The 56236-nt window shown below is 61.8% G+C and carries 51 protein-coding genes and 1 rRNA gene (2 of these 52 only partly in view); 21 read left to right on the top strand and 31 right to left on the bottom strand.

Going from position 1 to position 56236, the window contains the following annotated elements; genetic code table 11:
• The 5 genes from C4K38_RS27465 to C4K38_RS27445 all read right to left on the bottom strand — a co-directional run.
• Nucleotides 1-1964, bottom strand: partial view of a GumC family protein gene (locus C4K38_RS27465; protein ID WP_053280968.1) — the 5' portion only. The gene continues 19 nt to the left of window position 1, outside the view; the window shows 1964 of its 1983 coding nt (coding positions 1-1964); its start codon is at nt 1962-1964; its stop codon lies off the left edge, out of view.
• A gap of 67 nt (nt 1965-2031) precedes the next feature.
• Nucleotides 2032-2865, bottom strand: a complete 834-nt coding sequence (locus C4K38_RS27460; protein ID WP_053280967.1) for a polysaccharide biosynthesis/export family protein — start codon at nt 2863-2865, stop codon at nt 2032-2034.
• Nucleotides 2866-2872: 7 nt separating this feature from the next.
• On the bottom strand, nt 2873-3784 hold the full coding sequence (locus tag C4K38_RS27455; RefSeq protein WP_053280966.1) for a glycosyltransferase family 2 protein: 912 nt from the start codon (nt 3782-3784) through the stop codon (nt 2873-2875).
• A complete protein-coding gene (locus tag C4K38_RS27450; protein WP_053280965.1) occupies nt 3784-5244 on the bottom strand; it encodes a mannose-1-phosphate guanylyltransferase/mannose-6-phosphate isomerase in 1461 nt (486 codons plus the stop codon). Before C4K38_RS27450 ends, C4K38_RS27455 begins: the two co-directional genes overlap by 1 nt.
• On the bottom strand, nt 5244-6680 hold the full coding sequence (locus C4K38_RS27445; protein ID WP_053280964.1) for an undecaprenyl-phosphate glucose phosphotransferase: 1437 nt from the start codon (nt 6678-6680) through the stop codon (nt 5244-5246). Before C4K38_RS27445 ends, C4K38_RS27450 begins: the two co-directional genes overlap by 1 nt.
• Nucleotides 6681-7135: 455 nt before the next feature.
• Between C4K38_RS27445 and C4K38_RS27440 the strand changes: the two genes are divergently transcribed.
• The 3 genes from C4K38_RS27440 (at nt 7136) to C4K38_RS27430 (ending at nt 8570) form a co-directional block, all read left to right on the top strand.
• Nucleotides 7136-7603 carry a hypothetical protein gene (locus C4K38_RS27440; protein WP_053280963.1) on the top strand — a complete coding sequence of 156 codons (468 nt, stop codon included), beginning with the start codon at nt 7136-7138 and terminating at the stop codon, nt 7601-7603.
• Nucleotides 7600-8289, top strand: coding sequence for an energy-coupling factor ABC transporter permease (locus tag C4K38_RS27435; RefSeq protein ID WP_025807497.1), 690 nt, complete (start codon nt 7600-7602; stop codon nt 8287-8289). Before C4K38_RS27440 ends, C4K38_RS27435 begins: the two co-directional genes overlap by 4 nt.
• Nucleotides 8290-8354: 65 nt before the next feature.
• Nucleotides 8355-8570 carry a hypothetical protein gene (locus tag C4K38_RS27430; protein ID WP_053280962.1) on the top strand — a complete coding sequence of 72 codons (216 nt, stop codon included), beginning with the start codon at nt 8355-8357 and terminating at the stop codon, nt 8568-8570.
• 4 nt (nt 8571-8574) lie between these two features.
• Here the strand turns inward: C4K38_RS27430 and yacG are convergent, their stop codons facing one another.
• The 4 genes from yacG to C4K38_RS27410 are packed head-to-tail and all read right to left on the bottom strand — an operon-like array spanning nt 8575 to nt 11487.
• Entirely contained in the window at nt 8575-8778 is a 204-nt protein-coding gene (gene yacG / locus C4K38_RS27425) for a DNA gyrase inhibitor YacG (protein WP_025807495.1), read from the bottom strand.
• A complete protein-coding gene (gene coaE, locus C4K38_RS27420; protein ID WP_053280961.1) occupies nt 8775-9398 on the bottom strand; it encodes a dephospho-CoA kinase in 624 nt (207 codons plus the stop codon). The genes yacG and coaE overlap by 4 nt, the downstream gene beginning before the upstream one ends.
• Entirely contained in the window at nt 9395-10267 is an 873-nt protein-coding gene (locus C4K38_RS27415; RefSeq protein ID WP_025807493.1) for a prepilin peptidase, read from the bottom strand. Before C4K38_RS27415 ends, coaE begins: the two co-directional genes overlap by 4 nt.
• Before the next feature lie 2 nt (nt 10268-10269).
• Nucleotides 10270-11487, bottom strand: coding sequence for a type II secretion system F family protein (locus C4K38_RS27410; protein WP_053280960.1), 1218 nt, complete (start codon nt 11485-11487; stop codon nt 10270-10272).
• A gap of 365 nt (nt 11488-11852) precedes the next feature.
• Here C4K38_RS27410 and C4K38_RS27405 point away from each other — a divergent pair, with 365 nt between their 5' ends.
• Complete coding sequence (locus C4K38_RS27405) at nt 11853-12269, top strand: pilin (protein WP_053280959.1); 417 nt, start codon at nt 11853-11855, stop codon at nt 12267-12269.
• A 289-nt stretch (nt 12270-12558) separates the two neighbouring features.
• Nucleotides 12559-12915: a BON domain-containing protein gene (locus tag C4K38_RS27400; protein ID WP_053280958.1), complete on the top strand. Its 357-nt coding sequence runs from the start codon at nt 12559-12561 to the stop codon at nt 12913-12915.
• Nucleotides 12916-13116: 201 nt separating this feature from the next.
• On the opposite strand, the gene C4K38_RS27395 is transcribed toward C4K38_RS27400, so the two are convergent.
• From C4K38_RS27395 to dksA, 16 genes are all read right to left on the bottom strand, one after another.
• Nucleotides 13117-16044 carry a DUF748 domain-containing protein gene (locus tag C4K38_RS27395; protein ID WP_081001595.1) on the bottom strand — a complete coding sequence of 976 codons (2928 nt, stop codon included), beginning with the start codon at nt 16042-16044 and terminating at the stop codon, nt 13117-13119.
• Between the two features lie 101 nt (nt 16045-16145).
• Nucleotides 16146-17162 carry a class I SAM-dependent rRNA methyltransferase gene (locus tag C4K38_RS27390; RefSeq protein ID WP_053280956.1) on the bottom strand — a complete coding sequence of 339 codons (1017 nt, stop codon included), beginning with the start codon at nt 17160-17162 and terminating at the stop codon, nt 16146-16148.
• A 227-nt stretch (nt 17163-17389) separates the two neighbouring features.
• Entirely contained in the window at nt 17390-18568 is a 1179-nt protein-coding gene (locus C4K38_RS27385; protein ID WP_081364198.1) for an acetyl-CoA C-acetyltransferase, read from the bottom strand.
• Between the two features lie 151 nt (nt 18569-18719).
• Nucleotides 18720-19586: an oxygenase MpaB family protein gene (locus C4K38_RS27380; RefSeq protein ID WP_053280955.1), complete on the bottom strand. Its 867-nt coding sequence runs from the start codon at nt 19584-19586 to the stop codon at nt 18720-18722.
• 39 nt (nt 19587-19625) lie between these two features.
• A complete protein-coding gene (gene acs, locus C4K38_RS27375; protein ID WP_053280954.1) occupies nt 19626-21563 on the bottom strand; it encodes an acetate--CoA ligase in 1938 nt (645 codons plus the stop codon).
• Nucleotides 21564-21734: 171 nt separating this feature from the next.
• The gene (pgi, locus tag C4K38_RS27370; RefSeq protein WP_025805362.1) at nt 21735-23399 is read right to left on the bottom strand and encodes a glucose-6-phosphate isomerase; all 1665 of its coding nucleotides are present in this window, start codon (nt 23397-23399) and stop codon (nt 21735-21737) included.
• Nucleotides 23400-23639: 240 nt separating this feature from the next.
• Nucleotides 23640-24020, bottom strand: coding sequence for an aspartate 1-decarboxylase (panD, locus tag C4K38_RS27365; protein ID WP_007924662.1), 381 nt, complete (start codon nt 24018-24020; stop codon nt 23640-23642).
• A gap of 109 nt (nt 24021-24129) precedes the next feature.
• The gene (gene panC, locus C4K38_RS27360) at nt 24130-24984 is read right to left on the bottom strand and encodes a pantoate--beta-alanine ligase (protein WP_053280953.1); all 855 of its coding nucleotides are present in this window, start codon (nt 24982-24984) and stop codon (nt 24130-24132) included.
• Nucleotides 24981-25781, bottom strand: coding sequence for a 3-methyl-2-oxobutanoate hydroxymethyltransferase (panB, locus tag C4K38_RS27355; protein ID WP_007924658.1), 801 nt, complete (start codon nt 25779-25781; stop codon nt 24981-24983). Before panB ends, panC begins: the two co-directional genes overlap by 4 nt.
• 237 nt (nt 25782-26018) lie before the next feature.
• On the bottom strand, nt 26019-26498 hold the full coding sequence (gene folK / locus C4K38_RS27350; protein ID WP_053280952.1) for a 2-amino-4-hydroxy-6-hydroxymethyldihydropteridine diphosphokinase: 480 nt from the start codon (nt 26496-26498) through the stop codon (nt 26019-26021).
• Nucleotides 26499-26502: 4 nt separating this feature from the next.
• Nucleotides 26503-27906: a polynucleotide adenylyltransferase PcnB gene (locus C4K38_RS27345; protein ID WP_053280951.1), complete on the bottom strand. Its 1404-nt coding sequence runs from the start codon at nt 27904-27906 to the stop codon at nt 26503-26505.
• A 734-nt stretch (nt 27907-28640) separates the two neighbouring features.
• The gene (locus C4K38_RS27335) at nt 28641-30077 is read right to left on the bottom strand and encodes a sigma-54-dependent transcriptional regulator (protein WP_053280950.1); all 1437 of its coding nucleotides are present in this window, start codon (nt 30075-30077) and stop codon (nt 28641-28643) included.
• 22 nt (nt 30078-30099) lie between these two features.
• Nucleotides 30100-33054: a sensor histidine kinase gene (locus C4K38_RS27330; RefSeq protein WP_164487025.1), complete on the bottom strand. Its 2955-nt coding sequence runs from the start codon at nt 33052-33054 to the stop codon at nt 30100-30102.
• Nucleotides 33038-33214: a hypothetical protein gene (locus tag C4K38_RS27325; RefSeq protein WP_003176118.1), complete on the bottom strand. Its 177-nt coding sequence runs from the start codon at nt 33212-33214 to the stop codon at nt 33038-33040. Before C4K38_RS27325 ends, C4K38_RS27330 begins: the two co-directional genes overlap by 17 nt.
• Before the next feature lie 77 nt (nt 33215-33291).
• The gene (gene gluQRS / locus C4K38_RS27320) at nt 33292-34176 is read right to left on the bottom strand and encodes a tRNA glutamyl-Q(34) synthetase GluQRS (protein WP_164487052.1); all 885 of its coding nucleotides are present in this window, start codon (nt 34174-34176) and stop codon (nt 33292-33294) included.
• 134 nt (nt 34177-34310) lie between these two features.
• A complete protein-coding gene (dksA, locus tag C4K38_RS27315) occupies nt 34311-34751 on the bottom strand; it encodes an RNA polymerase-binding protein DksA (RefSeq protein ID WP_007924645.1) in 441 nt (146 codons plus the stop codon).
• Between the two features lie 335 nt (nt 34752-35086).
• Between dksA and C4K38_RS27310 the strand changes: the two genes are divergently transcribed.
• On the top strand, nt 35087-36259 hold the full coding sequence (locus tag C4K38_RS27310) for a pyridoxal phosphate-dependent aminotransferase (protein ID WP_053280947.1): 1173 nt from the start codon (nt 35087-35089) through the stop codon (nt 36257-36259).
• A complete protein-coding gene (sfsA, locus tag C4K38_RS27305; RefSeq protein WP_053280946.1) occupies nt 36259-36972 on the top strand; it encodes a DNA/RNA nuclease SfsA in 714 nt (237 codons plus the stop codon). Before C4K38_RS27310 ends, sfsA begins: the two co-directional genes overlap by 1 nt.
• Here sfsA and C4K38_RS27300 read toward each other — a convergent pair.
• Nucleotides 36969-37286 (bottom strand): Rieske (2Fe-2S) protein, encoded by a 318-nt coding sequence (locus C4K38_RS27300; protein WP_053280945.1) that lies wholly within the window; start codon nt 37284-37286, stop codon nt 36969-36971. The two genes, sfsA and C4K38_RS27300, sit on opposite strands and share 4 nt — an antisense overlap.
• Nucleotides 37287-37500: 214 nt before the next feature.
• On the opposite strand from C4K38_RS27300, the gene C4K38_RS27295 reads away from it, so the two are divergent.
• The 4 genes from C4K38_RS27295 to C4K38_RS27280 are packed head-to-tail and all read left to right on the top strand — an operon-like array spanning nt 37501 to nt 41074.
• Nucleotides 37501-38388, top strand: coding sequence for a heme/hemin ABC transporter substrate-binding protein (locus C4K38_RS27295; RefSeq protein ID WP_053280944.1), 888 nt, complete (start codon nt 37501-37503; stop codon nt 38386-38388).
• A 50-nt stretch (nt 38389-38438) separates the two neighbouring features.
• Nucleotides 38439-39422, top strand: a complete 984-nt coding sequence (locus tag C4K38_RS27290; protein WP_164487051.1) for a FecCD family ABC transporter permease — start codon at nt 38439-38441, stop codon at nt 39420-39422.
• Nucleotides 39422-40189 carry a heme ABC transporter ATP-binding protein gene (locus tag C4K38_RS27285; RefSeq protein ID WP_053280942.1) on the top strand — a complete coding sequence of 256 codons (768 nt, stop codon included), beginning with the start codon at nt 39422-39424 and terminating at the stop codon, nt 40187-40189. Before C4K38_RS27290 ends, C4K38_RS27285 begins: the two co-directional genes overlap by 1 nt.
• Nucleotides 40190-40210: 21 nt before the next feature.
• Nucleotides 40211-41074 (top strand): ChaN family lipoprotein, encoded by an 864-nt coding sequence (locus C4K38_RS27280; protein ID WP_053280941.1) that lies wholly within the window; start codon nt 40211-40213, stop codon nt 41072-41074.
• A gap of 234 nt (nt 41075-41308) precedes the next feature.
• Here C4K38_RS27280 and C4K38_RS27275 read toward each other — a convergent pair whose 3' ends face one another.
• The 4 genes from C4K38_RS27275 to C4K38_RS27260 form a co-directional block, all read right to left on the bottom strand.
• Nucleotides 41309-42109 (bottom strand): Crp/Fnr family transcriptional regulator, encoded by an 801-nt coding sequence (locus C4K38_RS27275; protein WP_053280940.1) that lies wholly within the window; start codon nt 42107-42109, stop codon nt 41309-41311.
• Between the two features lie 15 nt (nt 42110-42124).
• Nucleotides 42125-42397 carry a TfoX/Sxy family protein gene (locus C4K38_RS27270; protein WP_025805346.1) on the bottom strand — a complete coding sequence of 91 codons (273 nt, stop codon included), beginning with the start codon at nt 42395-42397 and terminating at the stop codon, nt 42125-42127.
• 213 nt (nt 42398-42610) lie between these two features.
• The gene (locus C4K38_RS27265; protein WP_025805345.1) at nt 42611-42955 is read right to left on the bottom strand and encodes a pentapeptide repeat-containing protein; all 345 of its coding nucleotides are present in this window, start codon (nt 42953-42955) and stop codon (nt 42611-42613) included.
• Nucleotides 42956-43044: 89 nt separating this feature from the next.
• Nucleotides 43045-44601, bottom strand: coding sequence for a bifunctional aminoglycoside phosphotransferase/ATP-binding protein (locus C4K38_RS27260; RefSeq protein ID WP_053280939.1), 1557 nt, complete (start codon nt 44599-44601; stop codon nt 43045-43047).
• A 117-nt stretch (nt 44602-44718) separates the two neighbouring features.
• Here C4K38_RS27260 and mrcB point away from each other — a divergent pair, with 117 nt between their 5' ends.
• Genes mrcB through C4K38_RS27245 form a run of 3 tightly spaced genes read left to right on the top strand, consistent with a single transcriptional unit; the run spans nt 44719 to nt 48126 of the window.
• Nucleotides 44719-47043: a penicillin-binding protein 1B gene (gene mrcB / locus C4K38_RS27255; RefSeq protein ID WP_009050881.1), complete on the top strand. Its 2325-nt coding sequence runs from the start codon at nt 44719-44721 to the stop codon at nt 47041-47043.
• 16 nt (nt 47044-47059) lie between these two features.
• Nucleotides 47060-47791, top strand: a complete 732-nt coding sequence (locus C4K38_RS27250) for a tetratricopeptide repeat protein (protein ID WP_053280938.1) — start codon at nt 47060-47062, stop codon at nt 47789-47791.
• Nucleotides 47791-48126 carry a YqcC family protein gene (locus tag C4K38_RS27245; protein WP_053280937.1) on the top strand — a complete coding sequence of 112 codons (336 nt, stop codon included), beginning with the start codon at nt 47791-47793 and terminating at the stop codon, nt 48124-48126. Before C4K38_RS27250 ends, C4K38_RS27245 begins: the two co-directional genes overlap by 1 nt.
• 18 nt (nt 48127-48144) lie before the next feature.
• Here the strand turns inward: C4K38_RS27245 and C4K38_RS27240 are convergent, their stop codons facing one another.
• Nucleotides 48145-48567, bottom strand: a complete 423-nt coding sequence (locus C4K38_RS27240; RefSeq protein ID WP_053280936.1) for a DUF4124 domain-containing protein — start codon at nt 48565-48567, stop codon at nt 48145-48147.
• A 403-nt stretch (nt 48568-48970) separates the two neighbouring features.
• Between C4K38_RS27240 and C4K38_RS27235 the strand changes: the two genes are divergently transcribed.
• The 7 genes from C4K38_RS27235 to C4K38_RS27200 form a co-directional block, all read left to right on the top strand.
• Complete coding sequence (locus C4K38_RS27235) at nt 48971-50695, top strand: acetolactate synthase 3 large subunit (RefSeq protein ID WP_025805338.1); 1725 nt, start codon at nt 48971-48973, stop codon at nt 50693-50695.
• A 2-nt stretch (nt 50696-50697) separates the two neighbouring features.
• Nucleotides 50698-51189 (top strand): acetolactate synthase small subunit, encoded by a 492-nt coding sequence (gene ilvN / locus C4K38_RS27230; protein WP_007924620.1) that lies wholly within the window; start codon nt 50698-50700, stop codon nt 51187-51189.
• Between the two features lie 45 nt (nt 51190-51234).
• Nucleotides 51235-52251, top strand: a complete 1017-nt coding sequence (ilvC, locus tag C4K38_RS27225; protein WP_007959661.1) for a ketol-acid reductoisomerase — start codon at nt 51235-51237, stop codon at nt 52249-52251.
• Between the two features lie 145 nt (nt 52252-52396).
• On the top strand, nt 52397-53254 hold the full coding sequence (pssA, locus tag C4K38_RS27220) for a CDP-diacylglycerol--serine O-phosphatidyltransferase (protein ID WP_038575758.1): 858 nt from the start codon (nt 52397-52399) through the stop codon (nt 53252-53254).
• A 63-nt stretch (nt 53255-53317) separates the two neighbouring features.
• Entirely contained in the window at nt 53318-54331 is a 1014-nt protein-coding gene (gene msrP, locus C4K38_RS27215) for a protein-methionine-sulfoxide reductase catalytic subunit MsrP (RefSeq protein WP_053280935.1), read from the top strand.
• Nucleotides 54331-54951: a protein-methionine-sulfoxide reductase heme-binding subunit MsrQ gene (gene msrQ / locus C4K38_RS27210; protein WP_053280934.1), complete on the top strand. Its 621-nt coding sequence runs from the start codon at nt 54331-54333 to the stop codon at nt 54949-54951. Before msrP ends, msrQ begins: the two co-directional genes overlap by 1 nt.
• Before the next feature lie 543 nt (nt 54952-55494).
• A 16S ribosomal RNA gene (locus C4K38_RS27200) occupies nt 55495-56236 on the top strand; it runs 795 nt beyond the window's last position.

The raw sequence follows: 56236 nt of genomic DNA, 5'->3' as shown, positions 1-56236 counted from the left end.
CTGTTGATCCGCTCCAACACCCTGGACGGCACTTCGAAGCGGCGACGGTTGAGGATCAGCCCGTCGACCTTGCCGAAAGCGGTGGTCAGCAGCGACATTGCATTCTCGATCATCGGCACGGTGCTGGTCCGAGCCTCGATCACCAGGGCGATCAGGTCGGCGCGGCGCAGGATCAGGAAGGCCTCCTGGTTCGACAGCAGGGCCGAGGCGTCCAGCAGCAGCACTTCACCGGGCTGGGCCGGCGCGCTGTCGTTGACCCGCACGCGTTGGCCGCGTTCCTCCAGCAGGCGGCGCAGGCGTTCGAGGATGAAACTCACGCCTTCGCCATGGCGCGCCGAGGTCAGGCCCAGGGTCAAGCCCTGGCTCTCGATGCGGTCCATGGGCAACAGGCTGTAGAGGCGGTAGATGCTCGCGGTCATTGCCGCGGGCGTGGCGTCCTCGAGGTCCGGCACGCTGCCCCACAGCGGCACCTGGAACAGCTCCGGCAGGCGCGAGCCGTCGTGGATGCGCTGGTCCAGCAGGTAGCAGACATAGATGGTCAAAAGACCCACGGCGATCCCCGCGGGAATAGCGAACAGCAGGATCAGCAGGCTCTTGGGGAAGACCCGCGCCGGGTTGAAGGTGGCGTGCTCGATGATCGCGATGTTGCTGATCTGGCTGCTGTCGAGCTCGTGGTCGATACGCGCCTGTTCCAGGTTTTCCGAGTACAGCGCGTAGCTCTTTTCGGCGGTGCGCAACTGCTGGGTCAGGCGGTTGAGTTCAGGCTCGTCGGTCAGTACCCGGTCGCGCTCGGTACGCAGGGCGGCAAGGGTCTTGTCGTAGTTCTCGATCTGCCCGGTCAGCCGGCGTTGTTGCAGCTGGGCATCGATGACCTGCTGCTTGACGTTGGTCACCAGGCTATTGGGCGCGGTGTTCTTCGAGCGTTCCAGACGGGTCTCTTCCTGTTCGCTGAGGGCCTGCAGGTCGTGGATGTTCTGTTCGATCTGCTTGACCGCCGGCGCCTCGGGCAAATAGGTGCGCAGCAGGCGCGCGCGTTCCACTTGCAGGGTGTTGAGCTGGCGCTTGAGGTCGAGCTGGGTCGGGTTGAGGCTGGTCTCGCGACTGGTCACCACTTCGCCGGGCTGATCGAGGATCTGCTGGCGGGCGTTGATCAGGAAGCTGCTGATCCCGGACAGCTGGTTCTGCGCATTGACCCGGGCGTCGGTCAGCCGGTCGATCTGGCTGGTGAGGTTTTCCAGGCGAGCTTCGACGCTGATCGAATCGATCTGCTTCAGGCGGCCCTGCAACTGTTCCTTGAGGCTGAGGATCTGCGCGGCGACCTTGTTGCCTTCGCCCTCATAGAAGGCATAGAGGCTTTTACGCCCGAGCACTCGGGCGCGCTCCTCGAGGAAGGTGTCGACCCAGATCTTCACCACTTGCTGGGCGATTTCCGGGTCGTCCCAGGTAAAGCTGATATCGATCACCGACGATCCCGCTTCATGGCTGGCCTGGAAGTTCTTTTCCAGGCGGGTCGCCAGGCGGTCTTGCGGGCTCTGCGGCTCCGACAGACCGACCAGTTGCAGCAGGCTGCGCAGGGCGTCGATGGCCGTGCCCATGGCTTGCTTGGCGTAGAACTTGAGGGTCTTCCAGAAACCCTGGGGTTCGGCGGCCGCGCTCAGTTCCAGGTAGCGCTGGGCGACGATGTGCACGATGGGGCGACCGGTGAGCATCTTTTCCTCATCGACGATCGGGTCGTGCTGGGTGCTGGGCGAGATCAGCGTCTGGCGATTACCGGCCTCGATCGGCACCGTGGTGCTGTCGCGCCCGGGCTTGACCAGCAGGCGCGCGTCCGACTCGTAGCGCGTTGGCAGCAGGAAGGCGCCCAGCACCGCGACCACGATGGTAGTGATGACCGCCAGCTTGAACTCGCGGCGGAATATGAAGAACAGGCGTAACAGGTCGCGTAGAGAGCGTATTTCGATCACGGGATCACTCCGTTGAAAGTACTTGTAGCAGTGGCTGATGGAGGCCGATCTAACGTATCGATCCTGTTTACTGCCCCGTCCCGGTACCGGTGGAACTGCTGGTGAAGTTGTTGATGGTGTTACCGCTGTTTTTCACGTCCTGGGTGTTGAGGTCATAGTTGAAGCCGACACCAATCCCCTTGTTGATCGGGAACAGCTTGGTGAAGTACATGTCCACCGCTTCCACCGTGCTGCCGATGGTCGATTGCGGCACGTAGATCAGGTCGCCGCGCTGCAGGGCGACCAGCGGATGATTGGGGTTGCTGAGCATGTTGCTGAGGTCGACGAAGTACATCTTGTACTTGCCGTCGGGGCCGGTCCTGAGCAGGGCGATGTTGGAGCTGTCGGCCGAGGGCAGCACGCCACCGGAGCTGAGCAGGGCCTGTTCCACCGACACGGTTCCGGCCAGGTTGAAGAACGACGGGTTGGCCACCGCGCCGCCGATGAACACCCGGTTGCTCGGGGCAATGGCGATGTTCACGGTCACTTCGGGCTCGCGGTAGACACGTGTGTAGCGTTTGGTGATTTCCTTGCCCAGGTCTTCCGGGGTCAGCAGCGCGGCCTTGATCCGGCCGATGTTGGGCATCGAGATGAAACCGTCCGGTCGCACCACGAACATCGTCATGTCGTCGGAGCTGGCCGGCTCCTGGGCATCGCGCACGATGCGCAGGGTGTCGCCGCTCTGGATCAGCACCTGGGCGGGTGGCAGGTCGGCCAGGGTCAGTGCCGCCTCATGGCGGGCCTTGAGGGTATCGCCGTCGGGGAGCGCGACATGCGCGGGAGTCGAACAGCCGCCCAGCCACAGGGAGGCGGTCAGGATGCTCAACAGACAAAGCCGGGAAGGTCGGTTAATAGTCATCATTGACAGCTCAGGTCCAGTAGTTTGAGAACATGCTCAAGCGACGCTTGAGCGGTGTCGGCAGATGCTGTTCGGCGTGGCCGAGGCGATAGCCCAGCAGCTTCAGCGCGCTGCGCAGCAGTACTTCCGGTACGCGTTGCAACTGGCCGGCGTCACGCAAGGCGCGCAACTCGGCCTGGACGTAACGTTTGCCTTCTCCGCCCGCGGTGCCGAAGGCTTCGCGGATCCAGGGCTCGCGGCCATAAAACACGCCGATATCGAAATAACGGCGGAACTCCTGCATCAGACTGTAGCTGTGGGAATGCTGCACGCACGCACTGGCGGCATAGCGCACCAGATAACCGTTGAGCAGCATGCGCGCGGCGACGTGGGCGTCCTCGCTGCCGATCACATCCTCGGGAAAGCCGCCCACCGCTTGCAGGGCGCTGCGCCGGTAGACGGAAAACGAGTCCGAACTGAAGCAGGTCTTGATCCCCAGCTCCTCGGCGTCGGCCAGGCTTTTGCTGCGGCTCTGCGGGCTGTAGTTGAAGTGGCGCGACTGCGCCTCGAGAATCCCGGCCCCGGGGTGCGGCAGCTGACGACCGTAGGCGAGGCCGATCCGTGGATCCTCCTCCAGCTCCTGGATCAGGTTGGCGAAGGTCTGGGGCGTGGCCGGAATCGCATCCTGGGTCAGCAGGATCAGCGCGTCGGCATCCACCTGTTCGCTCGCCCAGCGCCGGGTGCCGCCATGGTTGAACTGCTGGGCGGCGATGACCTCCACCCGGGCACCGAACTGCCGGAAGCGGCTGACGGTGTCGTCCGTCGAGCTGCTGTCGACCACCAGCACGGTGTCCGGTTGCAGCGTCTGGGCGGTCAGCGCCGGGAGCAACCGATCGAGGTGCGCTCCGGCGTTGCGGGTGGGAATGATCAGCGCCACCTTCATCATGGTTTGACCTGCACCGGGGCGCGGCCGTAGACGTCTTCGAAGCGCACGATGTCGTCTTCGCCCAGGTACTCGCCGCTTTGCACTTCGATCATCACCAGGTCGATGATCCCGGGGTTGCTCAGGCGGTGTTTATGACCGGCGGGGATATAGGTGGATTCGTTGCTGTTGAGCAGGACCTCCAGGTCGCCATTGGTGATCAGGGCCGCACCGCTGACCACGATCCAGTGCTCGCTGCGGTGATGGTGCATCTGCAGCGACAGCGACTCCTTGGGCTTGACCATGATGCGCTTGATCTTGAAGCGGCTGCTTTCTTCCAGCACGGTGTAGGTCCCCCACGGCCGGGTGACCGTGCGGTGCAGGCTGTAGGCGCTGTGGCCCAGGCGCTTGAGTTCGGTGACGATATGGCGCACGTCCTGGGTCCGCGAGGCATCGGCCACCAGCAGCGCGTCCGGGGTGTCGACAATGATCAGGTCGCTGACGCCAACGGCGCCCAGTACACGCTTGGGCGAGTCGATATAGCAGTTGCTCACGTCATGCAGGATGGCTTCGCCGTTGACCTGGTTGCCGGCGGCGTCGCTCGGGGTCAACTGGCGCAGCGCATCCCAGGAACCGATGTCGCTCCAGCCCAGGTCACAGGGCACCACGGCGACCCGCTCGGAGCGCTCCATCAGGGCCACGTCGATCGAAACGTCCGGGGCACGGGCCAGGCTGTCGGCGTCGAGCTCACGCTGGCGGCAGTGTTTGTTGTCCAGGGTCATGCCTTGTTCCAGGCAGGCCTGGGCGGCGCTCAGCACCTCGGGAGCGTGCAGGGTCAGTTCTTGCAGCAGGGTATCGGCACGGAAGCAGAACATCCCGGCGTTCCACAGGTAGTCGCCACTGTCGACGTAGGCCTGGGCGGTGACCAGGTTGGGTTTTTCGACGAAGCGCGCGACCAGGAAACCCTCCTGCAGCGCCGGGCCCTGTTCGATGTAGCCGAAACCGGTCTCGGGTTTGTCGGGCTGAATGCCGAAGGTCGCCAGATAACCTGCTTCGGCGAGGCTGCGCGCCTTGCCCACGGCTGTGGCGAAGGCATCCTGGTCGAGGATCAGGTGGTCGGCCGGAAGGATCAGCAGCTGCGCCTCGTCGCCCCAGTACTCGCGAACATGCAGGGCCGCCACGGCGATGGCCACGGCGGTATTGCGGCCGAACGGCTCGAGCAGCAGGTCGAGGCCCAGCTTGCCCTGATTGACGTTGCGGTATTCGTCCAGCGAGCGGAACAGCAGGTCGCGGTTGGTCACCGTGACCACGCAGCTGACGTCCGGCAGATTGCTGGCGCGGACGAAGGTTTTTTGCAGCAGGCTCTGTCCATCGCGCATGCGTATGAATGGCTTGGGCATGTTCTGCCGAGAGACAGGCCACAGGCGCGAGCCGGAGCCGCCGGAAATAATGCAAGGGATCAATCCAGAGAATGCGCTCATCAGTAGACTTCCTTCGTCGAGAGGACGGCCGGAACCGTCATGAAAACGATGTACAGATCCAGCCAGACCGACCACTTGGAGATGTAATCGAGGTCGTACTCCACTCGTTTCTGGATTTTCTGCAGGGTGTCGGTTTCTCCCCGGTAGCCATTGATCTGCGCCCAGCCGGTGATACCGGGCTTGACCCGATGGCGCGAGCTGTATTCGCGCACCGCCTGTTCGAACGGCACTCCCGCCGCCTTGGTGGCGGTGGCATGTGGGCGAGGCCCGACAATCGACATGTTGCCCATCAGCACATTGAACAACTGGGGCAGCTCATCAATGCTGGTTTTGCGAATGAAACGTCCGACCCGGGTGATCCGCGGGTCTTCCCGAGTGGTTTGCCGTTCGGCATTGAGGTCCGCCTGCTCGACATACATCGAGCGGAACTTGAACACGCGGATCAGCCGGTCGTTGTAGCCGTAGCGCTTTTGCCGGAACAACACGGGGCCCTTGGAATCGAGTTTCACTGCCACTGCGGTGGCCAGCAGCACAGGGGACAACAGGACCAGGCCCAGCAGGGCGAGCAGGATGTCCTCGCAGCGTTTGATCAGCGGCGCCCAGCCGCGCAATGGCAGCTCCGAGGTGTTGAACATCAGGATGCCGCCGACATCGGTCATGCGGTTGTGGCCGAAACGCAGGGTGGTGATGTCGGGCACCAGGGCGACATTCACCGACAACTGCCGCAGCCGGTGCACCAGCCCGCCGATGCGCGCGTGCGCGGCCCAGGGCAGGGCGATCAGTACCTGGTTGACCTGTTCGGAACGGATCAGCTCTTCCAGGTTCTGGGTGTTGCCCAGGAAGGGCAGGTCGCAGAAGGCCTTGGGCACGCGGTCGCTGCGATCGTCGATGAACCCGATCAGGCCGGAGCGGATATCGCCGTGGCGCTGCATGTGTTCGGCAAGGAACAGCGCGCTCTCGCTGAAGCCGAGGATCACCGTGCGTTGCAGGTATTTGCCCCTGGCCATCCACGAATGGAACAGGCGCAGCAGGAACAGGCGCTCGATGCCAAACAGCACGAGGCTGGCGATGAACCAGACAGCCAGGTCCTGCAGGCTGAAGATCGGCAGCAGGTGCAGCCCCAGGTACATGACCAGCAGGATGCAGAAGGCGGACGTCCAGGCCACCAACATCGTGCGCAGACGCAGGCGATTGCTGAAGAACTCTTCGGAGTAGACCCCCTGGGCCTGGAACAGAATGACGGTGATCACCGCAAAAAACAGCAGCAGGCCAAGTACGGTAGGCCAGATATCCGCGCTGGCGGATTCAAGACTCAGGAGCAGCAGGATTCCAGGCAGGGCGGCGGACAGGGCGTGCGTCAGTTTCACTCCCGAAATGAAGAGTTCCATGAATCCGGTTCGGGTCAGAAACCTGCTATCAATCGATTTTGTAAGCATCGAATCCCGTCGCTGCCAGGTAAAACCCAGCTCTGATAAGGGTAAAGCCACTACAGAGGCAGGCTGAAAAAACTAAGGCTTACTGCAAAAAAGTCTGTTTTTTGGCGGCCTATGATGGCCAAACAATACTATTTTTTTGCCTTTATGGTCAACTAATTGACTAATTGTGGCAGATTAATCTTTTTTTTGCATTATGCACCGGTTTTTTGACGGTTCTGCGCATCCAGGACGAATAAAAGCCTGGGCATGTGTCACGAAGTTGGCTCATTCGTGAGCGAGGGCGTGACGGATGAATGGAGTGTTGTTCAGGGGGGGGCTCTTGTCCAACCGGTGGCGATTTATTCCCTTTGGCCCGTGATTGCGGGGTTCTTGATGGCTGGCGCAGCCCTCCGGCGAGGTGCTCTGGCGGTGTAGACTGGACGCTGCCGAACTAACCAAAGGAAGGGGAAGACGCTGTGAGATATTGGTCATTGCTGTTGCTGGGTTGCGTGCCGTTGCTGGCGCACGCGGTGGAAGTCGGTGAGCGCCTGGCGCCCTGGACTTTGCTCGATCAATTCGACCGGGCCTACAGTCTCGACGGGCAGACCCGGACCCTGCTGGTGGCGCGCAGCATGGATGGCGCCAAGCTGGTCAACGCCGCCTTGCAGGATCGGCCTGCGGGTTATCTGGAAGCCCGGCACACGATATTCGTGGCGGACATCCAGCGCATGCCGGCGGTGATCGCCAAGATGTTCGCGGTTCCGGCGATGCGTGATTATGACTACCGGATCATGCTCGACCGTGACGGACGGGTGGCGCCGCGCTACGCCGGGGCTGTGGATAAAGTCCTGTGGCTGCAGCTCGACGATGGCCGGCTGGTGGCTCAACGGGAATACGGCACGGTCGCCGAACTGCGCACAGCGCTGGAGCAGGCGCAACCATGATCAGCGCGGCTCTGCTGTCGCCGCTCACTCTCGGCGCTGGCTGGCTGATCTATGTGCCGGTGCTGCTCTGGGCCGCCTGGCGCGCGCCCTGGGTCGAGTTGTTCAGCGACAGCCGGCGCCAGCATCTGCTGTTCGGTACGGTGTTCGCGTTGTTCATGCTTTGGTTGGTGCGCCGGGATTTCGATACCGGGGTGTCCTACCACTTCATCGGCATGACGGCGGTGACCCTGTTGCTGGACTGGCCGCTGGCGATCGTCGGCGGGCTGATTGCCCAGGTGGGGTTGGTCGCGCTGGGTCGCCAGGATCTGGCGGCGGTCGGCATCAACGGCGCCTTGCTGATCCTGCTGCCGGTGCTGGTCACCGAATGCTGCGCGATCCTGGTGGAGCGCGCGCAGCCGCGTAATCCCTTTGTGTATATCTTCTGTTCCGGTTTTTTTGCCGCCGCGCTGTCGGCCTTGTTGTGCCTGTTGGTGGGTCTGGGGCTGCTCTGGTTCGACGGGCGTTTTGCCATGCCGGAATGGCTGGAGGACTTTGTCGGCTACCTGTGGCTGATCATCTTTCCCGAGGCCTTCATCAACGGCATGGTGGTCAGCGCCCTGGTGGTGTTCTGCCCCGAGTGGCTGGAAACCTTCAACCGCACCCGCTACCTCTCGGCGCCCTGGAAGGATGACGATCCGCGTTCTTGATCCATATCAAACACGTTCGGCAGGCACGGTCCCATGCTCGGCGAAAACCGTTCGGGAGCAGGGCCATGAGTGTGTATGAATGGGCGCGGCAGGAAGTACGCAAGAGTCTGGATGCTGCGCAGGAAGAGGGGTTCGAACCGGGCTTGAGCCTGCGCGCCCTGCTCAGCGCGGTGGTGCAGGAGAGTCGGCGGGTGCGCAGCGCCGAGGATCTGGCCGACGAGTTGCAGTTTCTCGCGGAGAACCTCGACGATACCCAGGATTACGCTTTCATGCGGCCTTGAGGCTTTAGTGGGCGCGAGGCGGCAGGTCGTCGGAAAACAGATCGTCCTCGGCATCCGGGCTGACCGGAATCTTGTGTTCTTCGGCAGCCCAGGCACCGAGGTCGATCAGTTTGCAGCGGTCCGAGCAGAACGGACGGTTGACGTTGTTCGCGGTCCATTCCACGGGCGCACCGCAGGTTGGACATTCCACGGTCAGGGGTTGGCTCATGACTGGCCTCCACGCAAGGTAAGGTAAAAGTGATGCAGGCGTTCGACCTCGCTGTGCAGCCAGGCGAGGTCGCGGTCGTTGACCAGCACATCGTCGGCATGGCTCAGGCGATCTTCGCGAGTTGCCTGGGCCGTGAGAATCGCCTGGACCTGCTGTTCGCTGATCCCGTCGCGTTGCAGGGTCCGCTCGATCTGCAGTTGCTGCGGCACATCGATCACCAGGATCCGCTGGGTCATCGCGTATTGCCCGGATTCGATCAACAGCGGTGACACCAGAATCGCGTAGGGCGACTCGGCGCGGGCCAGGTGGGCGGCGATTTCATCGGCAATCAACGGATGCAGCAAGGCTTCCAGCCAGAGGCGTTGTTGCGGCACCTCGAAGATCAGCTTGCGCAGCGCAGCGCGGTCCAACTGGCCATCGGCCTGCAGCACGCTGTCGCCGAAATGTTCGGCAATGCGGGCCAGGGCCGGGCGGCCGGGTTCCACCACCCAGCGGGCGGCGTGATCGGCATCCACCACGTGGATGCCCAGGTCGATGAAGTGCTGGGCCGCGGCACTTTTGCCACTGCCGATACCGCCGGTAAGGCCGAGGATCCAGGGTTTGAAAACAGGCTTGGTCATCTGAAACCGACAAACTGCAAATAGGAGCCGGTTATTTGACCACCCCAGAGCAAGGCAATCCAGCCGGCAATGGCCAGAAAGGGACCAAAAGGGATAGGCGTGGACATTTGCGCGCGGTTGCGGCGCAGCATGGCGACCCCGGCCAGGGCCCCCGTCAGTGAGGCCAGCAGCAGGGTCATCGGCAGAATCTGCCAGCCGCCCCAGGCGCCGAACATGGCCAACAGCTTGAAATCGCCGTGCCCCATGCCTTCCTTGCCGGTCAGCAGCTTGAACGACCAGTACACCGACCACAGGCACAGGTAGCCGGCCACGGCGCCCCACAGCGCATCGTGGAGGCTGACGAACAGGTCGAAACCATTGACGATCAGGCCCAGCCACAACAGAGGCAGCACCAGCACGTCGGGCAACAGTTGATGATCGGCATCGATCAGGCTCATCGCCAACAGGCCCCAGCTCAGGAACAGCATCAAGCCGGCCTGCCAGCCAAAGCCGAAATGCCAGGCCACGAACGCCGAGGCCAGGCCGCAGGTCAGCTCCACCAGCGGGTAGCGCCGGCCGATCGGGGTCTTGCACGCCGAGCAGCGTCCGCGCAGCAGCAGGTAGCTGAACACTGGGATGTTTTCCCAGGGGCGGATCGGGTGCGCGCAGTGAGGGCACTGGGAGTGTGGGAGCAACAGGTTGTAGGTCGGCCCGGCAGGTTCCACGGGCAGCCCCAGGATGTCCCGGGCCTGGGCATGCCAGTCGCGCTCGAGCATCTTTGGCAGCCGCCAGATCAGCACGTTGAGGAAGCTGCCGACAATCAGGCCCAGGACCAGCACCGATGCTACGAAGACCAGCGGGTAGCTGGCCAGGACCTCAGTCAATGACATGTTCAGATCGCTGTACCGAGTTGGAAGATGGGTAAGTACATGGCGACCACCAGGCCGCCGACGAGGGTGCCCAAAACTACCATGATCACGGGTTCCATGAGACTGCTCAGGGTGTCGACCAGGGTATCGACCTCTTCCTCATAGTGGATCGCGACCTTTTCCAGCATGCCGTCCAGGGCCCCGGACTCTTCGCCGATGGCGGTCATCTGGATGGCCATGCCGGGAAAGATACCGGATGCACGCATGGAAAAATGCAACTGCATGCCGGTCGCCACGTCCTGCCTGATGCGGTTCACCGCATGCTTGAACACCTGATTGCCGGTGGCCCCGGCCACCGAGCCCAGGGCCTCCACCAGCGGTACCCCGGCGGCGAAGGTGGTGGACAAGGTGCGGGCGTAGCGGGCCACCGCGGACTTGTACATCAGCGGCGCTACCAACGGCAGTTTCAGCAGGCCCACGTCCAGCCACTGGCGAAAGCGCGGTGAGTGCCGGTGGGCATGGCGCAGGCCGAACACGCTGAGCACCAGACCACCCGCCAGCAGCCACCACCAGCGCTGCACGAATTCCGAGAGGGCAATGACCAGTTGGGTGAACACTGGCAGCTGCGCGCCGAAGCCTTGGAACATCGACTGAAATTGCGGCACCACCTTGACCAGCAGGATCCCCGTCACCACCAGGGCCACACAGATCACCGCCAGGGGATAGGTCATGGCCTTGCGGATTCGCATCTTGAGGTTTTCGCTTTTTTCCTTGTAGGTCGCCACCCGCTCCAGCAGGGTTTCCAGGGCCCCGGCCTGTTCGCCGGCATCCACCAGGCTGCAGTACAGCTCGTCGAAATACCGCGGCCTCTTGCGCAACGCTGTGGTGAAGCTGCTGCCGGCGGCGATGTCCTGTTTCAGCTCGGCCATCAGTTTGCGCATGTTCGGGTTGTCGAAGCCCTCGGCAATGATGTTGAACGATTGCAGCAGCGGTACGCCGGCCTTGAGCAGGGTCGCCAGCTGCCGGGTGAACAGGCTGATGTCGCGGGCCTTGATCGGGGGCGTGCGCTGGAACAGCGAGCCGGATTTCTTCCTGACCCTGGCCGGGCTGATGCCTTGCTTGCGCAATTGGGCCCTGATCAGCGAGGGGGTATGGCCGCTCAATTCGCCGCGCAGTTTGCTGCCTTGCCTGTCGGTGCCTTCCCACAGGTAAACACTGACTTTTGCTGCCTTGACCGCCATGGTGTCGAGTCCCGGGTAGTGGTGGATGTCCCCAGGGCCGGCAATGCCCTGTGCGTTAGTGAGTGGAGCGCTGCGCGGGGCACAGCGTCCGGCTCATAGAGTTTGAATGGCCCGATACGTTCCTTGGACGGGGTCGGGCAGTGAATGCAATCGATGGTCGAGTGACAGCGTAGCTCGCCAAGGCGATCGGCCCAGGGCACTTGGCTGACCAAAAGTGTCAGATAGTGCGACTTCTGGCGCTCACTGCCGCCGGTCCGCGCCGCTGAAACCCCGTTCGCCCGGGGGCGCAGGCGCTGGCACAGGCTGTGCTATGGCTGTGTGGTGAGTGCCCAGATCCTTGGATATCCCCTGCTTGGAGCAGATAGATGAAGTATCAGAAAGGTTTTACCTTGATCGAGTTGCTGGTCGTCGTGGCGATCATCGGCATCCTGGCCACCTTTGCCATGCCGCTGTATTCCAAATACCAGGCGCGGGCCAAGGTCACCGCGGCCTTGGCCGAAGCCTCGGCGCTGAAGGTCAACTTCGAGGACGTGCTGAACCAGGGCAGCGACCCGACCCTGGAGCTGGTGGGGGGTAAGGCGGCGACGTCGAACTGCACCATGACCGCCGCGGGCTCCGCCTCGACCGGAGCGGGAACCATTGGCTGCACCATCCTCAATGCACCGGCGCCGGTGCTGAACAAGACCCTCACCCTGACCCGCACCACGGCCGATGGCTGGGTCTGCACCACCACTGTCCCCGCGGATTATTCCCCCAAAGGCTGCGCCGCCAGCGGCAGCTGAGTCCGGTTTTTGCGTGCTCGGCGCGTGAAACGCCACGCGCCACCGCGCCTTTTGGGAAAGTACCGAGAATTCAGGAAGTTAGCTCGGCCATTGAGAAATGCAACTTGCATGCAGATTATTCGCAGGTCATGCATTTTGCATGATCGCGCGTGTTTAGATTATTTTATAATTTATTGATATTTAAGGGTTTTATCGTTTTTATGAACTTGGCATAACGCCTGCAATCTACTTAAGTAACCCTGCTGCCAGGACCTGGAGCAGGTTTTCCAGAAGAACAGGAGTTACTCGTATGAAGAAGTTCGCTATCGCTGCTGCAACTGCTACCGCTCTGACCCTGGCCATGGCTAACGTCGCATTTGCCCAGACCACTCAAGCTACTCAGGCGCCAATGGTGCTCGCGGCGGGTGAAGTGACCAAGGCCAAGGAAGCCACTTCCGACACCTGGATCACCACCAAAGTCAAAGCGGATCTCGTAACTGAAAAAGGCATTCCTGGTACCGACATCAAGGTTGAAACCAACAAGGGTGTGGTTTCCCTGTCCTCTACCACTGCTCTGACCGCGTCGCAGAAAGAAGTCGCCGTCAACATCGCCAAGAACATCAAAGGCGTGAAGGCAGTATCGGCTGACGGTTTGAAAACCAACTAAGCCTCAAGCTTCTTTCCTGGACAGGGAGAAAACGCGGTAGAGGGTTCATCTGCCGCTTTCTTGAAGGTTCATGCGAATGGCCACAGGGAAGTGGCTCCTTTTGTAAACAGAACAGGCCCCGGCACAGTGTGTCGGGGCCTGTTCTGTTCATGGCGGGGAAACCGCAGGGCCGACCCGTTTCCGAGTCGGCGGGGAGGGCGGTTATTCGGCGTCCAGGTGCATGGGGGTAATGACCCGGCCGTCGCTTTCGGCCTGGCCGAGGTTGGCGTCGATGAAGTACACCCGGTCGTCCGTCAGTTGGCCCTTGTCCACCAGGAAGTCCTTGATGCTGCTGGCCCGTTCCTGGCCCAGCTGGCGCAACAGCACATCGCTGCCGCTCCAGAACTGGATCACGCCTTCCCGCATTTTCGCGGTGCGCTCTTCCTTGCCCAGATCCTTCCATTCGGCCGGTGGCTGGGCCTTGAGGCGGGTGCGATAGATGCCTTCCAGCAGCGGACCTTTCTCGCCTTCCGGCACCTTCAGCAAGGATGCCTGGGCCGGCACCTTGTCGCCGCGACGCTGGAGCATCTTGTAGTAGTTGTACTGGTATTCCCGCTCCAGGCGTTGCTCGGCGATCAGCGGGCCATCGCTGCTCTGCGCGGCGGTACCTTCGATCTCCAGACGCAGGGCCGGCCGCTCCTTGAGTGCGTTGGACAGCTTGACCAGCGCCGCTTCCGATTCCGGGGTCAAGTCACTCGAGCCCGGGGCGAACGAGACGCTGCCCAGGTCTTCCGAGCCACTGCCCGCGACCAGCCCGCCAATCAGTTTGAAGGGGGCGGCGGCGGCCTTGACGATCAGGTTGCGCAGGGTTTGCCAGACAATCGGCATGACGCTGAATTGCGGGTTGTTGAGGTCGCCGGTCACCGGCAGTTCGATGGAGATCTTGCCGTCGACATCCTTGAGCAAGGCGACCGCCAGTTTCAGTGGCAGGCTCACGGCATCCGGGCTGTCGACTTTTTCCCCCAGCTCCAGTTGTTCGACCACCACTTTGTTTTCGGCCTTGAGCTGGCCGTTGGTGATGACGTAGTGCAGGTCGAGGTTGAGCCGGCCCTTGCGGATACGGTAGCCGGCGAACTTGCCGGAGTAGGGGGTCAGGGTGGTCAGTTCGACGCGTTTGAAACTGGTGGCGATGTCCAGCGCGGCCATCGGATCGAAGGGGTTCACGCTGCCCTTGATGGTGACCGGCGCATAACGATCGACCTTGCCCTTGATATCGACGCTGGCCGGTTTTGCCTGGCGGCTGTCGATGGTGCCGATCTGGCCGTTGAGCTGCTGGACGGCCGTGGCGAAGTTGGGGGTCAGGCTGAAGTCGGCGAAGTTGGCCGAACCGTCGTTGATAGCGATCTGGCCGATATGGATGCCCAGGGGTTTTTCCTTGGCGGCCGGCTTGGCGGCACCTTTCGCAGCGCTGTCGGCCGGTTGCGGGATCAGCAGGTCATCGATGTTGGTGGTGCGGTCATCGTTGATCATGAAGCGCGCATAGGGCTGCAGCAGGTTGACCTTGTTGATCGTCAGGCTGTCGCCGTGCTGATAGTTCAGGCCTTCGAGCACCAACTGCTGCCATTTCACGAAGTCGCGGGTTTTCAGGGTGTCCAGGGTATGCAACTGGTCGACCTGGGCGCGGCCGGTCACGCTGAATGTCAGGGGGTCGATGTTTTTCAGGTCCACCGCCAGGTCGCTGCCGAGCATGCCGCTGCGCAGCTCCAGGCGAATGAACGGGCTGATGTAGGACTGGGCGACCCGCAGGTCGATGTCCTTGGTTTGCACCGCCAGCTTGGCGGTCACCGGTTGCAGGTTGACCACGCCGCTGGCGAGGACTTTGCCCTGCTTGCCCAGCCCGGTGTCGAGCTTGAGGTTGAAAGGCGACTGGTTGAGGCTGTCGAAGTTCTGCACATCGAGGTTCAGTGGCCCGACCTCCAGCGCCACCGCCGGCTTGGCCTGACGGTCCGCCAGGTGCACCTGGTAATTGCGCAGTTGCACGTCCTTGAGCAGCACCTGCCAGGGTTTGCTTGGCGCCGGGGCTGCCGGTTGCGTATCGGCGGCGGCCGGAGCGGGCTTGGCGGCCGGTTTGGCCGGCTGGCTGGCGAACAGTTTCTGCCAGTCCAGTTGACCATCGGCCTCCAGGGCGGCCCAGGTTTCCAGTTTCTGGCTGCGGATCTTGCCGACCACCACTTGCTGCTTGGCCAGGTCGACCGTGGTTTCACTGATGTCCAGGCGCTCCAGGCGGGCCAGTGGCCGACCGTCGGGGGCCTTGATGGCGAAGGGGGCGACGCTGACCGAGGCATCGCTGAGCAGCAGTTCGGTTTCCTTGGCCAGGTTCAGCTTGTAGTGGGTGTTGAGGTTCAGCACGCCGTCTTCGAGAACCAGCGGCAAGGCATCGCGGACATAGGGCCACCAGGCCTTCATCTTGCCGTCGGTGACTTTCAGGGTACCTTCGGAGGCGATCGGGGTCAGGCTGAAATTGCCGCTCCAATCGATCTGACCGCCCGCGGGTCCCGCGGCGACCAGGGTCATGTCGGCACTGTCGTCGGGCAGGGTGCTGAGATTCTTCAGTTCCAGATTGAGCTTGTCGTAGAGGAAGTCGATGGGCTCGCTGGGCCGCGTGTCCTGGAAGTGCACATAACCGCCCGCCAGTTTGATGCGCTCGATACGCAGGGGGAACGGCTTGGCCTCGGGGTCGTCCGGAGTGGGTTCGCTGGCGGGCAGGTTGAACAGGCCCAGCAGGTTGAGCTTGCCGTCCTTGGCGAACAGGATCTCGGTCTTGGGTTTGTCCAGCTCGACGTCGGCCAGGTGCAGCGCGCGGGTCCAGAGGCTGTCCAGTTGCAGGTTGGCGTAGAGACGCTCGAAGGCCACCTGCTCCTTGCCCGGCTCACCGATATTCAGGCCCCAGAGCGTCAGTTCGAGACTGAACGGATTGAGTTCGATGCGCTGGATCTTTGCCGGTACCGTCGCGTAGTTGGCCAACTGTTGATTGGCCACCCGCAAGGCAATGCCCGGCAAAATCAGAAAGCCCAGCAGGCTGTACAGGGCGAGAGCGGTCAACAAGGCGCCGATAGCGCGGATCAATCCTTTGGACATGCGAGGCTTCATCTATCTGAATCGGAAGTGCGTTGGAGTATGGCACGCGTTTCCGGTTCCGAAACAATCCCAATCCTGTCGCAAACAGGATTGTTCAGATTCCTCGCAGGAGATCAGAGATGCAGGATCAGGGTCTTGAGCGGCGGTTGCTGGTCCATGGAAGGGAAGTCGCGACCAGGTGTCAGCACCTGCCATTCGCGTACCGGGCGCCCGGCTTTTTTGGCACAGCGCAGCACTTGTTCGCGCCAGTCGTCCAGCGTGACTTTCGCCAGGTTGTTGCAGCAGATCAGCACGCCATTGTCGGCGGTCGCCAGCAGGGCCGGCTTGAGCAGGCTCTGATAGTCGCGCAACAGGTCGACGGTGCCGAATGCACTCTTGGCCCAGGCCGGCGGGTCGAGCAGCACCAGGTCGTACTGGCGCTGTTCCAGGCGTGGGTAGCTGGGCAGCTTTTGCCCACGACGCTGGGTGATGGGCAGGCCGGCCAGCTGCCGGATCGCCGGGAAGTAATCCGATTGCACGAACTGCATGGCCGGCAATTGCGGATTGAGCTGGCCGTTCTCGCGGCCGACGGCCAGGTTGCCCTCGGCGAAGTCCAGGTTGCACACCTCGCGGGCGCCACCTGCCGCGGCACTCAGGCCGACACCGCAGGTATAGGCGAACAGGTTCAGCACGCTTTTGCCGGCGCTGTGGGCTTTGACCCAGCCACGGGCGTTGCGCAGGTCGAGAAACAGCAGCGGGTCCTGGCCGGCATGGCGACCGCGTACCCGGTAATTCAAGCCCCATTCGTGGCCGACCAGGTCTTTCAGCGCCTCTTCTTCGGCGCGGTAAACCGGATCTTCGCGGTCGATGCGTGAATTGCCCCGGGAGCGATCGTTGTAGACCAGCAGGGTGTCCAGGCCCAGCTGCTCCTGGACGGTCTCATGCAATTGCAGCAAGGCATCGCGTTCCAGCGTCTGGTGAAAGCTTTGCACCAGCAGCTGTCGGCCGTAACGGTCGATGGTCAGGCCCCCGGCGCCTTCCTGGCTGCCATGGAACAGCCGATAGCAGTCGGTGCCTTGGTGATGCAGCTCGACGAGCAGGTCCTGGCGATGATCGAGGGCGGCGCGCAGCGCCTGATTCAAGGAAGACATGCGGGCGCCTTGCGGATGATTGGGCGGGGCAGTTTACCAGCTTCGCCCGACCCTCTGTAGGAACAGCCGGTCGAGGAGTGGGGTGGGGCATGGTTCTGTAGGAGCGGCCGGTCGACGCTCGATTGCCCGCGATAAATCGTCAACGGTGACGCGGTATGTCTATAGCGCCGCGGTGGGATGACGTTTCTTTCGCGGGCAAGCCTCGCTCCTACAGGAAGGGCGCTGGGTTAGCGTTCGATAGCCAACGCCACGCCCTGACCGCCGCCGATGCACAAGGTCGCCAGGCCTTTCCTGGCATCGCGCTTGAGCATCTCGTGCAGCAGGGTCACCAGCACCCGGCAGCCCGAGGCGCCGATCGGGTGGCCGAGGGCGATGGCGCCGCCGTTGACGTTGACCTTGCTCGCGTCCCAACCCAGTTCCTTGCCCACCGACAACGACTGGGCGGCGAAGGCTTCGTTGGCTTCGATCAGGTCCAGCTGCTCCAGGGACCAGCCGGCCTTGTCCAGGCAGCGGCGGGTGGCCGATACCGGGCCGATGCCCATGATCGCCGGGTCGACCCCGGCGTTGGCGTAGGCGGCGATCTTCGCCAGCACCGGCAGGCCCAGGGCCTTGGCTTTGGCGGCGCTCATCAGGATCACCGCGGCGGCGCCGTCGTTCAGCGACGAGGCGTTGCCGGCGGTGACCGTGCCGTCTTTCTTGAAGGCTGGCTTGAGCTTGCCCAGGGATTCGGCGGTGGTGCCGGCGCGCGGCTGTTCGTCGGTGGCGAAGGCAATTGGGTCGCCCTTGCGCTGGGGAATCAGGATCGGGGTGATTTCATCGACGAAACGTCCGCCTTCGATGGCGGCCACGGCCTTCTGCTGCGAGGCGGCGGCAAAGGCGTCCTGGGCTTCGCGGCTGATGCCGTATTTGTCCACCAGGTTCTCGGCGGTGATGCCCATGTGGTAGTCGTTGAAGGCATCCCACAGGCCATCGCTGATCATGGTGTCGACGATCTGGCTGTGACCCATGCGCAGGCCGGTGCGGGCGCCGGGCAGCACGTAGTTGGCCAGGCTCATGTTTTCCTGGCCGCCGGCGATGATCACCTCGGCGTCGCCGCAGCGGATCGCCTGGGCGCCCAGGTGCAGGGCCTTGAGGCCGGAGCCGCAGACCTTGTTCAGGGTCAGCGCCGGCACGGCGTGGGGCAGGCCGGCCTTGATCGCGGCCTGGCGCGCGGGGTTCTGCCCGGCGCCGGCGGTGAGCACCTGGCCCATGATCACTTCATCGACCTGGGCGCCCTCCAGGCCGGTCTGGGCCAGCAGCTGGCGGATCACCGCGGCGCCGAGATCGACCGCGGAGATGTTCGCCAGCGAACCCTGGAAACTGCCGACCGCGGTGCGGGTGGCGGCAACGATTACGACGTCTTGCATGGCGCGAATCCTCATTGCTATGGGCGGCATCGGTCGGTGGATATAGACAGGGGACCGATGCGCGAGAACTTGGAAAATCATGGTTGCATAGAAGGTCGCGACGCCGCCAATCGCGAACCGGTGAGTCGCGTTCTGTTCGCCCGGTCGGCTATTACAGGCCCATGCGCCGGCGTGCGCGATGTATCGAGCCATTGCGTACCGCCCAGCGCAGCATTGGCGCACTGCGGTTGACGCTGGCGCGGATCAACTGGCGTTGCAGCAGCCCCTGGTTGACGCCAAGCATGTTGCTGGCCCAGTCGGGCAGCAGGTCGATGCCGGCCTGCATCATCAACGAGCCGAATGGCTTGGCCAGGCGGCTTGGGGCGGGGGCCGCCAGCAGCAGGCGCAGCACTTCGCGGCTGCGTTCATCGCAGAGCAGCTGTGGGCGCATCCGTGCCAGGTAATCCGCCACGGCCCGGCGCGAGCGCGGTACATCACTGGCGCCAAGACGCTCGGCGATCAGCGCGACTTCCCCGTAGTAACGGTCCTGGTCGGCAGGCGACAGCTGCGGATTGCGGTAACGCAAATGCGCCGCCAGAAAGCTGCTGACTTCGGCCACATGCACCCAGGTCAGCAGTTGCGGATCGCTGGCGGCATAGGGCCGGCCGTCTGGCGCATGGCCGACGATCTGCAGGTGAATGGTGCGCACCTTGTCGATCAGCCATTCGGCATCCTGCCGCGAGCCGAAGGTGGTGCCGGAAATGAACTGCGCGGTACGCCGCAGGCGCCCGATCATGTCTTCCCGGAAGTTCGAGTGATCCCAGACCCCGGCCAGGGCCAGCGGATGCAGGGCCTGCATCAACAAGGCGCTGATGCCGCCGATCAGCATGCTGCTGAAATCGCCATGCACCTGCCAGCAGATGGCGTCCGGGCCGAACAGGCCCGGGTCGCCCTTGGGGTTGTCCAGGTCGAGCTGGCCCAGCGACAGGCCACCCAGGCTCATCACCTGGGTTTCGATACGACTGCGAATGAATTCCATACCGCTTGGCTGTTCCTTGGTTGAGGCCCGAGGCCTCGCTCAGAGGTTCAGGCGTTTATCGATCAGGCCCTCGACCACGCTCGGGTCGGCCAGGGTCGAGGTATCGCCCAGGCTGTCGAGCTCATTGCAGGCGATCTTGCGCAGGATACGCCGCATGATCTTGCCCGAGCGGGTTTTCGGCAAGGCCGGCGCCCACTGGATCAGCTCCGGCTTGGCGAAACTGCCGATCTCGCGGCTGACCAGGCTCAACAGCTCTTGCTTCAATTCGTCGTTGGGTTCGACGCCATTCATCGGGGTGACAAAGGCATAGATGCCCTGGCCCTTGAGGTCGTGGGGGTAACCGACCACCGCGGCCTCGGCGATGCTGTCGTGCAGGACCAGGGCGCTCTCGACTTCGGCGGTGCCGATGCGATGGCCGGACACGTTGATCACGTCGTCGATGCGTCCGGTGATCCAGTAATCGCCGTCTTCATCGCGCCGCGCGCCGTCGCCGGTGAAGTAGTAGCCCGGGTAGGGTTTGAAATAGGTCTCGACCATGCGCTGCGGGTCGCCGTAGACGCTGCGGATCTGCGCCGGCCAACTGGCCTTGATCGCCAGGATGCCGCTGCCGGCGCCGCTGATTTCCTTGCCGTGCTCGTCCAGCAGCACCGGCTGCACCCCGAACATCGGGCGGGTGGCGCAGCCCGGCTTGATGTGGCTGGCGCTGACCAGCGGGCTGAGCATGATGCCGCCGGTTTCGGTCTGCCACCAGGTGTCGACGATTGGGCAGCGCTGTTCGCCGACGATATTGAAATACCACTCCCAGGCTTCCGGGTTGATCGGCTCGCCGACGCTGCCCAGCAGGCGCAGGCTGCTGCGCGAGGTGTGCTGCAGCGGCTCGGGACCTTCGCGCATCAGCGCGCGCAAGGCGGTGGGGGCGGTGTAGAAGATGTTCACCCGGTGCTTGTCGATGACTTCCCAGAAGCGCGAACTGCTCGGATAACTGGGCACGCCCTCGAAGATCAGGCTGGTCGCGCCATTGGCCAATGGGCCATAGACGATGTAGCTGTGGCCGGTGACCCAGCCGACGTCGGCGGTGCACCAGAAGACTTCGCCTTCGCGGTAGTCCAGTACGTATTTGAAGGTCATCGCCGCTTGCAGCAGGTAACCGCCGGTGGTGTGCAGCACGCCTTTGGGTTTGCCGGTGCTGCCGGAGGTGTAGAGGATGAACAGCGGGTCTTCGGCGTCCATCGGTTGCGGCGGGCAGTAGTCCTCGACGCCGCGTATGGCCTGGTGATACCAGAGGTCGCGGCCTTCGACCCAGTTCACCGGGTTCTGGGTGCGCTCGACCACCACCACCGTGCTGACGTTCGGGCAGCTTTGCAGGGCCTTGTCGACGTTGTTTTTCAAGGGCACGAACTTGCCGCCGCGGACCCCTTCGTCAGCGGTGATCAGGGTGCGGCAGTCGGCGTCGAGAATGCGGTCGCGCAGCGCGTCCGGGGAGAACCCACCAAAGACCACCGAGTGCACCGCACCGATACGGGTGCAGGCGAGCATGGCGTAGGCCGCCTCGGGGATCATCGGCATGTAGATGCAGACCCGGTCGCCCTTTTTCACGCCGCGGCTTTTCAGGACGTTGGCCAGGCGGCAGACGTAGTGATGGAGTTTCTTGTAGGTGATTTGTAGCGATTCGGCGGGGTCGTCGCCTTCCCAGATGAGCGCTACCTGATCGCCGCGTTTTTCCAGATGGCGGTCGATGCAGTTGTAGCTGACGTTCAACTGGCCACCGGCGAACCAGGTCGCGGAACCGGTTTTCAGGTCATAGCGCTGCACGGTTTGCCAGGGTGCGCTCCAGTGGAGAAAACGGCTGGCCTGTTCGGCCCAGAAGGTGCTGGGGTGCTCGATGGATTCGCGGTACAGCCGCTGGTAGTCGTCCTGACTCAATTGCGCAGCCCGGCGGACGGCATCGGCTTTGGGGAACATGCTGATATCGAACATGACGGTTCCTTATTCTTGTTTTAGCGACAAGCGATAAAGATGCGCCTTGATCGGAAGGGGTTCAAGGGGAGGGCGGTCTTGGGCGACCGATCGTGAATCGGCCCGCTGCTACGCAATGGAAGGGTTTGCGTAGCAGCGGGCCGGTTCGCGAGGGGAGGTTTCAGCGGGTTATCAGCCGCGGTGGCGACCGCGGAAGTAGTTGATCAGGCCCTGGGTCGAAGCATCTTCGGCCGGGGTTTCTTCGCTGCCGACCAGGCGGTTGTAGACGCCCTTGCCCAGCTCCTTGCCCAGCTCCACGCCCCATTGGTCGAAGGCGTTGATGCCCCAGATCACGCTCTGCACGAAGACCTTGTGTTCGTACATTGCCACCAGCGCGCCCAGACGGCGCGGGCTGATGCGCTCGACCACCAGGGTGTTGCTCGGGCGGTTGCCCGGGATCACCTTGTGCGGTGCCAGCTTCTGGACTTCGGCCTCGCTCATGCCTTTTTCGCGCAGCTCGGACTCGGCCTCGGCGCGGGTCTTGCCGAGCATCAGCGCCTGGCTTTGCGACAGGCAGTTGGCGTACAGCCACTGGTGATGGTCGGCCACCGGGTTGAAGCTGACGATCGGCACGATGAAGTCGGCCGGGATCAACTGGGTGCCCTGGTGCAACAACTGGTGGTAGGCGTGCTGACCGTTGCAGCCCACGCCACCCCAGATCACCGGGCCGGTGTCGGTGGAAACCGGCGTGCCGTCCTGGCGCACGCTCTTGCCGTTGGATTCCATGTCCAGCTGCTGCAAGTGCTTGGTGATGTTGCGCAGGTAGTGGTCGTACGGCAGGATCGCGTGGCTTTGCGCGCCCCAGAAATTGCCGTACCACACGCCCAGCAGGGCCAGGAGGACCGGCATGTTCTGCTCGAACGGCGCGGTCTGGAAGTGCTGGTCCATGGTGTAGGCGCCGGACAGCAGTTCCTTGAAGTTGGACATGCCGATGGCCAGGGCGATCGGCAGGCCGATGGCCGACCACAGCGAGTAACGCCCGCCGACCCAGTCCCACATCGGGAAGATGTTCTCTTCGCGGATGCCGAAGGCCACGGCGGCGGCGTTGTTGCTCGACACCGCGATGAAGTGGCGATACAGCTCGGCCTCGGAGCCGCCCTGAGCCAGGTACCAGGCGCGTGCGGCCTGGGCGTTCTTCAGGGTTTCCAGGGTGTTGAAGGATTTCGACGAGACGATGAACAGCGTGGTTTCGGCGCGGATCTTCGACGACAGTTCGTGGAACTCGCTGCCGTCGATATTGGCCAGGTAATGGCAACGCACGCCTTTCTGGGCGTAGGACAGCAGGGCTTCGGACACCAGCTCGGGGCCGAGGAAGGAACCGCCGATGCCGATGTTCACCACGTCGGTGATCGGCTTCTCGGTGTAGCCGCGCCACAGGCCGTCATGGATGCGCCCGACCAGCTCGGTGATCTGGTTCAGCACCTTGTGCACTTCCGGCATCACGTTGACGCCATTGACCGACAGCTTGTCGCCCACCGGGCGGCGCAGGGCGGTGTGCAGGGCCGGACGGCCTTCGGAAGAGTTGACCAGCTCACCGGCGAACAGTGCCTTGATCGCGTCCTGCAGACCGGCTTCATTGGCCAGGCCCACCAGCAGGTTGCGGGTTTCGGAGGTGATCAGGTTCTTCGAGTAATCGAGAAAAAGCCCACAGCCGCTGAGGCTGAATTGATGAAAGCGCTGCGGGTCGGAATTGAAGGCCTCGCGCATGCTGAAATCCTGCATGGCTTGGCGGTGGTCATTCAACGCTTGCCAGGCGGGCAGAGCGGTAACGTCGTGAGGAGTGCGGTAGTACGCCATCGCTGCGGTTTTCCTTTTACTTGAACTGCCTGTTGGACACTGAAAAGCCCGGAACGTCCTGCTCGAAGAATAACGTTCGGTCAAACCTGCGCTGACACGATTAAGCACGCAGGGCGATTACAGTAACTCTCGCGTGCTGATCTGTCTTGGCTTTGTCTGACCTGTGGCCGGTACTTTTTTATACCGGCGCCTCAGAGTTGCGCAATGAGCGGGATTTCAGGGGGTGAGAATGATTGGGGCTCAGGCGACCTGAACCGGAATGGCATGGCTGGTGTGGCTCAGTTCGTTGCCCGGCGCCATATAGAGCATGCGCGGCTTGAAGTTGAGCAGTTCGGCTTCGCTGTAGTGAGCGTAGGCGCAGATGATCACCCGGTCGCCGACCTTGGCTTTGTGCGCGGCGGCGCCGTTGACCGAGATCATGCGCGAGCCTTCTTCGCCACGAATGGCGTAGGTGGTGAAGCGTTCGCCATTGTCGACGTTGTAGATCTGGATCTGTTCGTACTCACGGATACCGGACAAGTCCAGCCACTCGCCGTCGATGGCGCAAGAGCCTTCGTAGTCGAGCACAGCGTGGGTGACTTCGGCGCGATGCAGCTTGGCCTTGAGCATGATGGCGTGCATGACTGGTTCTCTCGATCAGGTCCTCGAACAGGGCCCGCAGCATCGCTGCAGGCCCCGGGCGGCGGCAGTTTGCCCGAAGGTCGGGCTTCGGGCAATCGGCCCTTGGAACCTAGGCGTCGAGGTCCAGATGCAGGTTGTCGATCAGGCGGGTAGCGCCCAGATAGGCCGCCGCCAGAATCACCAGGTCGCGGTCTTGCGCGGTGGCCGAGCGCAGGGTCCGGGCCTGGCGGATTTCCAGGTAATCCGGGCGGAAACCGGCGGCTTCGAGCGCTTGTTTCTGTTCGTCCAGCAGCTTTGGATAGTCCCGCTCGCCCTGGCTGATGGCCTCGGCGATCTGAGTCAGGCCACGATAGATCGCGGGGGCGATGCCACGCTGTTCTTCGCTCAGGTAGCCGTTGCGCGACGACAGCGCGAGGCCGTCGGCGGCACGCACGGTGGGCTCGCCGATGATCTGGATCGGCATGTTCAGGTCATGCACCAGGGCGCGGATCACCGCCAGTTGCTGGAAGTCCTTCTGGCCGAAGACCGCGAGGTCCGGCTGCACCATGTTGAACAGCTTGCTGACCACCGTGGCCACCCCTTCGAAATGCCCGGGACGGCTGGCGCCGCACAGGCCTTCGGAGAGTTGCGGCACGCTGACCCGGGTCTGGCCGTCCATGCCGTCGGGGTACATCTCTTCGACGGTCGGGGCGAACAGCAGATGGCAACCGGCTTGCAGGAGCTTTTCCTGGTCGGCGGCCAGGGTCCGCGGGTACTTGTCGAGGTCTTCGCCGGCGCCGAACTGCAACGGATTGACGAAAATGCTCGCCACCACGAAGTCCACCCGCTGGGCCGCCTTGGTCACCAGGGCGGCATGCCCGCTGTGCAGGTTGCCCATGGTCGGTACGAAGCCGATGCGCTTGCCCTCGCTGCGGGCACGGGCCACGGCGGCACGCAGTTCACGTACGGTTTTTACAGTATTCATGCAGAAAACCCGTGCTCGGCGCCTGGGAAGGTCACGGCCTTGACTTCATTGACGTAGGCGCTCAGGGCCGCCTGGATACTTTCCTGGCCAGCCATGAAGTTCTTCACGAACTTCGGCGCGCGACCGCTCAGGGACAGGCCCAGCATGTCGTGCAGGACCAGCACCTGACCGTCGGTGCCGCTGCCGGCACCGATGCCGATCACCGGAATCTTCACCGCCTGGGTGATTTCCGCCGCCAGTTCGCTCGGCACGCATTCGAGCAGCAGCATCGCCGCACCGGCTGCTTCCAGGGCGATGGCGTCTGCACGCATCTGGCGGGCCTGGTTTTCGTTACGTCCCTGAACCTTGTAGCCGCCGAGGATGTTCACCGATTGCGGGGTCAGGCCCATGTGGGCGCAGACCGGGATACCGCGCTCGGCCAGCAGGCGGATGGACTCCGCCAGCCACAGCGCGCCTTCGACCTTGATCATGTGCGCACCGGCCTGCATCAGTTGGGCACTGTTGTTCAGGGCCTGTTCGGTAGTGGCGTAGGCCATGAACGGCAGGTCGGCGAGGATCAGGGCGCCACTGTTACCGCGTTTGACCGCGGCGACGTGGTAGGCCATCTCGGCGGTAGTGACTGGCAGTGTGCTGTCGTGCCCTTGCAAGACCATGCCGAGGGAGTCGCCCACCAGCAGTACTTCAACGCCGGCCTGGCAACAGGTGTGGGCGAAGGTTGCGTCATAGCAGGTCAGCATGGTGATTTTTTCACCTTTCTGCTTGAGGCCTTGCAGGGTGGTCAGGGTGATGTCTGGCATGAAAAAGGGTCCTCATTCAGGCGCTCTGGAAACTGCTGCGAGTAACGCGCGTAATTCTTCGTTTATGCAGGCGCACGGTCTGTTGTCGTGCTTATAAGGCCTGGATTGCGCCCTGTAACGCCGTGTTGGCGGCAACGGGACGCCTATAGTCGTGAGGAGAACTCGGGAAGTCAATTGCATGTGTTACCGCATTGTTACGGCGTGAGTGTTACCGCCGTAACTGATGCGTTTCAGCAGTCAGGCCAGACGTTCCAGGCCGACAAATGGGCAGACGGCGAGCAGATCGCGCAGGTGGCGGCCGTCGGCCAGTTGCAGGTCGGCGGGGGCCAGTTCGGCCAGGGGATAGAGGACGAAGGCCCGGGCCTGCATGTGGTAATGCGGGACCTTGAGCCGCGCTTCGTCGATCAGGCGGTCGCCGAACAGCAGGATGTCCAGGTCCAGGGTGCGCGGTCCCCAGCGCTCGAGACGCTCGCGGCCCTGGCCGTTTTCGATGGCTTGCAACGCGTCCAGCAGTTCAAGAGGCGCGAGGCTGCTGTCCAGGGCGGCCACGGCGTTGGTGTAGCGTGGTTGGCCGGGCAGCAGGGAGTCGCTTTGATAGAAGGCCGAGACTCCCGCCAGTTGGCTGTGCGGCAACTGCGACAGCGCGTCGATCGCGCTGCGCAATTGCTCCGCCGGGGCAGCCAGATTGCTGCCCATGCCGATGTAGATGCGTTCCATTGGGTTATTCGCCGGAAGCGCCCGGTGCGCCGGCGGTGGCGCGTTTGCGTTTGGCGCCACTGCTGCGGCGACGCTTGCGCGGACCTGTGCCCGCTTCGTCCTTGCCGCTCAGGTCGCGAATCATGTCGCGGCGCCCGGCTTCGTTGGCGTCCTGATAGTCGGTCCACCACTCGCCCAGGCCATCGGTCTGTTCGCCGGCGCTTTCGCGCAGCAGCAGGAAGTCATAACCGGCGCGGAACCGCGGGTTGTCCAGCAGCTGGTCGGCGCGCTTGCCGCTGCGACGTGGCAGGCGTTCCTGCATGTCCCAGATTTCGCGGATCGGCATGGTGAAGCGTTTTGGAATGGCGATGCGCTGGCACTGTTCGCTGATCAATTCGTGAGCAGCTTCCTGCATCGCCGGAATCGGCGGCATGCCACGTTCCTGAAGGCGCAGCACGCGAGCCGGCAGGGCCGGCCACAGCAGCGCGGCGAACAGGAAAGCCGGGGTTACCGGCTTGTTCTGCTTGATGCGCAGGTCGGTATTGACCAGGGCTTCGCTGATCAGTGTGTGGGTGTAGGTCGGGTTGTACTCCAGCGCCTCGGCGCTGGCCGGGAACAGCGGATCGAACAGTTGCAGGTCGACCAGCATCTCGAAGGTGTCGGCGGCATGGCCGGACAGGAACAGCTTGAGTACTTCCTCGAACAGGCGGGCCGAGGGGATTTCCCGCAGCATGGGGGCCAGGTCGCGGATCGGCGTGGCAGTGTGTTTCTCGATGCCGAAATCCAGCTTCGCCGCGAAGCGCACGGCCCGCAGCATGCGTACCGGATCTTCCTGGTAGCGCTGGCGTGGATCGCCGATCAGGCGGATCAGGTGATTGCGAATGTCGTGCACGCCGTTGGCGTAATCGAGGATGCGTTCGCTGACCGGATCGTAATACAGGGCATTGATGGTGAAGTCGCGGCGCTGGGCGTCCTCTTCGAGGGTGCCGTACACGTTGTCGCGCAGGATGCGCCCGCTTTCGTTGCGCGAGGATTGGTTGCTGTCTTCCTCTTCATCGTTTTGCGGGTGATTGGCGCGGAAGGTCGCGACCTCGATGATTTCGCGGCCGAAGTGGATATGCACCAGCTTGAACCGACGGCCGATGATCCGGGCGTTGCGGAATTCGGCCCTTACCTGTTCCGGCGTGGCGCTGGTGGCGACGTCGAAATCCTTGGGGGTGATATTGAGCAGCATGTCGCGCACGCAGCCGCCGACCAGGTAGGCCTGGTAGCCGGCGTTCTGCAGGCGTTCGACGATGTTCACCGCATAACGGCTGAACTGGGCGCGTTGCAGCGAGTGTTGGCTGCTGTTGAGCACTTCAGGCGTGCTGCGTTTGTGTTGCGTACGACGCAAGGGAGAACGGAATGACTGGAACAACTTCTTCAGCATGGGATGCACTGTTTGAAGGAATGTTCGGCCATAACGAAGAATGACCGCATGATGGGCGGGGATTCTAGCATTTAGTCGGGGGATGGTGTAGGAAGCTGCGGCGAGTCGTGCGCAGCGCTTTGGAACGCGGGTTGGCGGGGCTTTGCGTGAGTAAAACCGCAATCGCGGAAACCACAAGGGGAGCCGAAGCTCCCCCAGAAGTGTTTGCGTGCTCTATTTTTATTATTGGTTTCGGGCTTCTTGTTTTTGTTTAACGCCCTTGTCACCTGGTTAACCCAGAGTGACCCTCCCAATCGGGAGCCAAGAGCAAACGGATTGCTTTGGTCGCTGTGTTGCGATGATCAGTGATCCAACCAGTTCAGGCTCTGCCTTAGGGCAGTTTTTGTTGTTCTCGGCCTGGTTGTGGGGCAAGCCCCAATGACAACGCCTCTCCAAAAGAATCAGTTAGCTGCGCCTCCGCCGTGTTGTTTTTATTGTGCGTGAGTCGATTCGTCTTATTTTTATTGTCTTATGCATTGCTTGTTATTGTTCTTGTACCAAACATATAGCAGGTGCCGTGCCAACTTTTGCGAGGCCCAGTAAAACAAGGGGTTAGGCGCGGTTCGGCGGTTTATACAGGCGAAAAAAAGCCGGGGCTTCGTTACCGTAAGCCCCGGCTTTTGTTACGTGAAATGACTGAGGTAACAGTTTTTTCACAAGGTCGCGTGTTACCCACAACCCGTTACCGCCGGGTTTCAGCTTTCGCTGGCGACCCCGGTCTTGCGCCGTGGGATGCCCAGGCGCTGGCGGCGTTCCCACAGGCATTTGCGGCTGACGCCCAGTTTGCGGGCCAGCTCGGTCTCGGTCATGTGGTCCTGGTGCTCGAGAACGAAATGCTGGAAGTAGTCTTCCAGCGACAGGTCTTCGGTCGGCTCGTGGCTGCTGTTGTTGGCATTGGCGGCCTGGGGCGCCAGGCCGAGGAATTCGTCGTCTTCCAGGTCGCTCAGTTCGATATCGATACCCAGCAGCTCCGCGGAGATTTCCGGGCTTTCGCACAGGATGACCGAGCGCTCGACGGCGTTTTCCAGTTCGCGAACGTTACCGGGCCAAGAGTAATGGCGAATGGCTTGCTCGGCGTCCGGGGCGAATTTCAGGTCCGTGCGGCCCACGCGCGCGCTCTGGCGGGCGAGGAAGGCATTGGCGATTTCGTTGACGTCGGCACCGCGCTCGCGCAGGGCTGGCAGTTTCAGGGCAATCACGTGCAGGCGGTAATACAGGTCTTCACGGAACTGGCCGATCTTGGCCAGGCTCTTGAGGTCGCGGTGGGTCGCGGCGATCAGGCGCACATCGACCTTCTGCGATTGCACCGAACCGACCCGGCGGATCTCGCCTTCTTGCAACACGCGCAGCAGGCGGGCCTGGGCTTCGAGTGGCAATTCACCGATTTCATCGAGGAACAGAGTGCCGCCGTCCGCCGCTTCCACCAGGCCGGCGCGCCCGGCGCTGGCACCGGTGAAGGCGCCTTTTTCGTGACCGAACAGCTCGGACTCGATCAGGGTTTCCGGAATGGCCGCGCAGTTCACCGAGATCATCGGTGCCTTGGCGCGCTTGGACAGGTTGTGCAGGGCGCGGGCCACCAGTTCCTTGCCGGTCCCGGATTCACCCTGGATCAGTACATTGGAGTCTGTCGGAGCGACCTTGCGGATCTTGCTGTACAGGTCCTGCATGGGTGGGCAGGAACCGATAATGCCGATTTCGCCGTTGCTGGCGCTGGCGCCAGCCTTGTCCGCGCCGTTGGCCGACTTGGCGGCGTGGCGCTCGTTGGGGCTGCTCTGCGCGGTCTGGCGGTCGCGCAGGATGCGCGCCACGGCCTGGAGCATTTCGTCGTGATCGAAAGGCTTGGCGATGTAGTCCACCGCGCCCATCTTCATCGAGTCGACCGCCGAGCGCAGGCTGGCGTAGCTGGTCATGATCAGCACCGGGGTGCCCTGGCCGAGCTTGATCAGCTCGGTGCCGGGGGCGCCTGGCAGGCGCAGGTCGCTGACGATCAGGTCGAACGTGGGAATGCTGAAACGTTCTTGTGCTTCCTGCACGGAACCGGCTTCGCTGACCTGGTACTGGTTGCGTTCCAGCAGGCGGCGCAAGGCGGAGCGGATAATTGTTTCGTCTTCGACGATCAAAATGTGCGGCATTGATTCGATTCTCTCGACGGTCTCAGTTCACAGCGGACGTCGCTTCGACATGACGCGGTAAGGTCACCCGGATACGGGTGCCGCGTTGGCTTTCGGTGTCAGCCGGGCTGTCGATGGTGATTTGTCCATAATGCTCTTCAACGATGGAATAGACCAGTGCAAGGCCCAGTCCGGTGCCCTCGCCAGGATCCTTGGTGGTGAAGAAGGGTTCGAACAGCCGATCCATGATGCTCGACGGGATGCCGCTGCCTTCGTCTTCGACGATCAGGTCGATCGTGTGTTCGCCGGCCTCGCTCTTGACCCGTACCGCGCTGCCCGCCGGTGATGCGTCGCGGGCATTGGATAGCAGGTTGATCAGTACCTGGGCGAGCCGCTGGGGGTCGCCGTCGACCCAGTGGTCCGGATCGCACAGGTTGAAGAATTGCACTTCGAAATTGCGTCGGTTCAGCGCCAGCAGGCCAATGGCGTCCTGCGCCACCTCGGCCAGGCACACGGCTTCGTCGTTGTGTTGATGGCTGCCGGCGTGGGCGAAGCTCATCAGCGACTGGACGATGCGCGACACGCGCTTGGTCTGCTCGAGGATCTGGCCGCTGATTTCGGTGAGTTCGCCGTCCTCTTCGCGCTCTTCGCGCAGGTTCTGCGCCAGGCAGGCGATACCGGTGATCGGGTTGCCGATTTCATGGGCCACGCCGGCGGCCAGGCGACCGATGCTGGCCAGCCGCTCGGAATGCACCAGCTTGTCTTCGAGCATCTGGGTTTCGGTCAGGTCTTCCACCAGCAGCACCAGGCCGCTGTTGCCCGGGGCCAGGGGTTCGTCGATGGCGGCCTTGTGCAGGTTCAGCCAACGGGTCTGGCCGTCGAGGGCCAGGTGCTGTTTGTGCAAGTGCTCGTCCGGTACGTTGATAAAGCCTTGCAGCAGCTCTTTCCAGGGATCGGCGATGGTGCTCAGGCGCGAACCGACCACATGCTGCGCCGGAATGCTGGTCAGCTCTTCCATGGCCTTGTTCCACATGAGGATTTCCTTGTCCTTGGCCAGGGAGCAGACGCCCATCGGCAGTTCCTGCAAGGTTTGGCGGTGATAGCGGCGCAAGGCATCGAGTTCGGCGGCCAGGCCGGTCAGGCGCGAGTGGTAGTCCTCGAGCCGGCTTTCGATGAAGTGGATGTCTTCGGTCACGTAGTTTTCGCCGCCGGCCTTGTAGGGCAGGAAGGTTTCCACCATGTCCTGGGCCACGCTGGGGCCCATCAGGCCGGACAGGTTGGCCTCGATACGGTCGCGCAAACGGCGCAGGGCATAGGGACGGCGCTCGTCGAAGGGCAGGTACAGGTCGCGCAGCGCCTGCTCGACTTCCTTCTGCGCGGCCTTGGCGCCCAGGGGCTTGGCCAACTGGGTAGCGAACTCCTGGGGCGAGGCGGCATGGAGCTCACGACGTTGCGGCCGACGCACGTTGTCCACCGCACAGGCTTCGGCGGCGCTGGCTTCTTCGGAGCTGGCGTTGGTGAACAGCGAAATCAGGGTGAACATCAGGACGTTGGCGGCCAGCGAGGCGATGGCTGCCATGTGCCAGCTGGTGTCGTCCAGCACGTAGATCATGTTCAGCAGCGGTATATAGAAGCCCTGCAGGTTGCCGATCAGCGGCAGCAGCATGGTTACCAGCCATACCAGCGTCCCGGCCATCAGCCCGGCGATGAAGCCGCGCCGGTTGGCGGTTGGCCAGTACAGCACCGAGAGCACTCCAGGAAGGAACTGCAGGGTCGCGACAAAGGCCACGATGCCGAGGTTGGCCAGGTCCTGCTCGGCCCCCAGCAGCAGGTAGAAGGCATAGCCGGCCATGATGATGGCCACGATCAGCGCGCGGCGGGTCCATTTCAGCCAGCGGTAGATGTTGCCTTCGGCCGGTGGCTGATACAGCGGCAGCACCAGATGGTTGAGGGCCATCCCCGACAGCGCCAGGGTGGTGACGATGATCAGGCCGCTGGCGGCGGAAAGCCCACCGATATAGGCCATCAGGGCCAATGCCGGTTTGTTGGCGGCGATGCCGATGCCGAGGGTGAAGTACTCGGGGTTGGTGGTGGCGCCCAGTTTCAGGCCGGCCCAGAGGATCAGCGGCACCGCCAGGCTCATCAGCAACAGGAACAGCGGCAGGCCCCAGCTGGCGCTGACCAGCGAGCGCGGGTTGAGGTTCTCGGTGAAGGTCATGTGGTACATGTGCGGCATCACGATCGCCGAGGCGAAGAACACCAGCAGCAGGGTGCGCCAGGGGCCTTCCTGCAGTGGCGTATGCAGGGCGGCGAGGGCGGTCTGGTTCTGCAGCAGCCAGAGTTCCAGCTGTTGCGGGCCATCGAATACACCGTACAGGGCATAGAGGCCGACACCGCCGATGGCGATCAGCTTGATCACCGATTCGAAGGCGATGGCGAACACCAGGCCTTCGTGTTTCTCCCGGGTGGCGATGTGCCGGGAGCCGAAGAAGATAGTGAACAGGGTGATCAGCGCACAGAAACTCAGGGCGACCCGGTGCTGCACCGGCTCGCGAGTGAGGATGCCGATGGAGTCCGCGACCGCCTGGATCTGCAAGGCCAGCAGCGGCAATACGCCGACCAGCATGATCACCGTGGTCAGCGCGCCGGCCCAGGTGCTGCGAAAACGGAAGGCGAACAGATCGGCCAGCGACGACAGTTGGTAGGTGCGGGTGATTTTCAGGATCGGGTAAAGCAGCACCGGCGCCAGCAGGAAGGCGCCGGAGACCCCGAGATAGCTGGAAAGAAAACCGTAGCCGTACTGATAGGCCAGGCCGACCGTGCCATAAAAAGCCCAGGCGCTGGCGTAGACCCCGAGGGACAGGGTGTAGGTCAGCGGGTGGCGGATGATCGAGCGCGGGATCATGCCGCGTTCGCTGATCCAGGCCACCCCGAACAGCACCAGCAGGTACGCGGCGCTGATCAGGATCATCTGGGTCAGGCTAAAGCTCATCGGCATCTTTTTGGCTCTGCAGGATGAAGGTCACGACGATCAGGATCAGCCAGAGCAGATACGGGCGATACCAGGCGCCCGTAGCATCGATCCACCAATCCATGATGGCGGGGGAGAACAGATAGATCCCCACTACCAGCAGCAGGACCAAGCGATAGATGTACATCTCGGCCTCTCTTTATTGTGTGCGTGCCCGAAAACGTGCGGCGATGGTAACGGATGGGCGCCAACCTGCAAGGGGCGTCAGCGTATTTGCGCTTCGGGCACGCTCAGTGTGCGTGGGATCAGTAAAGCATCCCAGTGTTCGATGCCCCAAGTCAGCACTTCCCGAGGGCTGGCATGGACCATTTCGCTGTCGGTTTTCTGCCCCAGGGCGCGCAAGGCACGCAACAGCAGCGGCGTGGCCTGGTCCGCGGCCAGCGGTGGGGAGCGGTAGGACTTGCCCAGTTTATGCCCGTCCGGCTGGGTGATCAGCGGCACATGCAGGTAACGCGGCTGTGGCAGGCCGAGCAGCTCCTGCAGGTACAGCTGGCGCGGGGTGGAATCCAGCAGGTCGGCACCGCGCACGATATCGGTCACCCCTTGCCAGGCGTCGTCGAGCACCACCGCCAGTTGATAGGCGTAGAGACCGTCGCGGCGACGGATCACGAAGTCGCCCACATTGCGCCCCAGATGCTGGCGGAATTCGCCCTGGACCCGGTCGGTGAAGCGATATTCCAGCTCCGGCACGCGCAAGCGGATGGCGGCATCTTCCTGGCCATGTCCGGCATTGCGGCACAGTCCTGGATAAATGCCGTGGTAGGGCTCCAGTTGCTTGCGCGAGCAGGTGCAGGCGTAAGCCAGGCCCTGGTTGAACAGGCGGTTGAGGACTTCGGCGTAGGCCGCGTGCCGGTCGCTCTGGCGGACCATTTCGCCGTCCCACTCGAAGCCGTAGCTTTCCAGGGCCTTGAGAATGGCCGCCTGGGCGCCGGGCTCTTCCCGAGGCGGATCGAGGTCTTCCATGCGCACCAGCCAGCGGCCGCCGACGGCGCGAGCATCGAGGTAGGAGGCCAGGGCTGCGACCAGCGAGCCGAAATGCAGGTGCCCGCTGGGGGTTGGGGCGAAGCGCCCGGTGTAGGAAGAGGTCAAGGTATTCATGGGCAGGATGTTACTTGGTCTGATCCCCTGGGAGCGAAGCTTGCTCGCAATGGGACTTCAAGGACTTGCACGTCAGAAACAAAAACGGAGCGTTCGCACGCTCCGTTTTTCGTTCAAGCCAGCGATTACTTGCCGACTTGTTTTTCCTTGATTTCCGCCAGGGTCTTGCAGTCGACACACATGTCGGCGGTAGGGCGGGCTTCCAGGCGGCGAATACCGATCTCGACGCCGCAGGATTCGCACCAGCCGTATTCTTCGTCTTCGATCAGTTGCAGCGTCTTGTCGATCTTCTTGATCAGCTTGCGCTCACGGTCGCGGGCGCGCAGTTCCAGGCTGAATTCTTCTTCCTGGCTGGCACGGTCGGCCGGATCGGGGAAGTTGGCTGCTTCGTCTTTCATGTGATCAACAGTGCGGTCGACTTCCTGCATCAAGTCCTGTTTCCACTTGTTCAGGATCTTGGTGAAGTGCTCGCGCATGGGCTTGCCCATGTACTCTTCGCCCGCGGTTTCAACATAAGGCTCGAAGCCGCTGATCGATTGATTCTGTTGCTTTGCTTGGGTGGGCATGAAATGGACCGCCTCTACTCATGTAATCCATTGCGCAGGATTGCTCCATCACCGACACATGCCGGCCCTGCGACTGCAAGCGGGCGAACTTACCAGATCAAATCGGGCGGCGCTACTCCCGGTTGTCGAGCCCGCGTTCCACGGTGCTTGCAAAGGTCGATGCCGTCTGGCCTGGTCAGTTCGGGGGCCTGGTCAATTAATGATTTTAGCCAAGCCTGGGCCTGGCGTTCGTCTTCTTTATGGGGGAATGGCGGGTGCTCGAAGGCTTTGGGCTCTCCCTTGTCCCCGGGGTTGGGTAGAATCGGTTTTTTGCTCACTTCAATGAAGGAAGGCTAATGGCTCAGCCCTACAGTGCGCGCAGCCGCGCTATCGAACCTTTCCACGTGATGGCCCTGCTGGCCCGCGCCAATGAGCTGCAAGCGGCCGGGCACGATGTGATTCACCTGGAAATCGGTGAACCGGACTTCACCACGGCTGAGCCGATCATCAAGGCCGGGCAGGCTGCTTTGGAGGCGGGCAAGACCCGCTACACCGCCGCCCGCGGGATTCCCGAGCTGCGCACGGCTATCTCCGGTTTCTATCGACAGCGTTACGGGCTGGATATCGACCCCGAGCGCATCATGATCACGCCCGGTGGTTCCGGCGCATTGCTGCTGGCCAGCAGCCTGTTGGTCGACCCAGGCAAGCACTGGCTGCTGGCGGACCCGGGCTACCCCTGCAACCGGCACTTCCTGCGCCTGGTGGAAGGTGCTGCGCAGTTGGTGCCGGTCGGACCGGACGTGCGTTATCAGCTGACGCCGGATCTGCTGGAGCGTTATTGGGATCAGGACAGCGTCGGCGCCCTGGTGGCGTCGCCGGCCAACCCCACCGGAACCCTGCTCACCCGTGACGAGCTGGCGGGGCTGTCGGCTGCGGTGAAGGCGCGTAACGGCCATTTGGTGGTGGACGAGATCTACCACGGCCTGACCTACGGCAGCGATGCCGCCAGCGTGCTGGAAGTTGATGACAGCGCCTTTGTCCTGAATAGCTTTTCCAAATATTTCGGCATGACCGGCTGGCGCTTGGGTTGGCTGGTGGCGCCTCAGGCGGCGATCGGCGAGTTGGAGAAGCTGGCGCAGAACCTCTATATCAGTGCCCCGAGCATGGCTCAGTACGCCGCTCTGGCCTGCTTCGAGCCAGGCACCATCAGTATCCTGGAAGAGCGCCGCAACGAGTTTCAGCGGCGCCGCGACTTCCTCCTGCCAGCCCTGCGTGAGCTGGGCTTTGGCATTGCGGTAGAGCCGGAAGGCGCGTTCTACCTGTATGCCGATATCAGTGCCTTCGGCGGCGATGCCTTTGCTTTCTGCCGGCACTTTCTCGAGACCGAGCACGTTGCCTTTACCCCGGGGCTGGATTTCGGTCGCCATCAGGCCGGGCACCATGTCCGGTTCGCCTACACCCAGAGCCTGCCGCGCCTGCAGGAAGCGGTGGAGCGGATTGCCCGTGGCCTGCGGAGCTGGCAAGGCTGATGCGCTTTCATCCTCCCCTCGAAGAGGGTCGCCTGGTCCGTCGTTACAAGCGTTTTCTCGCCGATATCGAAACCATTGGCGGCGAGTTGCTGACCATTCACTGCCCCAACACCGGTTCCATGTTCAATTGCATGGTCGAGGGCGGGCAGGTCTGGTTCAGCCGTTCCAATGATCCCAAGCGCAAATTGCCCGGGACCTGGGAAATCAGCGAAACGCCCCAGGGCCGGCTGGCTTGCGTCAACACGGCGCGGGCCAACACGCTGGTGGAGGAAGCCTTGCGCGCCGGGGTGATTGGCGAATTGAGCGGTTTTACTGCTCTCAAGCGGGAAGTGCCCTATGGCCAGGAAAACAGCCGGATCGATTTCCGCCTGGACTACCCGGACGGCCCGGCTTTCGTCGAAGTCAAAAGCGTTACCCTGGGCTTCGACGGTTCCGCGGTCGCGGCCTTTCCGGATGCGGTGACCCAGCGTGGCGCCAAGCACCTGCGGGAGCTGGCTTGCCTGGCGCGTGACGGTATCCGGGCGGTGCAGTTGTATTGCGTCAACCTCTCGGGTGTCGAGGCGGTGCGACCGGCCGAAGAGATCGACCCCGGTTATGCCGCGGCGTTGCGCGAGGCCGTGGCGTCCGGGGTCGAGGTATTGGCTTACGGCGTGCGTTTGACCGCCGAGGAAGTGTGCATCGACCGCCGTCTGGACGTATTGCTCAACGGCTAAAGCTGGACCCAGATGCCCTGGCTGTCTTCCCTACAGGGGATGGCCGTCAGGGATTGTCCGGCACAGGGGCCGGCCACGCATTCACCGTTTTCGATCAGAAACAGCGCACCGTGGGTGGCGCACTGAATCAGGCTGGCGCTTGGATCGAGAAACTGATCGGGCTGCCACTCCAGAGCGACCCCGCGATGGGGGCAGCGGTTGGCGTAGACGTAGACCTGTTGATCGCGGCGCACCACGAAAAGCGGTTGGCCTTCGAGGTTGAAACCTCGGCTGGAAGCCTCCGGCAAATCGCCGGGGGCGCAAAGAAACTTCATGTCTATCCTCGGTAAGCGACGGCTCTGGGCTCAGGCTGTCACAGTTTCCCCACGGGCGCTTGATGAAACATGTCTGTGCTTGACGGTCAAATGCAAACAATTATCAAATAGCCGTTTCGCCTGTGGGGCGCTTGCTCATTTCGATGCCTGGGTTGCAGGGCATGTCACATGTACGGCGGCTTCCGTGGGCCCACTCTCTGAAGGAAATACCTTTATGCGTTCGAGTGCCCGCGCAATCGCGCTCTGTGTCGGACTGCTGGCCAGCCATGCCGCTGCGGCGGTCGAGTTACCGCAACGCTGGGTGAGCGCTGGCGGCGCCTTGTCCGAATGGGTGAGTGCGCTGGGCGCCGAATCGAAGCTGGTGGGCGTGGACACCACCAGCCAGAATCCCGAATCCCTGAAGAAGCTGCCGAGTATCGGTTATCAGCGCCAGCTGTCGGCGGAAGGCATTCTCAGCCTGCGCCCGCAGATTCTGGTGGGTACCGAAGAGATGGGGCCGCCGCCGGTACTCTCGCAGGTTCGCAGCGCCGGGGTACAGGTCGAGCTGTTCTCGGCCCAGGCCGACCTGCCGACCCTGCAGGGTAACCTGCAGCATCTGGGCAAGTTGCTGGGCAGCGAAGACAAGGCGACGCAGCTGTTCGAGCAATACAAGCAGCAGCTGGATCAGCAGCAGGCCTGGGTCAGCCAGGCCCGGAAAAAGCAGGCGGCACCGGGTGTGCTGCTGTTGCTCGGGCATGCGGGCGGCAAACCTTTGATTGCCGGCAAGGACACCGCTGCCGACTGGCTGTTGCAGCAGGCGGGTGGACGCAATCTTGCCACCCACACGGGTTACAAACCCTTTTCCACGGAGTCGTTGGCCGAACTCAACCCCGAGGTGCTGGTGTTTGCCGATCGCAGCCTGAGCGGTGACGCCGCCCGTGCCGCGTTGTTCAAGGAAAACCCGATCCTCGCGTCCAGCGGTGCGGCGAAGGCCGGCCGGGTCTTCGAGATTGATCCGACCTTGCTGGTGGGAGGCCTGGGGCCACGCCTGCCACAGAGCCTGAAAAGGCTGTCGGCCGATTTCTATCCAGCCGAGTCGGGCCAGGCCAGCATTGCCCAATGACCCCTTTGCTTAAACCCCGTGCTTTGTTCATTGGCCTGAGCCTGCTGTGTCTGTTGGCGATCTGGTTGTCCCTGGCGCTCGGGCCGGTCAGCCTGCCGCTGCTCGATACCCTACGCGCCGCCTTGCGTCTGCTGGGCCTGCCCATTGAGGGGCAGGGGTTGGAGCAGGCCGAGCTGATCCTCGGGCAGATTCGCCTGCCGCGCACCTTGCTGGGGCTGGCGGTAGGGGGCGTCCTGGCGCTGTCCGGCGTGGCAATGCAAGGGCTGTTTCGCAATCCCTTGGCCGACCCGGGGCTGGTAGGCGTATCGAGTGGCGCGGCGCTGGGCGCGGCCTTTGCCATCGTCGGCGGCTCGCTGCTGGGGGGCGTGCCGGAAGCGATCGGTCCTTACCTGCTGTCGTTCTGTGCCTTTCTCGGTGGCTTGGTGGTGGCGTGGCTGGTCTACCGCCTGGGGCGGCGCAACGGCCAGACCCATGTGGCGACCATGCTGTTGGCCGGGATTGCGTTGACGGCTTTGGCCAGCTCGGCGGTAGGCCTGTTCACCTACCTGGCCGACGATGCGACCTTGCGTACCCTGACGTTCTGGAACCTGGGCAGTCTCAACGGCGCCAGCTATTCGAGATTGTGGCCACTGCTGCTGGTCAGCGCGGCCGTGGCATTGTGGCTGCCGCGCCGGGCCAAGGCCTTGAATGCCTTGCTGCTGGGCGAGTCCGAGGCCGGTCACCTGGGGATCGATGTCGAACGGCTGAAACGGGAGCTGGTGTTCTGTACCGCGCTGGGTGTCGGTGCCGCCGTCGCCGCTGCCGGGCTGATCGGCTTTGTCGGGCTGGTGGTGCCTCATCTGGTGCGCCTGCTGTCGGGGCCTGATCACCGGACCCTGTTGCCGGCGTCGATACTGGCCGGCGCCAGCCTGCTGTTGCTGGCTGATCTGGTGGCGCGCCTGGCGCTGGCGCCTGCGGAGTTGCCCATTGGCATCGTGACCGCCTTTATCGGTGCGCCGTTCTTTCTGTTTCTGTTATTGCGAGGGCGCGCCTGATGCTGCGAGCGGAAAAACTGGCGGTGCGCCGTGGCAGGAAAACCGTGCTGGAGGGAATCGACCTCGAGCTCAAGCCCGGTGAAGTACTGGGAGTGCTGGGGCCCAATGGCGCAGGTAAAAGCACCTTGCTGGCGGCCTTGTGCGGCGAGCTGAAACCCGACCATGGCCAGGTCTGGCTTGACCAGTGCGAGCTCTCCAGATGGGACGGTGGGCAAAAGGCGCAAAGGTTAGCGGTGCTGCCGCAAAGTTCGACGCTCGAGTTCGCCTTCCAGGTCGAAGAGGTCGTCGGCCTGGGACGCCTGCCTTATCAAAGCGGCCGGGCACGGGATGACGAGATCGTCATGCAGGCCCTGCAAGCGGCGGATGCCGGGCATTTGCACGGTCGCAGCTATGTGGCCTTGTCGGGCGGCGAACGTCAGCGGGTGCACCTGGCCCGGGTGTTGGCGCAGCTATGGCCGGGCGCGGTCGGCCAGACCCTGTTGCTCGATGAGCCGACCTCAGCTCTCGATCCCTTGCATCAACATGTCACGCTGCAGGCCATTCGCGAGTTTGCCGATCGTGGGGTCGCGGTCCTGGTGATCCTGCATGATCTGAACCTCGCCGCGCGATATTGTGATCGCCTGTTGCTGCTCGAAGGCGGGCGGCCCCACTCGCTGGACTGCCCGGCGCAGGTGCTGCGGCCCGAACCGCTCAAGGCGGTGTTCGGACTGGAGGTACTGGTGCAGGCGCATCCCGAGCGGGGCCACCCTTTGATCATCGCCCGCTGAGGCGATTCGCGGAGACGCAAGATGCGTGTGCTATTGATCCTGAGTGTGTTGCTGTTGGCAGCCTGCCAGGGCGTGCCGGTCATGCCTGAACTTCCTGTCCAGGCTGAAAGCGGGGCGATTCAAGATCTGCGCAGTGGAAAGGTCCTGAGCCCGGAGGAGCTGGTCGTTCGTCTGTCCCAGGCGCCTCGGGTGATTATCGGCGAGCAGCATGACCACCCCGAACATCATGCCTTGCAGTTGTGGTTGTTGCGGGCGATGGCGACCCAGCGTGTGCAAGGCAGCCTGCTGTTGGAGATGCTCACGCCGGACCAGCAACCGCGAGTCGACTCGCTTCGCCAGCACCAGGCGACGCAGGGCTTGCCTGATGATCTGCCTGGCGCGCTGGCCTGGTCGCCGGGTTGGGACTGGGCGTTGTACGGACCTATCGTGCGTTATGCGTTGCTCCAGCCTTATCCGTTGCTGGCCGCCAATCTGGATAGCTCCGAAGTTCGTGACATCTATCGCCAGGCACCGGCCTTGAGTGGCGAACACTCGAATGCCGCGTCGGTGCGCAACGAGTTGTTGCGGCAAGTCCGTGACTCCCATTGTGGCCTGCTGCCCGAAAGCCAGATGCCGGCAATGCTGGCGGTGCAGCAGCAACGTGACCGGCGCATGGCCGAGCGCTTGCTGGCGGCACCGACGCCGGCGCTGCTTTTTGCCGGGGCCTTTCATGGGCGCAAGGATGTCGGGGTGCCGGTTCACCTGCAGGACCTCGATGCATCGGACGGCACCGTGGTGCTGATGCTGGCGCAGAAGGGCACGCAGGTATCGCCACAAAGCGCGGATTACGTGTGGTACAGCGCGCGGCTGTCGGAGAAGGATTACTGCGCCCAGATGCGCCAGTAGGCGATGACCTTTTTCCAGGCAAAAAAAGACCCGGCAAGAGCCGGGTCAAATAACCGTGATTAGCCTGATGAGGAGATAATCTGAGAGTCCGAACCACTGGTCTTCCAGGTTATCGACTGATCTCGCGACCAGTTGTGATAATCATAACGATTCTCATTTCCAAGTCAACAAGGTTTTTCCTGTTTCTGCGAATTCCGCCAAACGCTCGTTTGGATTGCCCGTAAATACGGGGCTTTAAGGGTTGGCGCTCAGGCTGTGCAGGCGGCTGACTTCCTTGTTCAACAGGTCGATTCGCCGCGCCATGCTTTCGATCAGGCTATGGGCGATACGTGGATTGCTCTGAGTCAGGCTGAGAAACTGGTTCCTGGGGATCAGCATCAGGGTGCATGGCTCGCTGGCAATCACACTGGCGTTGCGTTTCTCCCCGGTGAAAACGGCCATCGCACCAAAGATCTCGTCCTTGGGCACGTCTCCGACCTTGTGTCCGTCGACAAAGGCTTCGGCGTGCCCTTCGATAATCACGAACACATGATCGGCGTCATCGCCCTGGTGAATCAGCACCTCGCCCTTGGCCACGCGTTGAAAACCGTTGCTATTGCGCAACTCGGGTTGCTTGAGGCGGGCAACGGCATCGGAGAGCAGGGCGGTTTGTCCGATCAGGTACTGCAGAAACAGTTCGGAACGCTGTTCGTCGGCATACAGATGCTGGAACACCGCGGAACGCTGATAGGGGATCAGGCTCAACGGCTGCTCGCTGCTGAGTTGCCAGCGCGGTAGCTCCGCTCCTCGGCGCAGCCCGAGCAGATCGCCTTCATGCAGATAAAACAGTGGGCGCTCATCGATGCTGGCTTGTACCTGGCCGCTTTCGAGCAGGAACAGCTGGCTGTCGGCAAGGCTGCTGGAGAGGTCCTTGGAAGGGGCCACTTCCAATACGTCGCCGGACGGTAGCAGGCCTTCCAGCAGGCGCGGCGGGATGCTCTGCAGCCGATTGATCAAGGCGTCGGCGTAAGCCGGTTGTTCCCCCAGTAAATACATAAGAAGCCTGCCAGGTCAGTTCTTGTGGCGTGTAGAAATGGCGTCCAGCTGTTTGTTGAGTGCTTCCTTGCGTTCTGCCGGAATATCGTTCCAGTGCACATCCATCAGCGCGCCTTCGATGGCGTACAACAGCACCTTCGAGGCTCGAAACCCTCGGGTCCGCACGGCCCGATAGGCATCCACCGCCCCCAGGCGGCGCAAGTCCGAAGCGCTATGGATGCCCACCGCATGCAGCCATTGTGCCGACGTCTTGCCAAGGTTCTTCAGGTGTTGCAATTCATCATTCATCAAGCCTCCTTGCGACGGCCGAATGGTGCGTGGGCAAGTCTCAAAGGAGTGTAGCGCTCAGTAGGAAAAGCGCTGTTCTTTGGTCGGTTTTGGCGCAAAAGCTTCTAAGGCGACAGAGGAAAGCACGTCAGAAGCAGAGGGGGGAGGGAGGAGGGGGGCAAGCCAAGTCCAGCGTAAGGCGGAGGGCGCCGGACCTTGGAGCAAAAGGGGCGGTTACTTGGTGCGGTAGCGCAGACGAGTGCCGAAATTGACGGACATCAGGATTTCATCGGCGGTCAGTTCGGGTGGGAAGTAGGCGCCGGAGATCTGCGCATGGGCCAGGCTGGCACCTTCCATGGAGGAATTGCGCAGGTCGAGGCCGCGCAGGTCGGCAGAACGGAAATAGGCGTCGGTGAAGTCGATGCCGTCGGCGTTCAGCTCGCGCAGGTCGAGGCCGCGAAAATCGCCGCCGCGCATGTCGACAGGTTGATTTTTCGGGCGTTCCCGATTGAAGCCGTCGATGTCGTCTTTGTGCAGCAAAGCGTAAAGGGGGGTGTCGAGAAGTGTGGGCTGACTCATGGGGGCGTCCCTGCTGGAATTATGACGCCAGTATAGTGCCACTAATTTCAGCCGTGAAATCTTTACGATTTCACGGCTGAAATAGTTGATTACAGACCTGGGAGGCGCTGGCGAATGTTCGCCACCAGGGTGTCGAGGCTCCCGCTTTCATTGGTCTCGACGCGCTTGCTGCGCAGCACCTCTTCGGCGCTCAGGGCTTCGCGATTGGCTTGCTGCTGTTCAATCACGGCCAGGGTCGCGTCCGACGGGTCGTTGCGATCGGCCTGGCGTTGCGCCAGCCAGCTGGCGATGACGGCCTGCGGGGCATTGCAGTCGATGATCAGGCAAGGAGTACCAGTCGCTTCGGCAACCTTGGCTGCGGCATCCCGCTGGTCGCGCTTGAGGTAGGTGGCGTCGATGACCACCGGGAAACCGGCGCGCAGGACGATACCGGCCAGTTCATGCAGGCGGTCATAGGTCGCATTATTGGCCTGGGCATTATAAATGCCGACATTCGGATCGTTCTGTACCTGCTGCTCGCCGAACAGGCGTTTGCGCTCGACATCGGAGCGCAGGCGAACGGCGCCCAAAGCTTCCACCAGGCGCATGGCCACATGGCTTTTGCCAACGGCGGAAACGCCGGAAGTAATAGCCAGGAAGCGCGACGGAATGGTGCTGTAGCTCTCTGCCAGGTTGGCGTAGTTGCGGTACTGGCGCAGGGCCGTGGCGCGCTGCATCGGGCTGGCGTCGGCCGGCATGCTGAACAGGGCGACCTTGGCGCGTACCAGGGCGCGGTAGGCTTTGTAGAAATTCAACAGTTCCAGACCCTGATAGTCACCGGTCTGTTCCAGGTACTGGCTGATGAAACGACGTGCCAGGCACTTCAGGCCGCGGTCTTCCAGGTCCATGGCGAGGAAACCGGCGTCGGCATAGACGTCAGTGAAGCGGAACGGTTCGTTGAACTCGATGCAATCGAAGATCACCACCTTACCGTCGATAAGCGTTGCGTTACCCAGATGGATGTCGCCGTGGCATTCGCGGATGAAACCCTCGGCCTTGCGCTGGGCGAAGAGTGGCTTGAGGCGTTCGAAGCTGCTTTCGGCCCAGGCTTGCAGGGCTTCGAGCTGTTGCAGGTCGGCCTTGTCGCTGAGGAACGGGCGGATCTGTTCGAAGTTCTGACGCACCGGTTCCATTACGCTTTCCGGGGTGCCGGCTACGTGGGCCGCGGGAACTCGCGGGGCGTCGAGGTGGAACCTGGCAATCTGCCGGGCCATTTCGTCGATGTGCGCAGTGGTCAGTTCGCCATTGGCTTGCAGCGTGCTGAGCAGCTGGCTTTGCGGGAATTGGCGCATTTTCAGCGCGTATTCGATGACCGGGCCGTCTCCCGCGATCTGCGGTGCTTCGGCACTGCCAGTGATCGGCAACACTTCCAGATACAAATCATCGGTCAGGCGCTGGTTGAGACGCAGCTCTTCGCCGCAGAAGTGCCCGCGTGCCTCAAGGCCGGTGAAGTCGAGAAAGCCGAAGTTGACCGGCTTTTTCAGCTTATAGGCATAGGGACCGGTGAGCAGGACCCAGGAAATATGGGTCTCGATGACCTGGAATCCGTCTACGGGATGCGGGTAGAGGGCCGGGTTTTGCAGGGCGGCGATCAGGGATTGGCTCACAGGCGATCCTTCAGAGTCGGGGAAAATTCAAGGGCGTCATTATGGCCGCTGACAGGGCTAACGCAAACCTCGGGCGGCTCCTGTTGACTATGAATAAAGTGCGTATAATCCGCCGCCATGACTCGTACTCGATCCCCCCGTTCCGCTAAAAAACGTCCGTCTAGTGGCCCGCGCCCCTGGCTGGGCTGGGCCTTGAAGCTCGGTCTGGTCGCTCTGGTGGTGCTCGCCGGCTTTGCGGTTTATCTCGATGCCGTGGTCCAGGAGAAGTTCTCCGGCAAGCGCTGGACCATTCCGGCCAAGGTCTATGCGCGCCCGCTGGAGCTGTTCGTCGGACAGAAGCTCAGCAAGGACGATTTCCTCACCGAACTCGACGCACTCGGTTATCGCCGCGAAAGCGTGGTCAACGGCCCTGGTGCCGCATCTGTCAGTGGTAACACCGTCGAACTCAATACCCGTGGTTTCCAGTTCTATGAGGGTATGGAGCAGGCACAACCGGTGCGGGTGCGTTTTTCCGGCGACTACGTGGCCGAGCTGTCAGGCAGCAAAGGCTCGAAACTGGCCGTGGTACGCCTGGAGCCGCTGCTGATCGGCGGCCTGTATCCGAAGAACCTCGAAGACCGGATCCTGATCAAGATCGATCAGGTGCCTCCTTATCTGCTGGAAACCCTGGTGGCGGTCGAGGACCGGGATTTCTACAGCCACTTTGGCGTGTCGCCGAAGTCGATCGCACGGGCGGTGTGGGTCAATACCTCGTCCGGTGCCATGCGCCAGGGCGGCAGTACCCTGACCCAGCAGTTGGTCAAGAACTTCTACCTGACCAACGAGCGCAGCCTGAGCCGCAAGCTCACCGAAGCGATGATGGCTCTGCTGCTTGAGCTGCATTACGACAAGCGCGAGATCCTCGAGGCGTACCTCAACGAAGTCTTCATCGGTCAGGACGGCCAGCGTGCGGTGCACGGTTTCGGCCTGGCCAGCCAGTTCTTCTTCAGCCAGCCGCTGGCCGAACTGAAGTTGCATCAGATCGCCTTGCTGGTGGGGATGGTCAAGGGGCCGTCCTATTACAACCCGCGTCGTTATCCGGAGCGCGCGCTGGAGCGGCGTAACCTGGTACTCGATCTGCTGGCGCAACAGGGTGTGGCGACGCCGGAGCAGGTCGAAGCGGCGAAGAAAATGCCCCTGGGCGTGACCAAGCGTGGCAGCCTGGCGGACAGCTCGTTCCCTGGCTTCCTGGACCTGGTGAAGCGTCAGCTGCGTGAGGATTACCGCGACGAAGACTTGACCGAGGAAGGGCTGCGGATTTTCACCAGTTTCGACCCGATTCTGCAGATGAAGGCCGAGGCTTCGGTCAGTGACACTTTCAAGCGTCTGGCCGGGCGCAAAGGATCGGATGAAGTCGAAGCGGCGATGGTGGTGACCAACCCGGAAACCGGCGAAGTCCAGGCCATGATCGGCAGTCGCCAGGCTGGATTTGCCGGTTTCAACCGGGCGCTGGATGCGGTGCGGCCGATCGGCTCCCTGATCAAGCCCGCGGTTTACCTGACGGCGCTGGAGAAACCCAGCCAGTACACCCTGACCAGTTGGCTCTCCGATGAGGCTTTCTCGGTGAAGGGCGGCGACGGGCAAGTGTGGAAACCCCAGAACTATGACCGTCGTTCCCACGGCACGGTCTTCCTTTATCAGGGGCTGGCCCACTCCTATAACCTGTCGACCGCGCGCCTGGGCCTGGAAGTCGGTGTGCCGAACGTGCTGAAAACCCTGGGGCGCCTTGGCGTCACCCGCGAATTCCCGGCGTTCCCTTCGATGCTGCTGGGGGCGGGGGGCTTGAGCCCGATGGAAGTCGCCACCATGTACCAGACCCTGGCCAACGGCGGTTTCAATACCCCGATGCGCGGGATCCGTAGTGTGCTGACCGCCGAAGGCGAGCCGCTGAAGCGTTATCCGTTCCAGATCCAGCAACGGTTCGACCCGGGTTCGATCTATCTGATCCAGAGCGCGATGCAGCGCGTCATGCGCGAAGGCACCGGCAGTTCGGTCTACAACGTGCTGCCGCGTTCCCTGGCGCTGGCGGGCAAGACCGGTACCAGTAACGATTCCCGCGACAGCTGGTTCGCCGGTTTCAGCCAGGATCTGCTGGCGGTGGTCTGGCTGGGGCGTGATGACAACGGCAAGACACCGTTCACCGGCGCCACTGGCGCATTGCAGGTCTGGACCAGTTTCATGCGCAAGGCCGACCCGCTGCCATTGGATATGCCGCAACCGGATAACGTGGTGCAGGCCTGGGTCGACTCGCGGACCGGGCAAGGCTCGGATGCCAACTGTCCGGGCGCCGTACAGATGCCGTATATTCGCGGCAGTGAGCCCCCTCCCGGTCCTGCATGCGGCGGCGATGTCCCGGCGCCTGTTGAGTCGGTGATGGATTGGGTCAAGGGCTGGATGAATTAAGCGAAGAGGGTTTGACGTGAACAAGTGGTGGATTCCAGCTATTACAGCTCTGGCTTTGCTCAATGGTTGCGCCAGCGTGCAGCGTGGCTCGATTCCGGTGGTGGACTCCGGTACCGCCGTGTCCAACAGTGAGCGCATATCGGCAAACGGCGGCTTCCGCAAGACGACGGTCAAGCGTCCGGCGCAGGCACAGACTCAAAGTATTCCGCAGGACTCGGGCGTGGTGGTGATGGTGCCGGGCGGGGCTGCGGCCACTGCCGCGCCAATCAGCAGCGCACCGATTACCCCGGGCCCGATCACCCCTGGGCCTATCGATACCTCACCGATCCAGTCCGCGCCGATCAATCAGGGCAGCTACAGCTTGCCACCGACGCCGAGCGGAGTGCCTTCGGCCAGCTCTGGCGGGCTGTCCGCCGATGAGCAGCTGGATGGCCCTGTGCTGGCGCTGTTGACCACCGCTCAGCAGCAACAGGCGAGTGGCGATCTGAACGGCGCGTCCTCCAGCCTCGAGCGCGCCCAGCGTGTAGCGCCGCGTGAGCCGCAGGTGCTGTATCGCCTGGCCCAGGTACGCATGGCCCAGGGCGATGCGGCCCAGGCTGAACAGTTTGCCCGTCGCGGCCTGAGCTTCGCCAACGGTCGTCCGGACCTGCAGGCCAGCCTGTGGGCGCTGATCGCCCAGGCGCGCGAGAAGCAGGGCGATGCCGCCGGTGCCGCTCAGGCTCGGCAAAAAGCCAAGGTATCGCTGTGATGGATGCGCGTTTTCCAAAGATCGCCGAGCAGTTGCTGTTGATCGAGCGTGAGTTGCGGCTGCAGGGCCTGTGGGATGACACCCCACCGAGCGCCGAGGCCCTGGCCAGCGTCGAGCCTTTTGCCGTGGACACGCTGGAATTCGAGCAGTGGCTGCAATGGATCTTCCTGCCGCGGATGAAGATGATTCTCGAGCAGGATCTGCCTCTGCCCAGCGCTTCGGGGATCCAGGAAATGGCCGAGGTGGTGTTCGCCGGTCGTTCGATGCAGGGGCGGGATCTTCAGTTGCAGATCCTGCTCAAAGAGTTCGACCAACTGATAGTCACTACCCGCTGAAACCTCTGCAACCACTGCCTAGCGGCAGTGGTTGTCTATCGCCTTCTGCGTTTCCACTATGCGCTGCTGACGTTGTTCCTCGGTCAGGCGGCGCACTCCCCCCTCGATGTTCTCGCTCAGGCGTGGGTTGTTCTGCAACTGCGCCAGGCTGGCCCGTGCCTGTGTGCAAAAACGCCTGCGCTCGGCTTCCTGCCTGGCGAGCTGTTGCTTGGCCTGGTTATTCATGACCTGTTGCTGATTGTCCGGCTTGTCGGGTGGCGGCGTGTGGGGCGCACCTTTCGGGTTTTTCGGCAGGGTGATGGTGGTACTGGTCACGCCTTGGGGTGGCTGGGCGTCGAAATGGGTGACCCCCTGGGCGTCGACCCATTTGTAAATTTGCCCGGCCTGGCAGGGGAGACTCATGGCGAGCAGCAGGCCAGTGGTCATGGCGAAGGTTCGCATTTTTGAATTCCTTATCCAGGATTGCGCAATTGAAGCGCAGACACTCGTCGTTTACAGGTTTTTTCTTGCGTTCTCATGCGCTTAGTTCGAATAAAGCACATTGACGTCTTGACTTGCAGAGGGCGAAACAGAAGAATCCAAAGTCCGCTGTAGAGGGACTGCCAGAAGCAGACCCACTCGGCAGAACATGAGGCGCACATCCGCGCCGACCTGCTACACCCGCAACGCGTTACCTCGCGCTGGGTGGGAAAACCCCGCAACACTTGGGGCACTCCCAATACTTGCTCAGTCAGTGCTGACGTAGTCGGCGACCACCGTCGCTCATGCTCTGCTGAGAAGTAAACCTATTAAGACCCGTCCCCTTTCAAGAGGGCGGTATTCTGGCGTTTTAGAGGTGAACAACGTGGAGCTTTTATCTGGCGGTGAGATGCTCGTCCGCTTTTTGCGTGACGAAGGCGTCAAATATATCTATGGGTACCCGGGTGGTGCTCTCCTTCATGTTTACGATGCCCTGTTCAAAGAACCGGAAGTGACCCACATCCTGGTTCGTCACGAGCAAGCGGCTACCCATATGGCTGACGGCTACGCCCGTGCCACCGGCAAAGCCGGCGTGGTACTGGTGACTTCCGGCCCTGGCGCGACCAATGCCATCACCGGTATCGCCACTGCCTATATGGACTCCATTCCAATGGTGATCATTTCCGGTCAGGTGCCTAGCACCATGGTCGGTACCGACGCGTTCCAGGAAACCGACATGATCGGTATCTCCCGGCCGATCGTGAAGCACAGCTTCATGATCAAGCACGCTTCGGAAATCCCGGAAGTCATGAAGAAGGCGTTCTACCTGGCGCAATCCGGTCGTCCGGGTCCAGTCGTGGTCGATGTCCCTAAGGACATGACCAATCCGGCTGAAAAGTTCGAATACGTTTTCCCTAAAAAAGCGAAGCTGCGCTCCTACAGCCCAGCTGTTCGTGGTCACTCCGGGCAAATCCGCAAGGCGGCAGAAATGCTCCTGGCGGCCAAGCGTCCTGTGCTGTACGCAGGCGGCGGCGTGATCCTTGGTGGCGGCTCCGCGCCGCTGACCGAACTGGCGCAAATGCTCAACCTGCCGGTCACCAATACCCTGATGGGCTTGGGTGCCTACCCTGGCACCGATCGTCAGTTCGTCGGCATGCTCGGCATGCACGGCAGCTACACCGCCAACCTGACCATGCACCATGCCGATGTGATCCTGGCAGTCGGCGCGCGTTTCGACGACCGTGTGATCAACGGCCCGGCGAAATTCTGCCCGAACGCCAAGATCATCCATGTCGACATCGACCCGGCGTCCATCTCCAAGACCATCAAGGCAGACGTGCCGATCGTGGGTCCGGTAGAGAGCGTCCTGACCGAAATGGTCGCGGCCCTCAAGGAAATCGGCGAAACCCCGAACAAGGACACGGTCGCCAGCTGGTGGAAGCAGATCGAGGAGTGGCGCGGTGATCGTGGCCTGTTCCCTTACGACAAGGGCGACGGCAGCATCATCAAGCCGCAGACCGTGATCGAGACCCTCTGCGAAGTGACCAAGGGCGACGCCTATGTGACCTCCGACGTGGGCCAGCACCAGATGTTCGCGGCGCAGTACTACCGGTTCAACAAACCCAATCGCTGGATCAACTCCGGCGGCCTGGGCACGATGGGTTTTGGTTTCCCTGCGGCCATGGGCGTCAAGTTGAGTTTCCCTGATGCTGACGTTGCCTGTGTAACGGGCGAGGGCAGTATCCAGATGAACATTCAGGAACTGTCGACCTGCCTGCAGTACGACCTGCCGGTCAAGATCATCAACCTGAACAACGGTGCGCTGGGTATGGTGCGTCAGTGGCAGGACATGAACTACGGTAGCCGTCACTCGCATTCCTACATGGAATCGCTGCCTGATTTCGTCAAGCTGGCCGAGGCCTATGGGCACGTGGGCATTCGCATCACGGACCTGAAGGATCTGAAACCGAAGATGGAAGAAGCGTTCGCCATGAAAGATCGTCTGGTGTTCCTCGACATCCAGGTCGATACCAGCGAGCACGTCTACCCGATGCAGATCAAAGACGGCTCCATGCGCGATATGTGGCTGAGCAAGACGGAGCGTACTTAATCATGCGGCACATTATCTCCTTGCTTCTGGAAAACGAACCGGGCGCCTTGTCTCGTGTGGTTGGCCTGTTTTCGCAGCGCAACTACAACATCGAAAGCCTGACCGTGGCGCCGACCGAGGACCCGACCCTGTCGCGTCTGACGCTGACCACCGTGGGGCACGATGAAATCATCGAGCAGATCACCAAGAACCTGAACAAGCTGGTTGAAGTGGTCAAGCTGGTCGACCTGTCGGAAAGCGCTCACATCGAACGCGAGCTGATGCTGGTCAAGGTCAAGGCCACCGGCGCCCAGCGCGCCGAGGTCAAGCGCACCACCGATATTTACCGTGGGCAGATCGTCGACGTCAGTGCCAGCGTGTATACCGTTCAATTGACCGGTACCAGCGACAAGCTCGACAGTTTCATCCAGTCGATCGGCACCGCCTCGATTCTGGAAACCGTACGCAGTGGCGTCACCGGCATTGCCCGTGGCGATAAAGTACTCAGCATCTAACTCAAATTAGCGAACGGCCCGAACGGCCTGATATAGGGGAAATTCATGAAAGTTTTCTACGATAAAGACTGCGACCTCTCGATCATCCAGGGCAAGAAAGTTGCCATCATCGGTTACGGCTCCCAGGGCCACGCTCAAGCGTGCAACCTGAAAGACTCCGGCGTCGACGTGACCGTTGGCCTGCGTAAAGGCTCGGCTACCGTTGCCAAGGCTGAAGCCCATGGCCTGAAAGTGACCGACGTTGCCGCGGCCGTTGCCGGTGCCGACCTGGTCATGATCCTGACCCCGGACGAGTTCCAGTCCCAGCTGTACAAGAACGAAATCGAGCCGAACATCAAGAAGGGCGCCACCCTGGCCTTCTCCCACGGCTTCGCGATCCACTACAACCAGGTTGTTCCGCGCGCCGACCTCGACGTGATCATGATCGCGCCGAAGGCCCCGGGCCACACCGTGCGTTCCGAGTTCGTCAAGGGCGGCGGTATCCCTGACCTGATCGCTATCTACCAGGACGCTTCCGGCAACGCCAAGAACGTTGCTCTGTCCTACGCCGCTGGCGTGGGCGGCGGCCGTACCGGCATCATCGAAACCACCTTCAAGGACGAGACTGAAACCGACCTGTTCGGCGAGCAGGCTGTTCTTTGTGGCGGTACCGTCGAGCTGGTCAAAGCCGGTTTCGAAACCCTGGTCGAAGCTGGCTACGCGCCAGAAATGGCCTACTTCGAATGCCTGCACGAACTGAAGCTGATCGTTGACCTCATGTACGAAGGCGGTATCGCCAACATGAACTACTCGATCTCCAACAACGCCGAATACGGCGAGTACGTGACCGGCCCTGAAGTGATCAACGCCGAATCCCGTCAGGCCATGCGCAACGCTCTGAAGCGCATCCAGGACGGCGAATACGCCAAGATGTTCATCAGCGAAGGTGCTACCGGCTACCCATCGATGACCGCCAAGCGTCGTAACAACGCCGCTCACGGTATCGAAATCATCGGCGAGCAACTGCGCTCGATGATGCCGTGGATCGGTGCCAACAAAATCGTCGACAAAGCCAAGAACTAAGTTCGAGTCTTGTCAGGGAAAACGCGGCCTAGGCCGCGTTTTTTCGTTTGGATAGGCAGGTTCTGGTATAAAGCTGGATCCTTTGTGGTCCAATCGTGGCCCTGGGTATCGTCGAAACTTTTCACACCGTTGCAAGGTAATGTCCATGAGCGAACGTCCCGAAGAGCCAAACCAGGCCTCTGACGCCGAAAGCCTGCTACCCATCGATGAGCATGTCGAAGAAGGGCATGACGCTGAAGGCCGTAAAGTCCGGCATCGTGGTATCTATCTGCTGCCGAACCTCTTCACCACCGCGAACCTGTTCGCCGGTTTCTACTCGATCATCAATTCCATGAGTGCCCAGAGCGCATTGAGCGCCGGGGACGCGGCAGGGGCGAGCAAGTATTTCGCGTTCGCGGCCATCGCGATCTTTGTCGCCATGGTGCTCGATGGCCTGGACGGGCGCGTAGCCCGCATGACCAATACCCAGAGCGCTTTTGGCGCTGAGTATGACTCGCTGTCCGACATGGTTGCCTTCGGCGTTGCGCCTGCCTTGCTGGCATTCGGTTGGGCGTTGGGCGACATGGGCAAGGTCGGCTGGATGGTCGCCTTCATCTATGTAGCTGGCGCGGCTTTGCGTCTGGCCCGTTTCAACACCCAGGTGGGGACTGCCGACAAGCGTTACTTCATTGGCCTGGCCAGTCCGGCGGCGGCGGGTGTGGTGGCCGGTATTGTCTGGGCATTCAGCGATTACGGTATCCAGGGTTCGAAGATGTCGTTCCTGGTGGCGCTGATGGTGGCGGCGGCCGGCATGCTGATGGTCAGCAACATCAAGTACAACAGCTTCAAGGAGCTGGATCTGAAGGGGCGTGTACCTTTCGTGGCGATCCTGGCGGTGGTTCTGGTGTTCGCCGTGGTCTTCAGCGATCCGCCGCGGATTCTGCTGCTGGTTTTCCTCGCCTACGCGGCCTCTGGCCCGATTCAGTACTTATTGCATCTTCGTCGACGCAAAACGTTGCCTTAATGTAATTTCCCCCATACTCCGCAGTCTATTGGTGCATCAGTCCTCCAATTCTGCGGAGTTGCCATGTTGATCAAAGTTCCCAAGTCGTCTGATTGCAAAGAGTCGGACGTCACACCTGAATCCCTTTATTTCTCTCGTCGTAGCCTGTTGGGTGGGGCCATTGCCGGTCTGGCTGCCTGTACGCTGCCGCGCTGGGCCAGTGCCGAAGAGGCGGGACGCTATCCGGATGTCGAGCCTGGCAAGGCGCCGTCATGGTTTGCGCAAAAACTGCCAGCGACCAAATGGCAGGCGGTCAACGTCAAGGACGAGGCGATCACTCCGTTCAAGGATGCCACCCACTACAACAACTTCTATGAGTTCGGTGCCGACAAGGGCGATCCGGCTGCCAATGCCGGCGCGCTGAAAACCGAACCCTGGAGCGTGGTGGTGGACGGGGAGGTGGGTAAGCCGGGGCGTTATGCGCTGGAAGACTTCATGAAGCCTTATCAGTTGGAAGAGCGGATCTATCGGCTGCGTTGTGTCGAGGCCTGGTCCATGGTGATTCCCTGGATCGGTTTCCCGATTTCCGAGTTGCTCAAGCAGGTCGAGCCAACGTCGAAGGCTAAATACATCCGCTTCGAAACCCTTCAGGACCCTAAAAGCATGCCCGGTCAGCGTTCGGGTTTTGCCCTGATCGACTGGCCTTATGTAGAGGGCCTGCGTCTGGATGAAGCGATGCATCCCTTGGCGATTATGGCCGTGGGGATGTATGGCCGCGAGCTACCGAACCAGAACGGTGCACCGTTGCGTTTGGTGGTGCCGTGGAAGTACGGCTTCAAGAGCATCAAGTCCATCGTGCGCATCAGTCTGGTGGGGGAACAGCCGAAAACTACCTGGCAAAGCATTGCTGCCAATGAGTACGGTTTTTACGCGAACGTGAATCCTACGGTTGATCACCCTCGCTGGACCCAGGCGCGCGAGCGTCGGCTGCCCAGTGGTCTGTTCAGTCCCAATGTGCGTGAGACGCAGATGTTCAACGGCTACGCGGATGAAGTCGCTTCTTTATATACCGGCCTGGATCTGCGGAAGAACTACTGATGCGCTACCCATTCTGGCGCCTTGGCGTCTTCATTGTTGCGGCTATCTGGCCTTTGCTCTGGTTGTACCAGGCTTGGGCCTCCGCGCTCGGGCCCGATCCAGGGAAAGTGCTGGTCGATCGTCTGGGGCTGGGGACGCTGATCTTTTTGCTGATCACCCTGAGCATGACCCCCCTGCAGAAACTGACGGGGTGGGCGGGATGGATCGCGGTAAGACGACAGCTCGGTTTGTGGTGCTTTGCTTATGTGGTGCTGCATTTAAGTGCTTACGCCGTATTTATCCTCGGGCTCGACTGGTCACAGTTGGGGGTGGAGTTGCGTAAGCGGCCCTACATTATTGTGGGAAGCCTGGGCTTCCTCGGATTGTTGGCCTTGGCGGTGACTTCCAACAGATTCAGTCAGCGTCGTCTGGGTAGTCGTTGGAAGAAACTGCATCGGTTGGTCTATCTCATTCTCGGGCTGGGTTTACTGCATATGCTCTGGATTGTTCGGGCGGATCTTAAAGAGTGGGCTATCTACGCTTCTATCGGCGCATTGTTATTACTGTTGCGGCTACCGCCGGTGACACGTCGAATCCCCCGTTTAATGGTGAAAAAACCATCTTCTGCAACAAAAGCGTAATTAGGGGTTGACGGCAGATTCTACAGGTCTATAATTCGCCCCACTTCCGGCGCAGTCGAAACGGAAAACTCCTTGAGATTCAATGAGTTACACGGTTTTCGACAGCGGTTAAGCTTCAGTTCATCGAAGCCTGAAGGAGTTGGTAAGGTGTCTTGTTTTCGCCTTATTAACGATTCGATCTTCTCGGTCGAAAGCGGAGAAAAAGAGGTGTTGACAGCAGCGTGTAACGCTGTAGAATTCGCCTCCCGCTGACGAGAGATCGGAAGCGCAAGTGGTTGAAGTTGCAAAGGAAACTTTGAAAACTTCTTAAAATAACCGCTTGACAGATACAGAGGCTGCTGTAGAATGCGCGCCTCGGTTGAGACGAAAGGCTTAACCAACCGCTCTTTAACAACTGAATCAAGCAATTCGTGTGGGTGCTTGTGGAGTCAGACTGATAGTCAGAAAGATTATCAGCATCACAAGTTACTCCGCGAGAAATCAAAGATGTAACCAACGATTGCTGAGCCAAGTTTAGGGTTTTCTCAAAACCCAAAGATGTTTGAACTGAAGAGTTTGATCATGGCTCAGATTGAACGCTGGCGGCAGGCCTAACACATGCAAGTCGAGCGGTAGAGAGGAGCTTGCTTCTCTTGAGAGCGGCGGACGGGTGAGTAATGCCTAGGAATCTGCCTGGTAGTGGGGGATAACGTTCGGAAACGGACGCTAATACCGCATACGTCCTACGGGAGAAAGCAGGGGACCTTCGGGCCTTGCGCTATCAGATGAGCCTAGGTCGGATTAGCTAGTTGGTGAGGTAATGGCTCACCAAGGCGACGATCCGTAACTGGTCTGAGAGGATGATCAGTCACACTGGAACTGAGACACGGTCCAGACTCCTACGGGAGGCAGCAGTGGGGAATATTGGACAATGGGCGAAAGCCTGATCCAGCCATGCCGCGTGTGTGAAGAAGGTCTTCGGATTGTAAAGCACTTTAAGTTGGGAGGAAGGGTACTTACCTAATACGTGAGTATTTTGACGTTACCGACAGAATAAGCACCGGCTAACTCTGTGCCAGCAGCCGCGGTAATACAGAGGGTGCAAGCGTTAATCGGAATTACTGGGCGTAAAGCGCGCGTAGGTGGTTCGTTAAGTTGAATGTGAAATCCCCGGGCTCAACCTGGGAACTGCATCCAAAACTGGCGAGCTAGAGTATGGTAGAGGGTGGTGGAATTTCCTGTGTAGCGGTGAAATGCGTAGATATAGGAAGGAACACCAGTGGCGAAGGCGACCACCTGGACTGAT

Source organism: Pseudomonas chlororaphis subsp. piscium, assembly GCF_003850345.1.
In the GTDB taxonomy this organism is placed as follows: Bacteria; Pseudomonadota; Gammaproteobacteria; order Pseudomonadales; family Pseudomonadaceae; genus Aquipseudomonas; species Aquipseudomonas piscium.
Note: the sequence above shows the minus strand (reverse complement) of the source record. Positions and strands in the feature narration are given on the sequence as shown.

Coding starts and splice junctions, on each gene's coding strand:
- C4K38_RS27430 (WP_053280962.1), top strand. CDS start 8,355: ATGAGTGTGTATGAATGGGCGCGGCAGGAAGTACGCAAGAGTCTGGAT.
- C4K38_RS27335 (WP_053280950.1), bottom strand. CDS start 30,077: ATGCCGCACATTTTGATCGTCGAAGACGAAACAATTATCCGCTCCGCC.
- mrcB (WP_009050881.1), top strand. CDS start 44,719: ATGACTCGTACTCGATCCCCCCGTTCCGCTAAAAAACGTCCGTCTAGT.
- panC (WP_053280953.1), bottom strand. CDS start 24,984: ATGAATACTGTAAAAACCGTACGTGAACTGCGTGCCGCCGTGGCCCGT.
- C4K38_RS27265 (WP_025805345.1), bottom strand. CDS start 42,955: ATGAGTCAGCCCACACTTCTCGACACCCCCCTTTACGCTTTGCTGCAC.
- C4K38_RS27410 (WP_053280960.1), bottom strand. CDS start 11,487: ATGGCGGTCAAGGCAGCAAAAGTCAGTGTTTACCTGTGGGAAGGCACC.
- C4K38_RS27330 (WP_164487025.1), bottom strand. CDS start 33,054: ATGCCGATGAGCTTTAGCCTGACCCAGATGATCCTGATCAGCGCCGCG.
- yacG (WP_025807495.1), bottom strand. CDS start 8,778: ATGAGCCAACCCCTGACCGTGGAATGTCCAACCTGCGGTGCGCCCGTG.
- pgi (WP_025805362.1), bottom strand. CDS start 23,399: ATGGCGTACTACCGCACTCCTCACGACGTTACCGCTCTGCCCGCCTGG.
- ilvN (WP_007924620.1), top strand. CDS start 50,698: ATGCGGCACATTATCTCCTTGCTTCTGGAAAACGAACCGGGCGCCTTG.
- C4K38_RS27450 (WP_053280965.1), bottom strand. CDS start 5,244: ATGAGCGCATTCTCTGGATTGATCCCTTGCATTATTTCCGGCGGCTCC.
- C4K38_RS27325 (WP_003176118.1), bottom strand. CDS start 33,214: ATGTACATCTATCGCTTGGTCCTGCTGCTGGTAGTGGGGATCTATCTG.
- C4K38_RS27245 (WP_053280937.1), top strand. CDS start 47,791: ATGGATGCGCGTTTTCCAAAGATCGCCGAGCAGTTGCTGTTGATCGAG.
- C4K38_RS27310 (WP_053280947.1), top strand. CDS start 35,087: ATGGCTCAGCCCTACAGTGCGCGCAGCCGCGCTATCGAACCTTTCCAC.
- C4K38_RS27415 (WP_025807493.1), bottom strand. CDS start 10,267: ATGTCATTGACTGAGGTCCTGGCCAGCTACCCGCTGGTCTTCGTAGCA.
- coaE (WP_053280961.1), bottom strand. CDS start 9,398: ATGACCAAGCCTGTTTTCAAACCCTGGATCCTCGGCCTTACCGGCGGT.
- C4K38_RS27405 (WP_053280959.1), top strand. CDS start 11,853: ATGAAGTATCAGAAAGGTTTTACCTTGATCGAGTTGCTGGTCGTCGTG.
- C4K38_RS27385 (WP_081364198.1), bottom strand. CDS start 18,568: ATGCAAGACGTCGTAATCGTTGCCGCCACCCGCACCGCGGTCGGCAGT.
- pssA (WP_038575758.1), top strand. CDS start 52,397: ATGAGCGAACGTCCCGAAGAGCCAAACCAGGCCTCTGACGCCGAAAGC.
- panB (WP_007924658.1), bottom strand. CDS start 25,781: ATGCCAGACATCACCCTGACCACCCTGCAAGGCCTCAAGCAGAAAGGT.
- C4K38_RS27390 (WP_053280956.1), bottom strand. CDS start 17,162: ATGTCTTCCTTGAATCAGGCGCTGCGCGCCGCCCTCGATCATCGCCAG.
- C4K38_RS27280 (WP_053280941.1), top strand. CDS start 40,211: ATGCGTGTGCTATTGATCCTGAGTGTGTTGCTGTTGGCAGCCTGCCAG.
- C4K38_RS27275 (WP_053280940.1), bottom strand. CDS start 42,109: ATGTATTTACTGGGGGAACAACCGGCTTACGCCGACGCCTTGATCAAT.
- C4K38_RS27240 (WP_053280936.1), bottom strand. CDS start 48,567: ATGCGAACCTTCGCCATGACCACTGGCCTGCTGCTCGCCATGAGTCTC.
- msrP (WP_053280935.1), top strand. CDS start 53,318: ATGTTGATCAAAGTTCCCAAGTCGTCTGATTGCAAAGAGTCGGACGTC.
- C4K38_RS27270 (WP_025805346.1), bottom strand. CDS start 42,397: ATGAATGATGAATTGCAACACCTGAAGAACCTTGGCAAGACGTCGGCA.
- C4K38_RS27400 (WP_053280958.1), top strand. CDS start 12,559: ATGAAGAAGTTCGCTATCGCTGCTGCAACTGCTACCGCTCTGACCCTG.
- C4K38_RS27345 (WP_053280951.1), bottom strand. CDS start 27,906: ATGCTGAAGAAGTTGTTCCAGTCATTCCGTTCTCCCTTGCGTCGTACG.
- C4K38_RS27435 (WP_025807497.1), top strand. CDS start 7,600: ATGATCAGCGCGGCTCTGCTGTCGCCGCTCACTCTCGGCGCTGGCTGG.
- acs (WP_053280954.1), bottom strand. CDS start 21,563: ATGTTCGATATCAGCATGTTCCCCAAAGCCGATGCCGTCCGCCGGGCT.
- C4K38_RS27455 (WP_053280966.1), bottom strand. CDS start 3,784: ATGAAGGTGGCGCTGATCATTCCCACCCGCAACGCCGGAGCGCACCTC.
- C4K38_RS27380 (WP_053280955.1), bottom strand. CDS start 19,586: ATGGAATTCATTCGCAGTCGTATCGAAACCCAGGTGATGAGCCTGGGT.
- folK (WP_053280952.1), bottom strand. CDS start 26,498: ATGGAACGCATCTACATCGGCATGGGCAGCAATCTGGCTGCCCCGGCG.
- C4K38_RS27300 (WP_053280945.1), bottom strand. CDS start 37,286: ATGAAGTTTCTTTGCGCCCCCGGCGATTTGCCGGAGGCTTCCAGCCGA.
- sfsA (WP_053280946.1), top strand. CDS start 36,259: ATGCGCTTTCATCCTCCCCTCGAAGAGGGTCGCCTGGTCCGTCGTTAC.
- C4K38_RS27285 (WP_053280942.1), top strand. CDS start 39,422: ATGCTGCGAGCGGAAAAACTGGCGGTGCGCCGTGGCAGGAAAACCGTG.
- C4K38_RS27460 (WP_053280967.1), bottom strand. CDS start 2,865: ATGATGACTATTAACCGACCTTCCCGGCTTTGTCTGTTGAGCATCCTG.
- C4K38_RS27395 (WP_081001595.1), bottom strand. CDS start 16,044: ATGAAGCCTCGCATGTCCAAAGGATTGATCCGCGCTATCGGCGCCTTG.
- ilvC (WP_007959661.1), top strand. CDS start 51,235: ATGAAAGTTTTCTACGATAAAGACTGCGACCTCTCGATCATCCAGGGC.
- dksA (WP_007924645.1), bottom strand. CDS start 34,751: ATGCCCACCCAAGCAAAGCAACAGAATCAATCGATCAGCGGCTTCGAG.
- C4K38_RS27295 (WP_053280944.1), top strand. CDS start 37,501: ATGCGTTCGAGTGCCCGCGCAATCGCGCTCTGTGTCGGACTGCTGGCC.
- msrQ (WP_053280934.1), top strand. CDS start 54,331: ATGCGCTACCCATTCTGGCGCCTTGGCGTCTTCATTGTTGCGGCTATC.
- C4K38_RS27445 (WP_053280964.1), bottom strand. CDS start 6,680: ATGCTTACAAAATCGATTGATAGCAGGTTTCTGACCCGAACCGGATTC.
- panD (WP_007924662.1), bottom strand. CDS start 24,020: ATGCACGCCATCATGCTCAAGGCCAAGCTGCATCGCGCCGAAGTCACC.